57 protein-coding genes and 2 tRNA genes (1 of these 59 running past the window's edge) are annotated in these 57,671 nt (G+C 38.0%); 33 read left to right on the top strand and 26 right to left on the bottom strand.

The window, feature by feature from the left end; translation table 11 throughout:
* The 5 genes from AAEY68_RS12505 to ccoG form a co-directional block, all read left to right on the top strand.
* A protein-coding gene (locus AAEY68_RS12505; RefSeq protein WP_350586026.1) for a DUF349 domain-containing protein crosses the window boundary here: on the top strand, positions 1 to 1,524 show its 3' portion. 1,158 nt of this gene lie to the left of the window's left edge; the window shows 1,524 of its 2,682 coding nt (coding positions 1,159-2,682); its start codon lies beyond the left edge, outside the window; the stop codon is at positions 1,522 to 1,524.
* Positions 1,525 to 1,624: 100 nt separating this feature from the next.
* A complete protein-coding gene (locus AAEY68_RS12500; RefSeq protein WP_002960677.1) occupies positions 1,625 to 2,179 on the top strand; it encodes a YceB family lipoprotein in 555 nt (184 codons plus the stop codon).
* A 68-nt stretch (positions 2,180 to 2,247) separates the two neighbouring features.
* Positions 2,248 to 3,552: an ABC1 kinase family protein gene (locus AAEY68_RS12495; RefSeq protein ID WP_024608102.1), complete on the top strand. Its 1,305-nt coding sequence runs from the start codon at positions 2,248 to 2,250 to the stop codon at positions 3,550 to 3,552.
* A gap of 93 nt (positions 3,553 to 3,645) precedes the next feature.
* Complete coding sequence (locus tag AAEY68_RS12490; protein WP_350586024.1) at positions 3,646 to 5,064, top strand: sigma-54 interaction domain-containing protein; 1,419 nt, start codon at positions 3,646 to 3,648, stop codon at positions 5,062 to 5,064.
* Between the two features lie 145 nt (positions 5,065 to 5,209).
* On the top strand, positions 5,210 to 6,592 hold the full coding sequence (gene ccoG, locus AAEY68_RS12485; RefSeq protein ID WP_350586022.1) for a cytochrome c oxidase accessory protein CcoG: 1,383 nt from the start codon (positions 5,210 to 5,212) through the stop codon (positions 6,590 to 6,592).
* A gap of 42 nt (positions 6,593 to 6,634) precedes the next feature.
* Here ccoG and AAEY68_RS12480 read toward each other — a convergent pair whose 3' ends face one another.
* The 3 genes from AAEY68_RS12480 to AAEY68_RS12470 all read right to left on the bottom strand — a co-directional run bounded on the left by AAEY68_RS12480 (position 6,635) and on the right by AAEY68_RS12470 (position 8,885).
* Entirely contained in the window at positions 6,635 to 7,045 is a 411-nt protein-coding gene (locus AAEY68_RS12480; protein ID WP_182682951.1) for a hypothetical protein, read from the bottom strand.
* Positions 7,046 to 7,118: 73 nt separating this feature from the next.
* A complete protein-coding gene (locus AAEY68_RS12475; protein WP_350586020.1) occupies positions 7,119 to 8,033 on the bottom strand; it encodes a M14 family metallopeptidase in 915 nt (304 codons plus the stop codon).
* A gap of 114 nt (positions 8,034 to 8,147) precedes the next feature.
* On the bottom strand, positions 8,148 to 8,885 hold the full coding sequence (locus AAEY68_RS12470) for a hypothetical protein (protein ID WP_350586018.1): 738 nt from the start codon (positions 8,883 to 8,885) through the stop codon (positions 8,148 to 8,150).
* Positions 8,886 to 9,167: 282 nt separating this feature from the next.
* Here AAEY68_RS12470 and AAEY68_RS12465 point away from each other — a divergent pair, with 282 nt between their 5' ends.
* Positions 9,168 to 12,017, top strand: a complete 2,850-nt coding sequence (locus AAEY68_RS12465) for a UvrD-helicase domain-containing protein (RefSeq protein WP_350586016.1) — start codon at positions 9,168 to 9,170, stop codon at positions 12,015 to 12,017.
* Positions 12,018 to 12,143: 126 nt separating this feature from the next.
* Positions 12,144 to 14,414 (top strand): putative bifunctional diguanylate cyclase/phosphodiesterase, encoded by a 2,271-nt coding sequence (locus tag AAEY68_RS12460; RefSeq protein ID WP_350586015.1) that lies wholly within the window; start codon positions 12,144 to 12,146, stop codon positions 14,412 to 14,414.
* A gap of 77 nt (positions 14,415 to 14,491) precedes the next feature.
* Here AAEY68_RS12460 and AAEY68_RS12455 read toward each other — a convergent pair whose 3' ends face one another.
* The 3 genes from AAEY68_RS12455 to AAEY68_RS12445 form a co-directional block, all read right to left on the bottom strand.
* Positions 14,492 to 14,890, bottom strand: a complete 399-nt coding sequence (locus tag AAEY68_RS12455) for a hypothetical protein (RefSeq protein WP_007580364.1) — start codon at positions 14,888 to 14,890, stop codon at positions 14,492 to 14,494.
* Position 14,891: 1 nt separating this feature from the next.
* The gene (locus AAEY68_RS12450; protein WP_007580365.1) at positions 14,892 to 15,806 is read right to left on the bottom strand and encodes a zinc dependent phospholipase C family protein; all 915 of its coding nucleotides are present in this window, start codon (positions 15,804 to 15,806) and stop codon (positions 14,892 to 14,894) included.
* A gap of 96 nt (positions 15,807 to 15,902) precedes the next feature.
* On the bottom strand, positions 15,903 to 16,490 hold the full coding sequence (locus AAEY68_RS12445; RefSeq protein WP_010554028.1) for a hypothetical protein: 588 nt from the start codon (positions 16,488 to 16,490) through the stop codon (positions 15,903 to 15,905).
* A gap of 262 nt (positions 16,491 to 16,752) precedes the next feature.
* On the opposite strand from AAEY68_RS12445, the gene AAEY68_RS12440 reads away from it, so the two are divergent.
* Together AAEY68_RS12440 and AAEY68_RS12435 are read left to right on the top strand one after the other, a co-directional pair.
* Positions 16,753 to 18,390 (top strand): cyanophycinase, encoded by a 1,638-nt coding sequence (locus AAEY68_RS12440; protein WP_350586012.1) that lies wholly within the window; start codon positions 16,753 to 16,755, stop codon positions 18,388 to 18,390.
* Positions 18,391 to 18,493: 103 nt separating this feature from the next.
* Entirely contained in the window at positions 18,494 to 18,742 is a 249-nt protein-coding gene (locus tag AAEY68_RS12435; RefSeq protein WP_007580368.1) for a hypothetical protein, read from the top strand.
* 73 nt (positions 18,743 to 18,815) lie between these two features.
* Here the strand turns inward: AAEY68_RS12435 and AAEY68_RS12430 are convergent, their stop codons facing one another.
* The 3 genes from AAEY68_RS12430 to AAEY68_RS12420 form a co-directional block, all read right to left on the bottom strand.
* Positions 18,816 to 19,571, bottom strand: a complete 756-nt coding sequence (locus AAEY68_RS12430) for a DUF1266 domain-containing protein (RefSeq protein ID WP_169060064.1) — start codon at positions 19,569 to 19,571, stop codon at positions 18,816 to 18,818.
* Complete coding sequence (locus AAEY68_RS12425) at positions 19,555 to 21,666, bottom strand: CDC27 family protein (RefSeq protein WP_350586010.1); 2,112 nt, start codon at positions 21,664 to 21,666, stop codon at positions 19,555 to 19,557. The genes AAEY68_RS12430 and AAEY68_RS12425 overlap by 17 nt, the downstream gene beginning before the upstream one ends.
* 75 nt (positions 21,667 to 21,741) lie before the next feature.
* Complete coding sequence (locus AAEY68_RS12420) at positions 21,742 to 23,400, bottom strand: Hsp70 family protein (protein ID WP_165726153.1); 1,659 nt, start codon at positions 23,398 to 23,400, stop codon at positions 21,742 to 21,744.
* 608 nt (positions 23,401 to 24,008) lie between these two features.
* On the opposite strand from AAEY68_RS12420, the gene AAEY68_RS12415 reads away from it, so the two are divergent.
* The 4 genes from AAEY68_RS12415 (at position 24,009) to AAEY68_RS12400 (ending at position 27,601) form a co-directional block, all read left to right on the top strand.
* Positions 24,009 to 25,265, top strand: coding sequence for a tyrosine-type recombinase/integrase (locus AAEY68_RS12415; protein WP_350586009.1), 1,257 nt, complete (start codon positions 24,009 to 24,011; stop codon positions 25,263 to 25,265).
* A gap of 338 nt (positions 25,266 to 25,603) precedes the next feature.
* Complete coding sequence (locus AAEY68_RS12410; RefSeq protein WP_350586008.1) at positions 25,604 to 26,719, top strand: hypothetical protein; 1,116 nt, start codon at positions 25,604 to 25,606, stop codon at positions 26,717 to 26,719.
* A gap of 1 nt (position 26,720) precedes the next feature.
* Positions 26,721 to 27,080: an STAS-like domain-containing protein gene (locus tag AAEY68_RS12405; protein WP_182675720.1), complete on the top strand. Its 360-nt coding sequence runs from the start codon at positions 26,721 to 26,723 to the stop codon at positions 27,078 to 27,080.
* Between the two features lie 5 nt (positions 27,081 to 27,085).
* Entirely contained in the window at positions 27,086 to 27,601 is a 516-nt protein-coding gene (locus AAEY68_RS12400; RefSeq protein ID WP_197119442.1) for a hypothetical protein, read from the top strand.
* A gap of 128 nt (positions 27,602 to 27,729) precedes the next feature.
* Here AAEY68_RS12400 and AAEY68_RS12395 read toward each other — a convergent pair whose 3' ends face one another.
* Entirely contained in the window at positions 27,730 to 28,611 is an 882-nt protein-coding gene (locus tag AAEY68_RS12395) for a site-specific integrase (RefSeq protein WP_350586007.1), read from the bottom strand.
* Entirely contained in the window at positions 28,604 to 28,825 is a 222-nt protein-coding gene (locus tag AAEY68_RS12390) for a hypothetical protein (protein WP_008136222.1), read from the bottom strand. Before AAEY68_RS12390 ends, AAEY68_RS12395 begins: the two co-directional genes overlap by 8 nt.
* A gap of 557 nt (positions 28,826 to 29,382) precedes the next feature.
* Here AAEY68_RS12390 and AAEY68_RS12385 point away from each other — a divergent pair.
* Both AAEY68_RS12385 and AAEY68_RS12380 read left to right on the top strand, forming a co-directional pair.
* Entirely contained in the window at positions 29,383 to 29,673 is a 291-nt protein-coding gene (locus AAEY68_RS12385; protein WP_231615220.1) for a hypothetical protein, read from the top strand.
* A gap of 3 nt (positions 29,674 to 29,676) precedes the next feature.
* Entirely contained in the window at positions 29,677 to 29,997 is a 321-nt protein-coding gene (locus tag AAEY68_RS12380) for a Fic family protein (RefSeq protein WP_350586030.1), read from the top strand.
* Here AAEY68_RS12380 and AAEY68_RS12375 read toward each other — a convergent pair.
* Both AAEY68_RS12375 and AAEY68_RS12370 read right to left on the bottom strand, forming a co-directional pair.
* Positions 29,990 to 30,142: a hypothetical protein gene (locus AAEY68_RS12375; protein WP_165722308.1), complete on the bottom strand. Its 153-nt coding sequence runs from the start codon at positions 30,140 to 30,142 to the stop codon at positions 29,990 to 29,992. The genes AAEY68_RS12380 and AAEY68_RS12375 overlap by 8 nt on opposite strands.
* A 57-nt stretch (positions 30,143 to 30,199) precedes the next feature.
* On the bottom strand, positions 30,200 to 30,475 hold the full coding sequence (locus AAEY68_RS12370; RefSeq protein ID WP_165722306.1) for a helix-turn-helix domain-containing protein: 276 nt from the start codon (positions 30,473 to 30,475) through the stop codon (positions 30,200 to 30,202).
* 92 nt (positions 30,476 to 30,567) lie between these two features.
* Here AAEY68_RS12370 and AAEY68_RS12365 point away from each other — a divergent pair, with 92 nt between their 5' ends.
* The 4 genes from AAEY68_RS12365 (at position 30,568) to AAEY68_RS12350 (ending at position 33,179) form a co-directional block, all read left to right on the top strand.
* On the top strand, positions 30,568 to 30,759 hold the full coding sequence (locus tag AAEY68_RS12365; protein ID WP_008137063.1) for a hypothetical protein: 192 nt from the start codon (positions 30,568 to 30,570) through the stop codon (positions 30,757 to 30,759).
* A gap of 88 nt (positions 30,760 to 30,847) precedes the next feature.
* Positions 30,848 to 31,216, top strand: a complete 369-nt coding sequence (locus AAEY68_RS12360; protein ID WP_350586006.1) for a hypothetical protein — start codon at positions 30,848 to 30,850, stop codon at positions 31,214 to 31,216.
* Between the two features lie 293 nt (positions 31,217 to 31,509).
* Positions 31,510 to 31,746 (top strand): MerR family transcriptional regulator, encoded by a 237-nt coding sequence (locus AAEY68_RS12355; protein ID WP_138585717.1) that lies wholly within the window; start codon positions 31,510 to 31,512, stop codon positions 31,744 to 31,746.
* A gap of 62 nt (positions 31,747 to 31,808) precedes the next feature.
* Positions 31,809 to 33,179 (top strand): bifunctional DNA primase/polymerase, encoded by a 1,371-nt coding sequence (locus AAEY68_RS12350; protein ID WP_197119444.1) that lies wholly within the window; start codon positions 31,809 to 31,811, stop codon positions 33,177 to 33,179.
* A 176-nt stretch (positions 33,180 to 33,355) separates the two neighbouring features.
* On the opposite strand, the gene AAEY68_RS12345 is transcribed toward AAEY68_RS12350, so the two are convergent.
* From AAEY68_RS12345 to AAEY68_RS12300, 10 genes are all read right to left on the bottom strand, one after another.
* A protein-coding gene (locus tag AAEY68_RS12345; RefSeq protein WP_502935710.1) for an IS3 family transposase occupies positions 33,356 to 34,545 on the bottom strand; the annotation gives its coding sequence in 2 pieces (ribosomal slippage) (positions 33,356 to 34,287 and positions 34,287 to 34,545; 1,191 coding nt in all).
* 57 nt (positions 34,546 to 34,602) lie between these two features.
* Entirely contained in the window at positions 34,603 to 34,887 is a 285-nt protein-coding gene (locus AAEY68_RS12340; RefSeq protein WP_350586004.1) for a hypothetical protein, read from the bottom strand.
* Positions 34,888 to 35,665: 778 nt separating this feature from the next.
* The gene (locus AAEY68_RS12335; protein ID WP_024594345.1) at positions 35,666 to 36,397 is read right to left on the bottom strand and encodes a MauE/DoxX family redox-associated membrane protein; all 732 of its coding nucleotides are present in this window, start codon (positions 36,395 to 36,397) and stop codon (positions 35,666 to 35,668) included.
* Between the two features lie 24 nt (positions 36,398 to 36,421).
* Positions 36,422 to 36,934 (bottom strand): DUF305 domain-containing protein, encoded by a 513-nt coding sequence (locus AAEY68_RS12330; RefSeq protein WP_024594346.1) that lies wholly within the window; start codon positions 36,932 to 36,934, stop codon positions 36,422 to 36,424.
* 133 nt (positions 36,935 to 37,067) lie between these two features.
* Positions 37,068 to 37,586 carry a DUF411 domain-containing protein gene (locus AAEY68_RS12325; RefSeq protein ID WP_350586003.1) on the bottom strand — a complete coding sequence of 173 codons (519 nt, stop codon included), beginning with the start codon at positions 37,584 to 37,586 and terminating at the stop codon, positions 37,068 to 37,070.
* Between the two features lie 10 nt (positions 37,587 to 37,596).
* Positions 37,597 to 38,085 carry a YybH family protein gene (locus AAEY68_RS12320; protein WP_024594347.1) on the bottom strand — a complete coding sequence of 163 codons (489 nt, stop codon included), beginning with the start codon at positions 38,083 to 38,085 and terminating at the stop codon, positions 37,597 to 37,599.
* 23 nt (positions 38,086 to 38,108) lie between these two features.
* Positions 38,109 to 39,017 (bottom strand): CopD family protein, encoded by a 909-nt coding sequence (locus AAEY68_RS12315; protein WP_024594348.1) that lies wholly within the window; start codon positions 39,015 to 39,017, stop codon positions 38,109 to 38,111.
* Between the two features lie 11 nt (positions 39,018 to 39,028).
* Complete coding sequence (locus AAEY68_RS12310) at positions 39,029 to 39,436, bottom strand: copper resistance CopC family protein (protein WP_024594349.1); 408 nt, start codon at positions 39,434 to 39,436, stop codon at positions 39,029 to 39,031.
* Positions 39,437 to 39,458: 22 nt separating this feature from the next.
* On the bottom strand, positions 39,459 to 40,322 hold the full coding sequence (locus AAEY68_RS12305) for a copper resistance protein B (RefSeq protein WP_010554095.1): 864 nt from the start codon (positions 40,320 to 40,322) through the stop codon (positions 39,459 to 39,461).
* Positions 40,319 to 42,142: a copper resistance system multicopper oxidase gene (locus AAEY68_RS12300; protein ID WP_002963238.1), complete on the bottom strand. Its 1,824-nt coding sequence runs from the start codon at positions 42,140 to 42,142 to the stop codon at positions 40,319 to 40,321. The genes AAEY68_RS12305 and AAEY68_RS12300 overlap by 4 nt, the downstream gene beginning before the upstream one ends.
* Positions 42,143 to 42,308: 166 nt before the next feature.
* Here AAEY68_RS12300 and AAEY68_RS12295 point away from each other — a divergent pair, with 166 nt between their 5' ends.
* Positions 42,309 to 42,995, top strand: a complete 687-nt coding sequence (locus AAEY68_RS12295) for a heavy metal response regulator transcription factor (protein WP_002963239.1) — start codon at positions 42,309 to 42,311, stop codon at positions 42,993 to 42,995.
* Positions 42,985 to 44,382: a heavy metal sensor histidine kinase gene (locus tag AAEY68_RS12290; RefSeq protein WP_024594350.1), complete on the top strand. Its 1,398-nt coding sequence runs from the start codon at positions 42,985 to 42,987 to the stop codon at positions 44,380 to 44,382. The genes AAEY68_RS12295 and AAEY68_RS12290 overlap by 11 nt, the downstream gene beginning before the upstream one ends.
* A gap of 180 nt (positions 44,383 to 44,562) precedes the next feature.
* Here AAEY68_RS12290 and AAEY68_RS12285 read toward each other — a convergent pair whose 3' ends face one another.
* The 3 genes from AAEY68_RS12285 to AAEY68_RS12275 form a co-directional block, all read right to left on the bottom strand.
* Positions 44,563 to 45,051 carry a hypothetical protein gene (locus tag AAEY68_RS12285; protein WP_024594351.1) on the bottom strand — a complete coding sequence of 163 codons (489 nt, stop codon included), beginning with the start codon at positions 45,049 to 45,051 and terminating at the stop codon, positions 44,563 to 44,565.
* 277 nt (positions 45,052 to 45,328) lie between these two features.
* Positions 45,329 to 45,405: transfer RNA gene (locus AAEY68_RS12280), tRNA-Pro, on the bottom strand.
* Positions 45,406 to 45,515: 110 nt separating this feature from the next.
* Positions 45,516 to 46,139, bottom strand: a complete 624-nt coding sequence (locus tag AAEY68_RS12275) for an arylesterase (RefSeq protein ID WP_024594352.1) — start codon at positions 46,137 to 46,139, stop codon at positions 45,516 to 45,518.
* Here AAEY68_RS12275 and AAEY68_RS12270 point away from each other — a divergent pair, their 5' ends adjacent.
* The 12 genes from AAEY68_RS12270 (at position 46,140) to AAEY68_RS12215 (ending at position 57,671) form a co-directional block, all read left to right on the top strand.
* Positions 46,140 to 46,853 carry an ABC transporter ATP-binding protein gene (locus AAEY68_RS12270; protein ID WP_008137049.1) on the top strand — a complete coding sequence of 238 codons (714 nt, stop codon included), beginning with the start codon at positions 46,140 to 46,142 and terminating at the stop codon, positions 46,851 to 46,853.
* A complete protein-coding gene (locus tag AAEY68_RS12265; protein ID WP_350586002.1) occupies positions 46,843 to 49,344 on the top strand; it encodes an ABC transporter permease in 2,502 nt (833 codons plus the stop codon). Before AAEY68_RS12270 ends, AAEY68_RS12265 begins: the two co-directional genes overlap by 11 nt.
* A 130-nt stretch (positions 49,345 to 49,474) precedes the next feature.
* Positions 49,475 to 49,999 (top strand): crossover junction endodeoxyribonuclease RuvC, encoded by a 525-nt coding sequence (ruvC, locus tag AAEY68_RS12260; RefSeq protein WP_002960649.1) that lies wholly within the window; start codon positions 49,475 to 49,477, stop codon positions 49,997 to 49,999.
* Between the two features lie 2 nt (positions 50,000 to 50,001).
* Positions 50,002 to 50,619 carry a Holliday junction branch migration protein RuvA gene (gene ruvA, locus AAEY68_RS12255; RefSeq protein ID WP_002960647.1) on the top strand — a complete coding sequence of 206 codons (618 nt, stop codon included), beginning with the start codon at positions 50,002 to 50,004 and terminating at the stop codon, positions 50,617 to 50,619.
* 7 nt (positions 50,620 to 50,626) lie between these two features.
* The gene (ruvB, locus tag AAEY68_RS12250; RefSeq protein ID WP_024594354.1) at positions 50,627 to 51,634 is read left to right on the top strand and encodes a Holliday junction branch migration DNA helicase RuvB; all 1,008 of its coding nucleotides are present in this window, start codon (positions 50,627 to 50,629) and stop codon (positions 51,632 to 51,634) included.
* A gap of 980 nt (positions 51,635 to 52,614) precedes the next feature.
* Positions 52,615 to 53,319, top strand: coding sequence for a protein TolQ (gene tolQ, locus AAEY68_RS12245; RefSeq protein ID WP_350586001.1), 705 nt, complete (start codon positions 52,615 to 52,617; stop codon positions 53,317 to 53,319).
* A complete protein-coding gene (tolR, locus tag AAEY68_RS12240) occupies positions 53,306 to 53,734 on the top strand; it encodes a protein TolR (protein WP_350586000.1) in 429 nt (142 codons plus the stop codon). Before tolQ ends, tolR begins: the two co-directional genes overlap by 14 nt.
* Before the next feature lie 4 nt (positions 53,735 to 53,738).
* Positions 53,739 to 54,665 carry a cell envelope integrity protein TolA gene (gene tolA, locus AAEY68_RS12235; protein WP_007580388.1) on the top strand — a complete coding sequence of 309 codons (927 nt, stop codon included), beginning with the start codon at positions 53,739 to 53,741 and terminating at the stop codon, positions 54,663 to 54,665.
* Positions 54,666 to 54,674: 9 nt separating this feature from the next.
* Positions 54,675 to 56,033 carry a Tol-Pal system beta propeller repeat protein TolB gene (tolB, locus tag AAEY68_RS12230; protein WP_007580390.1) on the top strand — a complete coding sequence of 453 codons (1,359 nt, stop codon included), beginning with the start codon at positions 54,675 to 54,677 and terminating at the stop codon, positions 56,031 to 56,033.
* Between the two features lie 34 nt (positions 56,034 to 56,067).
* Complete coding sequence (pal, locus tag AAEY68_RS12225; protein WP_024594355.1) at positions 56,068 to 56,610, top strand: peptidoglycan-associated lipoprotein Pal; 543 nt, start codon at positions 56,068 to 56,070, stop codon at positions 56,608 to 56,610.
* Between the two features lie 13 nt (positions 56,611 to 56,623).
* A complete protein-coding gene (ybgF, locus tag AAEY68_RS12220) occupies positions 56,624 to 57,373 on the top strand; it encodes a tol-pal system protein YbgF (protein ID WP_024590479.1) in 750 nt (249 codons plus the stop codon).
* A gap of 226 nt (positions 57,374 to 57,599) precedes the next feature.
* Positions 57,600 to 57,671: transfer RNA gene (locus AAEY68_RS12215), tRNA-Lys, on the top strand.

Below are 57,671 nucleotides of genomic sequence, written 5' to 3'. Positions count from 1 at the left end.
GGTTTTAAAGCAGCGCGTAGTCATTTAAATATTTTAGATGGTGCACTGCAAAGTACGTTTAAAACACAGTTAAATACGCATAAAAAGCAATTTTTAGCACCAATGAGTGAGCTAGTTAAGCCACTTGAAAAAAACCAAAGCCAAGCAAAACGCAAAGCTCGTGATGTTAAACGCCTAATTGAAGAAGGTCGTTTTAATGTTGCCTTTGGCGTGTTTAAAGGGTTTGAAGAGTTATTTAATACACTCACTGAGCAATATCAACAGCCGCTTGTAAATATAAAAGCGGAACTTGAAGCGCAACTTGCAGATGCTAAAGATTGGCAAAAATACGCTGCAGCACCAAAGCGTGAAGCTTTATTAGAGGAAGTAAGTGCATTAGTAAGTGAAGAGTGTACTGACCCACAACAACGCGCAGAGCAAGTAAAAGTGCTACGTAAGCGTTGGAACGAGTTAGGTCGTTTAGATACAGATGAAGAAAAGCAACAAGGCGTGCAGTTTGATGAAAAAATCGAGCTGTTATTTGCACCTTGTCGTAGTTACTTTGCAGAGCAAGAAGTACAACGCGAGGCCTCAAAAGCACAACGCGAAAGTATTATTAGCGACATGCACGCGCTTCATTTACAGCCTACGGCTGAGGATGACTTTGATTGGAAACAATATGAAAGCCAATACAATCGTTTAAACAAAGCGTGGCGCAGTGTAGGTAAAGTTGACCCTAAAACATACCGTACACTAAACGATCGTTATAAAAGCGAGCAACAACAAGTACTGGCTTTATTAAACGCATTTCATAAAAGTAATGCCTTACTTAAAAATGAATTAGTAGAAAAAGCGCAGCAATTATCACAAAGCGATGATTTAGCCGCTGCGTGCCAAGAGTTGAAGCAAATGCAGCAGCAATGGCAAACAATTGGTTTTGCAGGTTTAAAAGCTGAAAATGCGTTATGGCAAAAATTTCGTCAATTTAACGATGAAACATTTACTAAACGTAGTAGTGAATTTGAGCAGCAAAAACTTGATCAAAATGAGTCAGATAAACAAGCAGTTGCAGAACTTGCTGAGCTTGAAGCAGCACTTAGCGATGTAAATCAAAGAGCACAGTTGCACGACCTAGAAACAAAAGTGAAAGGGTACACGCAATTTAGATCGTTAGCGCCAAAAGTTACTAAGCTACTAGCAGCTATTGACGATAAACTTGCACTGCTTACAAGCAAATCAGAGCAAGCTAATCTAGATGCGTTAATTACAGCACTTGAAAACAATGAAGCGTTACCAAGTCAGTATCAAGCACCACTTAAAACAGCATTAAATACAGAGCAACTTATTACGCGCATGGAAATATTAGCGAACGTAAGTTCAACCGATAAGTCACTTAGAATGGCAGAACAAGTAGCCATGTTAGATGACAAACATCGTGGCGAACATGCTGATTTAAACTATTATTTAAAACAGTTATTAGCGCTCAGTGCTGGTTCAGTTGAACCTGACACACTAACGCGACTTAAAGCGACACTTGCAGCTTAATGCACTAAAACTAGCGTAATATATGCTGGTTACTATTTTAATAAGCCGCTTTAATAGCGGCTTTTTTTTGTATCACTAATTTATAAACAAAAGGGTTCTCATGAGAATTTTAGTTATTATTGCAGCGTTATTTTTAACTGCCTGTAATACCACGCAAGGCATATCAGTATATTCATTTACTAACTCTGAGGTTGAGTCTGTACTGGGTAAGCAATTACCAAAGTTAAGTGAAAAAGTAAGCTTAATGGGTTTGCCAGTTCAGTTTGATGTAAACGACTTAAGTGTAAATATTGGGCCTGATAACCGCGATGTTGTTGTTCTTGGTGCCGATTCAAGCGCTGAAATTAATGCATTCGCACTTAAATACCCAGTGCGTTTAAAGCTACAAATTGAAGGTAGCCCATTTTACGACAGTGAGAAAAAAGCAGTGTTTTTACGTAATATTAAATTACTTGATTCGAGTGTTGATGCCGGTGGTTTCAAAGGTAATTTAGGTGCACTTGATAGCCAAGCAATGGATGTTATTAATGCTTTTTTAGCGGTTAACCCTGTTTATACTCTAAATATGGATGACCCTAAAATGATGCTACTTAGTAAGCTTCCACTTGATATGAAAGTGGTTGAAGGTGCAATTAAGCTAGTACCTCGTCTATAAGTAGATCTACCTACTTACAATATACGTATTAATTAGCCTGACTTTCAGGCTAATTAGGTTTTAATATTATGGCGGCTCCTCGTACTGTTCCCACTTCTCGGCTTTCTCGCTTTGCAAAATTAGGCTCACTTGCCACAGGTGTTGCTACCAATATGTTAGTTGATGGCGCTAAGAGCGCGCTAACCGGTAAAGGTTGGGACAATAAAAGCTTGCTACTACAACCTAAAAATATTGAAAAGCTAGCCACACAGCTATCTCATTTACGTGGCGCTGCAATGAAGCTCGGGCAATTACTTTCAATGGATGCCGGTGATTTACTTAGTCCTGAATTGGCTCAGTTACTTGCTTTACTGCGCTCGGACGCGAATCCAATGCCTCATAAGCAGCTTGTTGAGGTGTTAAAAGAGCAATGGGGGGATGAGTGGCTAGCGCGCTTTTCTCATATTGAGTTAAGGCCTTTTGCAGCGGCTTCTATAGGGCAAGTTCATTTAGCTTATAGAGAAAATGGCGATCAGCTTGCTGTTAAAATTCAATATCCTGGTATTGCAAAAAGTGTAGTAAGTGATGTCGATAACGTTATTTCTTTATTAACGATTTCTCGATTATTGCCAAAAGATCTCAATATTAAACCACTTATTAGTGAGGCTAAAGCGCAGTTATTAGCCGAGGCTGATTATAAGCGGGAGGCTCAGTACTTAATACGTTATAAAAATGCACTAGCAAGTAATCCCCACTTTAAAGTGCCTAACGTATATCCAGAGCACAGCACACAACAAGTACTTACTATGGAATATATAAAAGCAGAGCCCATTGAGAGCATTACAGAGCTACCTGATAGTCAAAAAAGCTTTGTTGCAGAGCAACTTATTGATTTGTTTTTTAAAGAAATGTTTGAATTTAAATTAATTCAAACCGATCCTAATTTTGCCAATTTTCATTATCAGCTTGATACACAAAAAATTGTTTTATTTGATTTTGGTGCAACGCGAGAAATATCAACCGAGCTTAGCCGCGCTTATTTAGCTTTATTTAAAGCGGGTAGTGAAAACAACAGAGAAGGTGTACTTAGAGCGGCTTCACACATTGGTTATTTTAAAAATGACTTAGTTGATGAGTATAAAAACAACGTCATTGATTTATTCTTAATGGCGTGCGAGCCACTGAGAGCAGAAGGGGAATTTGATTTTAAAAATAGCGAACTCGCGCTCAAAATTAAAAATGCAGGGCTTGCTCTTAGTGGGCAATCTCAGCAATGGCATACACCGCCCGTTGATGCGCTATTTATTCACCGAAAACTTGCAGGACTTTACTTAATAGCCGCAAGGCTAGGTGCAAAAATAGATGTAAAAACGCTATTTCAGCACTATTTATAGCGTCTTAATTTACACGTAAGTGCATTTTAAGTAATGAGTGCACTTAATGTATAAAATTGCCATAATGCTCGCGATATTTCGCGAGGTACATTTATGATAAAACAATTTTTAAACGATCCTAAATTATTGCTAAACGCAGTAGGTGAGGGCATATACGGTTTTGACCTATCGGGTAATGCGGTGTTTGTTAATCCTGCCGCTGAGCGCATGACAGGTTGGCGAGCAGACGAGTTATTAGGTAAAAAAATACACCAATATCATCACCATACTCATGCTGATGGCACACCTTATCCCGCTGATGAATGCCAAATATATTGCACCATGTTTGACGGCAAACGTCGTGAAGTTAAAAATGAAGTTTTTTGGCGTAAAGACGGCAGCTCATTTGCAGTGGAATACACCTCAACACCGGTTTATAAAAATGATGAGTTAATTGGTGCTGTAGCGGTATTTCGCGATATATCACTGCAACAACAAACACAAAATGCTTTGCAAGAGGCACTTAAGCAAGTAAATCATTTAAGTGAGCAGCTAAAAGATGAAAACAACTACTTAATTGCAGAACTTAACGAAGATTGGCAAGACTCAGGGCTAGTTGGACAAAGTCATATATTTCAAACCATGTTAGATCAAATAAAACTGGTGAGTGAAACCGACAGCACAGTGCTTATACTTGGCGAAAATGGCACGGGTAAAGAATTAGTAGCCCGTAATTTGTATCGACTAAGCAAGCGTAGCGAACAAGCCTTTATAAAAGTAAATTGCGCCGCATTTACCCCAAGTTTGCTAGAATCGGAACTTTTTGGCCATGAAAAAGGCGCGTTTACAGGTGCAAATGAACGCCGTAAAGGGCGTTTTGAACTTGCTGATAAAGGCACCTTGTTTTTAGATGAAATAGCAGAGCTTCCACTTGAGGCGCAAAGTAAACTACTAAGAGTCCTGCAAGAACAAGAGTTTGAACGTGTGGGTGGCAGCAATACGCTAAAAGTAAATATTAGAGTGATTGCAGCGACTAACCGCGACCTGTGGGAAATGGTACAAAAGGGCACGTTTAGAATTGATTTGTATTATCGGCTTAATGTATTTCCTATAAAAGTACCCGACCTTAAAGATCGAAAAGAGGATATTCCTTATTTATGCGCTAATTTAATTGCGCAGATAAATAAACGACTGGGTAAACACTTAAAAGGGCTAAGTAAAAAAGCAATTACGCAGCTGCAAGCCTACAATTGGCCTGGCAATATTAGAGAGCTGCAAAATGTACTTGAACGCGAAGCTATTTTATCTAATCAGGCTGTACTACAGCTAAGTCAGCCTTTGCAAGCGGGTGGTGAAGTAGTTATTAACCCTTCACTTACGCTTGATGAGGCCCAAAAGCAGCATATAACCTCTGTTCTCGCGTTATCGCACTGGCAAATATCGGGTGATAAAGGGGCAGCAGTTAAATTGGGCTTACCTGAGAGTACACTACGCTCAAAAATGCGAAAGTTAGGAATTGCTAAAAATTCGTGATATATCGCGAAGCGCGTTTAATGTCGCGAATTTTATTTTGTTGCGTTGAAATAAACTGTTTAATATCAATGATGTAAATAAAGTTTCAGCTTGGTCTGAAAGTTGCAAATACTTGCATAATACCCGTCATTATGAAGCAAGTACTATGAAGTTTGATATTAAAGAAGAAGACATGATCATTAAGCCCTATAACACCGAAGGGCCAATTTATATCCGCGAGCAAAAAGGATTTTTTCAGCGCATACGCCGTAATTTAGGTTGGCTGTTAATGCTAACTTTTATTGCAATACCGTGGATCCAATATAACGGACAACAAGCTGTGCTGCTTGATGTGGCAACGCAAACTTTTACTATTTTTGGTCTAACACTCCTTCCTCAAGATTTTATGATTTTAGCCCTGCTATTTATGGTGGGGGCTTTTGCATTATTTTTTGTAACTAACTGGCTTGGTCGGGTTTGGTGTGGTTATACGTGCCCGCAAACAATATGGATGCTCATGTTTTCGTGGGTAGAGCAACGCATAGAAGGCACTCGAAATCAGCGAATTAAATTAGATAAATCACAGTGGACGCTAAGCACTTGGCGCAAAAAAATAACTAAGCACAGTGCGTGGATTGTTATTTCAGTTTTAACCGCCACCTCGTTTATGGCATATTTTATTCCGGCAAAAAGTTTGTATATGGAAATGCTTACGTTTGAGTGGTCAGGTATAACGAGCTTTTGGGTGTTTTTATTTGCTTTTTGCACCTACGGTAATGCTGGGTTTTTACGCGAGAAAATGTGCACAATTGCTTGCCCTTATTCTCGTTTTCAGGCTGTTATGTTTGATAAAGATACGTTGCTTGTTACATATGATAACGAGCGAGGTGAAAGCCGAGGACCACGTAAACGCAAAGCTGATCCAAAAGAGCTTAACTTAGGTGACTGTGTAGACTGTAACTTGTGTGTAGAGGTATGCCCTGCAGGAATAGACATTCGAAATGGATTGCAATATGAATGTATAAACTGTGGCTTATGTATTGATGCCTGCGACGATACCATGGAAAAATTTGGTTACGAAAAAGGCTTAATTAAATACGCGAGTGAAAAACAAATGGAAGGTAAAAAAACCAATCCATTTAGGTTAAAACTAGTAGGATACGGCGCATTAACGGCTTTGTTAATCATTTCTATGTTTGCATGGATGCTGCAACGTACACCAATAGAAGCCTCAGTACTACGCGATAGGAATGCGCTTTATAGAGTGAACTACGAGGGCCTTGTAGAAAACCCTTATACACTTACAATTATTAATAAAACGCAGCAAGCACTGCATTACAGTATTGCCATAGAGGGCTTGCCAGAAGCAACACTCTCAAGTCCAAGTTCTACACTTATACAACCGGGTGCGATGAAAAGAGTCCCCGTTACTGTAACAGCCGATGGTTACAATATTGCGCACAAAGTGAGTAAGTTACAATTTGTAGTAACAGCGCAAGAAGATGCCAGCATTACTATAACCAAAGACAGCCAATTTTATAAAAATTAGTACAGTATATAAGCTCTATATAAACAAAGACTTGAGCTTTACCTAGCTCAAGTCGTTGTTTAATTCATTTAAAATAAAATGCTTTGCCGATTCTAGATTATCAAAAAGACAATCTTTGAAAGAAACGTCTCTTTTGGCGTTTTGCATTATTCGTTGCATTTGGCTTATAGCAATAGGTGATGTAAGCACAAACGCGCTAATTAAACAGTTGTTTTGCTGCATGCTGTGGCTTATGGCTACCATTTCTTGCTCGGCCTGTGGGGTTGCAGCTACAACGTTTGATGAGTCACTTATATAACCCCATTTCTCGCCTTTAAATGATTGAATGGTTTCAAAAAGCGCTGTTTTAAAATTACTTAAAAGCTCAAGTTCTAGGTTTCCGCTAAATTGTGCAATAACTATATTATTTTCAAGCGATAAATTAACGTGTCCGTTTTTATTTTTGTATTCCATTAATACCTCCTAAATTAGCTTTTTATCTAAATTTAGTTTAGCAGCCAAGAGGGTACAAGCGGCTGCAAACTTATTAAAGTGCTTTAATATAGTCAAGCGCGCTTTTAATAACCGCTACTTGCGCCAAAATACATTCTTCATCTGTGGCTGTTGGACTATCAGGGTATACCTCTGTTGTGGTTACATAGGGTGCATCTGTAAAGCCCATACATAAACCTAACTCTCGAGCTGCATAGTTAATCACACCAAATTGCTCTTGAGGTACGCCTATTAGCTGGTTGTTTTCATCGCTTGGTGCAATATGAGTTACCTTTGCAACGCTTTCTATAATGACTTTTTGAAACTCCGGCTCAGGCTTTTTGCTATCTGCAACTAAATAAAACCCGTCAGGTATGTTCCAGTTAGTATTTGTAGTGCCTTCACGCGCAGCGAGTGCGGGTCTAAATTCACTGTTATCGCTATCCGTTGTTTCGTGTAAATCAATATGAGCGACTAAGTCTACATCGAGTGATTTTACAAACGCCATAATAGCGGCTGACTCTTGAGCTGGGCTGCCCTCGTAAAATGAGCGGTTAGGATCAATGGCGTCTGGGTTCCAGCGGTTTATAGTTTCATATCCCCAAGGGCTAATGCAGGGTGCAATTATAATATTAAACTGTTCGCAATATTGCATAGCCGATGTTTTAGCAAACCTAAGTGCGCCATGTACGCCACTGGTTTCGTAGCCATGTACACCACCGGTGATTAAAACAGTTGGTTTATTAGCATTAAAATTAGGTGTTTTTAATATATATAATGGGTAAATGCCAGCGGCGTAATTAAGCTCGCCGTATTGCTCTATATTTAATGTGTTTTTAAGGTCATTAATTAGCGTTACGACTTCGTTTTGGTAACTGCGTTTAATGTTTTGGCGTGTTAACCACTGGGCTTTATCGTTGTTATTCCATTTTTTGCCAGGTGTGCCAATAGGGTATGTGCTGTTAGTCATAATAAACCTTTATATCAATTGTTATTAGCTCTCCTATAAATAAGGAGGGCAATTACAATTGGTAGAGTTACTTAATAAAGGCGTAGCTTAACGCTGAGTAAATTAGCGTGCAAATTAAAACGTTAAAGTCATATTTTTTATAGCGCGCGATTGCTGGGATTTAATATAGCTTTGGTTTGCGTATTCACCCGAAATACTACCAAATCGATCGCGTTTCACACTAATTGTTAAATCACACGTTTTACTTTGATCTACTTGCGAGCTGCTAAACATATCTAAACTTTGCAGATTTATTTCAAGGCGCGAAGTGTTAAGCGCAAAAAGCGTTGATTCTAAAAGTGTTTCATTATTATTGTTAGTACAGCTACTGCTAAGTTTTACTTGGCTAGTACTATTAGGATCAGTGCCATCTAGCTGAACTGTAAGGGGACTATTAATATCAAAATTTTGATTGTTACTCGGGGTTAAAATAATAAAATTTAAAGGCAACTCCACGCTCGAATTAGCATTTATACCATCGTCCCGTTTAAATTTTATATCAAACTGTTGGTTATCGTCAGTGGCATTTATATACGCTTGGTAATCAACGTCTAAAAAGTCGGTATCTTTTGTAAGTACAATAGCAGTGCTATTAACAACAGCTTGTAATGAGTCGCTATCGCTTAAAACAATGTTAGAGCCATTAGCATTGCCTGCATTTAGTTCTGCGTTAACACGCGTGCGGTTACCGTCAGAAACCAGTTCAAAACCTGCCCAAATACCTTGTGTTTTTACTAAATCCGACTCTGTTTCTGACGTGCAAGCGCATAATGCTAAAATTAAAGCCGTTGTGGTAATGCATTTTTTAAGCATGTTAGCTCCTTTAAACCACTTAATTAGGCTGTAAATAATTGTTTAATTGGGGATATACCTAACAATTATATGAAGTGTAAGTTTGTATATGTGCATTGTTACACAACAAGCTATCTATAAACGTTTAAATTTGTTAATGGTTGTAAATAAAATATTAATCATCAGGTTTAAAAACTAACTTACCAATTAAATTGTTTACTAAGTAAGCACCGATTTAGCGCTAAATGTATTACAAAAGAGTATGTTACAATCAAGGTAAAGCATATCTTCATATTGAGTATTATGGCGCAGTATATTGCTACCCCAAGTTGGCTAGGCCGTTTTTTTACCCGTATTAAACACGTAACTATTGAACAAGAGCGCCTTGTTGTGCATTTTAGACGTGCTCCCGCACGGACATTTTTAATTAAAGACTTTTATAATTACTCAATACTTAAAAACCGTTTATTTAGCGCCAAAATTAATTTGTGCGACAGTAGTAATACATCAATTAGCTTTTTAAACAAATCACAAGCGAACGCTTTAAATACTGCCCTTAACACGCGTTTTTCAGCCCTGCTTGAGCAAAAGGTAAATAACGCAAAGATTTCGCTCAAGCGTTATGCTTTAGATGAGTTTTTACGTGATAGTTCCATAAAAACACTTAATAATGATGTGTTTTTGCTTACCAAGCAGTACGCTAAAAGTACAAGTGTGTGGCAACAACACTTATCGCAAAGTAGTATTAAATTTTTAAATATACTGAGCACTACGCCCAATACTCACGATGCAATTGCACAGTTGCGCCATAAATATGAAAAAAAACAACTAACTCTTAAAAATGACTTTTTTAATCAAGTAGAGTCAAATCCATTAACAACAGAGCAGCGCTTAGCGGTAATACGCGATAACGATAAAAATTTAGTATTAGCAGCAGCAGGCACAGGTAAAACATCTGTGATGGTAGCAAAGTCTTTAGATTTAATAGCATGCAATATTGCCAAGCCTGAGCAAATTTTGGTGCTGGCCTATAATAAAACAGCAGCAAATGAGCTTAAAGAGCGCTTTATTAAACGCGCCACGCATGCAAAATTGCATACCAAAGCACCCACTATTTTAACGTTTCATGCGCTTGGGCTTAAATTACTACAAAGTGCTAAAAAGCCAATCGAGTTGTCAAAATTTGCAACTGACCCAGTTCAATTAAATAGTTGGTTAACTGGGTGGGTAAGTAAAAAAATACAAACCGAGCCACAGTTTTTAAAAGCATTTGTAGATTTACTCCATGAGCCGATTGATATATTTAGCTTTAAAGATAATGCACAGTACGAGCGGTACGTACGCGATAACGAATACCGTAGCCTTGCGGGTCATAAAGTAAAAAGTTATCAGGAAGTGCTTATTTCAAACTGGCTGCATTTGAATTGCGTACCGCATAGTTATGAGGTGAATTATCACTTTAGCCAAGGCGCAGAGCTAAGTGGGCAATACCAACCAGACTTTTATATACCTCAATATGATATTTACCTAGAGCACTTTGGCATTGATAGGCAAGGGAATACACGTGCCGATATAGATAAAAAACACTATAACGAGCAAATTGCATTTAAGCGCAAACTGCATAAACAAAATGGCACCACCTTACTCGAGACCTTTCATTACAACTGGGTAGAAGGAAAGCTAGAGCAAGCCCTCGTAGAGCAATTAAAGCAGCATAATGTTGAATTAACACCTTTAAGTAACGACGAAATATTTCATACTTTAAATAACTCAGGGCAGTTACAGCAAGGCATTGATAAGTACATAAAATGTTTACAAGCTATTCGAGTGGAGCAACTAAGTAACAAGCAAATAGCACAGCGCATTAAGCAAAGTGGTATTAAAAATTACCAGCAATATGCAAACTTGTTAGTGCAAATTCATGATGCTTATATAAATGAACTAAACGCGCAAAGTACCATTGATTTTGACGACATGATTATTCAAGCAACAAAGGCGATAGTAAGCGGAGATTTTAATATTGTGTGGAGCCACATTTTAGTTGATGAGTTTCAAGATATATCAAGCGCGCGTATGGCTTTCATAAATGCCATATTAAAACATGGTAACGGAATACGCTTTACTGCGGTTGGTGATGACTGGCAAGCAATTTATCGGTTCTCGGGTGGTAATTTAGCGCTTACTACACGCTTTAATGAATTAGTGGGCAGCCACTCACTTACTATGTTGAAAAAAACATTTAGATATAACAATAGTATTAGTGATGTAGCAGGGCGTTTTGTAATGCAAAACCCTGAGCAATATAAAAAGCAGATCAGCACACAAACGCAAGTAACCACACCACAAGTTATTTTATTAGACGATTTATACCAAGGTACTAAATCGATAGAAATGAAAGTACAACAGAGCATAAGCACTATTCAAAAAAACGATGCATCAGCGAGCATTGCCATACTTAGTCGATATAGATACATGTTAAATAGCGTGCAGCAGCATTTAAAAGATAAAAAGCATACAAACTCTCTTTATTTTTGGACATTGCATAGTGCCAAAGGGCTTGAAGCCGATTACTGTATTATTATTGGTTTTGAACAAGGTAAATTAGGGTTTCCTAGCGATAATCAAAATAATGTGCTGGTGGAGGCGTTATTACCAGAGCAAGATGAATTCACTCACTCAGAGGAAAGGCGTTTGCTTTATGTAGGTATTACGCGCGCTAAACATAAAGCGTATTTAATTGCAGACCCTTATGCATGCTCAGCGTTTGTAAAAGAATTAGTAAATGACAATTATCCCATTCAAATCGCTTCAACGTTGTTTAATAAGTCGCAACTAAAGCAAAGAGAGTGTAGTACGTGCAGCGACGGTTTAATAGTGCCAAAAACGGGTCAATATGGTGATTATTATAGTTGTACTAATACGCAAATTTGCGAAACTAAATTACGAGTGTGTAAAAGCTGTAGTGGCCCATCGATTGATAAAAACACGTACTCACAATGTGTGAATACAGAGTGTAAAACGCAGCACCCAATTTGTGAAAAGTGTGGTCGCGAAATGCGTAAACGCAAATCTAAGCACGGTGAATTTTTAGGGTGCAGTGGTTTCGCTCTTAAAGAAGATAACTGTAAAAACACTCGAAAAATGATTGTTTAACGGTTAACAGGTAGGTTTACATTTGTCTATTTTATAGAACTATGTAAATAGTAATTACATTCATTAGATTGATTTTAACAAGCTATCAATGTCTAATAGAAGAATGAGCTTTAACTGTTGTTTATTATGCATTTTTTCAATAGATTCTTTTTATTAAATGACCATTATTCAGCCCCTGGTCAGGTTGCTAATTGGCGAATAAGTGCACTGCGCATTATTCTATCATTAGTAATGGTGTTATGTTTTGCTGTGGCGTGCCACACGTACACAAGCGCTATTGAATTTAACTTAATTTATATTGTTGTATTAACAAGCAGTTTTCTTGCTACTGCATGTGGTTTACTTATAGCAAGTAAGCGTTTTTATCACTTTAGCGCTCATGCACTTTTAATAGCCATTGTAGCTGCTAGCGTGTCAATGAACTTATTTTTAACAGACCTAGAGCTTGCTAAAGTGGGCTCTATGTATATGTATTCTTGCCCGATAATCGCACTTATGCTACTTGGTTATAGAACAGCCCTTGCTTATGGCGTATTAAATATTGCGCCGTTTTATATGATCATCAATAACGTTGATGTCTCGGGTTTAACCGGCATAGCTCAACAACTTCCCGACGCTGACTTATACATTACAGGGCTTATATTTTTATTTTTTAACATTTGTATTCCCCTTGCTGTGGCGCGCACAATTGTGGCTGCTAAGCGTTTAAACAAAACAATGATAAGCGCTAATACACACCTTAAAGATAAAAATGAGCTTTATCGAAGCCTGTTCACCGAATCAAATAAAGCCAAAATTATTGTTGACGAAAACCTTGTCATTACTGATTTTAATCAACATGCTATTGATATGTTTGGTATAAAAAAAGAATTAAAAGAAGGAAGCGTTAATCTTTCTCATTTATTTCCGGCCTTAGTTTTTGACGACTCTAATGCTCAAAATAAAATTGTGAAGTACAAAAAAAGTTATTTTAAAGCCAGTTATCAGCAAATAACAATGAGTACAAACTACCGTGTATACGACTTTTACGATTGCACGCAAGAGCAGCTCATTAAACAAAATTTATCGATGATGGAACAAGAAAATAAACGTTTACGCTTTAGAGACTCGCAAACAAAACTACCTAATAGAGAATGGTTTGAGCTGCAATGCGACAGATTAACAAGCAAATACCAAAAAGGTTTTTATATCGTTGTTGCGCAAAGTGCAAATAGTGAATACTTAAATTTGAAGCTCACTAAAGCCGACTCTCAAGCATTACTTATTAACGCGTACAAGCGTTTAAAAGCGATGCCAGATGGGCCGCTGTTGTGTGCTCATATAGGAGTAGGAAAGCTTGCTTTTATAATTGGCGCAAACTCGCAAAACGAGCTAGAAGATAAGCTATTAATGCAAATAAAAAATACATTAGATAAAACATATAATGTATTTGGTACTAAGTGTCAGCAATCATTTTTATTTGGTTTTGCAAAGTATCCTGATCATGGAAAAAACAGCGCAACAGTACTTAGCAATGCATGCGAAGCACTTAAACTAGCAAATTGTAATATGGCCCTTAGTGGTTATAACGAAAAACAATCACAAGCTTTTATCGAAAAATACGAAATTTCAATGTTATTAGATGAAGCGCTTCAGCAGGGCGATTTGTCGGTGCACTATCAACCTAAAGTAGATGCAACGGGTCAATGTATAGGGCTTGAAGCCTTAGCGCGTTGGAACAGTCCAATACTGGGTAATGTGTCGCCAGTGATATTTATTCCTATTGCCGAAGAATACAGAATGGTTAGTCGGCTAACCGACCTGATTATTCAAAAGGTGTGCGCTCAAATTGCCGATTGGACCAAGGCGGGTTTACCGAGTGTGCCGGTGGCAATAAATATATCTCTAATTGATTTTAGCCAAACCGATTTTATGTCAAAACTGGTTAAATACCTTGCCGACTTTAACGTAAAGCCACCTCAAATAGAGTTAGAACTGACTGAAACCTCTCTTGAGGCAAACCAAGCGCATTCGCTAAAGCTTATGCAAACGCTGCAATCGTGGGGTTTTACTATTTCGGTCGATGATTTTGGGGTGGGTTATTCTAATATTGCACGCCTTGCCGATTACCCTATTAACAAGCTCAAGTTAGATCGCTCATTAATAAGCCAAGTAACGAGCTCTACGCGTCAAAAAAGTTTAGTTAAAGCGGTGCACGTTATGTGTGAAGAGCTTGATATTAAGTGTGTAGCCGAAGGAGTAGAAACCCAAGAGCAAGTAGCAATAATGACGCAAATGGGGTGTAAAGAATTTCAGGGCTTTTACTTTGCTAAACCAATGCCAGCCGAAAATTTTGCAGAACATGTTAGTCGCCATGGCTTAGTGTTTAACCCTAAAGAGATGACGGCTCAACTTTAAATGTATTTAGTGGGCACTATATAGAACATATACACCTAAGGTATGTATGTTCTATAAAACTAGCTGGGTTTTATTACCTAATTACAGAGCTGTTGGGCGTTTATGGTTATTTCACAATGATGAATAGCCTCAGCTCCCCAATGCTGTATATCTGATTGAGCAGTGCAGCCTGCATCTTCAATTAAAGCAGTATTGGCATCACATAAGAGTAGCACTGCGTTATCATCTTGTACGTTCACGATAAGCGTGTATTCCCCAAAGGGTGCAAGTTTTCTTAAATCGTTATTAACAGCAGCTTTTAATAACTCATCAGTTGTAGAGTAGGGTGTTTCACTAAATTTTAATGTGCCATCAACGGCTGTAGCAATATCTTTTAATTGCGAGGCTAAGTCGGCCATCACTTCTGGATTGTTATTTTTTGAAGTGTAGCAACCGCTAAGTAATACTATGAGGCTTATACAAAGTAAGTGTTTCATTTTATTTGCTCCATACCGTCATCGTGTTGTGTTCATCGTAGCCTGTATCTAGGTTCCAATTTTTAATTGCACTGCAATCAGTATCTAAAAATACGGCATTGGCAATAACGATTATGTAGTGCTGAATATTACTCACGGCAAAGTCAAAAATATCGTTGTAATGCATAGGCTCGTGCGGCGTTTTTAGTTGTTCAATAAAAGTGGTGTCTACTTCGTTTGGGCGAGGATAAAACAAACCTAAATCAGCAGCAACATGGCGTGCACAGGCAAATAATCGATAGCTTTCTTCAACATTATTTACTACAAGCTGAAAACCGTTATGCCATGAATTAAAGTTAGGAGCGTGTTGTGCAGCGTAGCTTGGGTGAACCGTTAATAAAGCATGTTGCCAAATTTTTGCAATATCGGTATCAAAATTATCGTCTTTGTTAGTACAAGATCCAATGTTTTGTTGCACGCGGTCAGCATAACCTAACTCACCTAAATTTAAACGCTGCCAAATAAATGCATCTTGGTTCATTTCGCAGGTACGGTGCGCCGTTTGATTTTGCTCATACGGGCCTACTTTTAATTCAACAACCGGATGCACCGTTATATCCGCAGCAACATGGGCCATATAACCGCATAACCAAGCAAAGCACTTTTCAAATGCTTCACTTTCAAGTGTTTTGCAGTATTCAATCATGGCTTTAAGTAAATCGCCTGTGTGTTCATAGTGCATTAGGTCGGCCCATGCATTCTGGCTAGGCTGCGCTACAGCTAAGTAAGGATAATCTGGGGCTACACAGCCTAGTTCAAGGTATGCTTGGCGTTGGCTTAAAATAAGTTTTGCCTTTTTAGGCATATCCATTTTAGCGAGTGATTTGGTTTGCGTTGCAATATTAACAGCTGTGATGTGCGCAAAAGCACCTGGCATTGTCATATCCTTATGATTTATTAATAGGGGGACAGATTAACATTGAGAGGGGGTTAAATAAAGCCAAGTGAAGTGCTTGTGAGTGTTTAAAAGAGACTAAATTAACTGTTCAATTAGTTGTCCATCTTCGTACAGCTTAGCATATTGGCGTTTATGTTCTTCAAACAGATAGGCGCGTAATTGCTCTTGTCCGCTATGAATCTGAGTGATTTTTGCTGCAATCCCTAAGCTACTTTGCCTAACGGGTTCTACATCTATCGATATGCTTTCTTTGTTGGGTAAGGTAAAGCTCATGTGCTGTAATTTTTTTAAGCTCTTTCCACTTTTTAATGGTTTTAAAAATATACCAGTACTGGAAATCGATTCAATGTTAAAACCTTGGCTTTTAATATTTAGCTCACTCCAGCGCCAACTACGTTGAGTGCCCTTTGTATCAATTACTTCTGGTGCGCTCAAAGTGGGGTTAATTACACCTAACTCATCAATTTTTAATTGCAAGGGAAACCAAAGTTGGTAATTAGCAACTTCAGCAAGCAAAGTTAGATTAGCGTGGGTAAAAAGGTGAGCAATACTCGCGGGTATAGAGCTTTTCATTGTAAGCATATGGTCGCGAGGGGAACGTTGTTTTGTATTTGGTTTGAATAACTCAGCTAAAAAATTTACCTCTTCATTAGAAAAGTCCATATTTCACCCTAGTTACATAAAACAATGCACCACCGTAATTTAAACAATGAATTTGATCAATAAATGCTCTGTTTAAATTTGTTTAGTTAATATTTACAAGGGCAAGTATGTGAGCTAAACAATTTATTTAAATGAAGTGCTTAACGCTATCGCTTTTCAGGGGCTTGAATTATTTAACATTTATAAAAATATATTTAGGCTCAAGTGGCTAGCTGTTAAACTACAACATATTAGTTTTATAATTTATATTAGAGTTTACATTATGATATGTGCATTTTTACGTGATCAACAGCCGAAGTTACTAGGTATGTTAGTGGCATTGTTTGGTGTTGGATATTCAATAAATGCAGTGGCTCAAGAGCAAAACCAAACTTTAATTTTAGTGGGGTCAGAGCTTACCACCTGTACTAGCGCAAAGCTTAACAATTGCCAAAAAGAGACTGCTATTGATGGTAAGTCACATAATTTATATGCTGTTAGCAACGCTCAAATAAAAAACATCACGCAGCACTGGCCTAATAATAACGTTGAGGCAAAAACGGCTGTATTAAAAACACTTAAAACCTTGCTAGGTAAATCGTCAAATAGCGTATCTAAAACAGATTTATTATGGCTATGGCGTGATATAAATAACCAGCAATTAGAAAGCCTGACTCAGCAAGAATACAACTTTGTATTTGATATGCTAGAAGTGCCGCTACTTGATAAAAACGCTGAGCGCTTAAAAGAGCAAGTAAATACCGATTTTAATAACGAGGTCGCGACTAATAGTATTTTACAATTTGTGTCGGGCAGTTTAAAAGTTAATAACGCAAAACCCACCATGCTTGCTATTACGGCATCGAGCCGCGACCCTTATGAGTCGGCAGATGTAGCGCAGAGTCTTTTAGCACAATCAAATATAAACACTCAATGGTTAGCACTAACGCCAGCACTTGCTAAAGCGATTACGAGTAACTCGTGCGATGAATTACCCGCTCTCAGAAATACATTAATGAATGTGTATAACCGGGAAGTAATTTATCCAGAGTACACAAAGGCCGAATACGCTTTATGCAAAAGTGGCACTAATGCACTTGTATCACTTATTAAAAATAGTACCGGTGTGATGTTTAATAGCGGTAATGCAGCATTAACTCACAAGGTATTATTTGATCAAAACAATAACCCATACCCGTGGACGCAAGCATTGCAAACTCGCCCAGTAATTGTAGGTGAAGGCGCTGGCGCAGCAATCCAAAGTAAAGTGACGGGCATGCTTACAAATACGACAAGCCTTGAGGCACTTCGTAAAGGTGAAAATAACACTAATGCTGGTGGACTTGGCAGCTTTAATTTTGGTGTACTAGATACTCAGTTTAGCGAACAAAACCGTACATTTAGGCTCGCAGCGGCGTTAAATAAAAACGAAGTAAAAAATACTAAAACAGAGATTCAACATGGTTTTGGTATTGATGAAAATACGGCTTTGGTTGTTATTAAATCGCCAGAAGGCAGTTTAATAACCGTAATAGGTAAAAGTGGTGTAGTGCATTTAGCTAACCAAGGTAGAGCACAACCTGAGAGTAAGAGCTATAGCTACTCGTATTGGCCTACAAGCAGTGTAATTGAAATTACCAATAACACGTTTACCTTAAGCGCACGCACAATAGATGAAACGTTACCCGCTATAAAAATACCTCCACTGCCAGTGCAGCGCTTTGGCTCAATTTTAACAAATTCAAAACTGCGATCACTTACTCAAGCGATGTGCCTAAGCCAAGAGCAAAGTGCGGTAGCTCAACAAGATGAGTTTATAATTAGCCTTACAGCAACGAGTGACACACAGTATCATCGCGTTAATGCAAAAGAGTTTGGTTGTGCACTAAGCAATTTAGAGTTAGCTATAAAGTCGATTTAGTTACTAACCTGAGCCAAGGGTTTAAGTTTTTGGCTCTTCTCTATAAAATAGCCACCATAATGATTTAAAAGCCTAGCCAAGGCCTTACTAAAAGAGTTTTAAAATGAATAATGAAAATGACGTAATTGATACTTTAGCCGAACTAGAAAGCTTTTTAATAGATGTCGAAAACGGTGGTTTTGGACTTAAAGGTGTTGCCGGTGTTGGCATGGCTACTAATAACAAAGATGGCAGCCGTTTTGTTGCTGTGTTTGACGATAATCAAAAGCTACTTTTAGCACGCATGATTACAGAAGACGTATTCCAAACAGGGCAAGACATGGTACGAAATGGTGTAGGGCGCAAGCACTAATATTAACTTTACTGAATAACGCCACTGTAAAATGCGTTATTCAGTAAGTATTTATAAAATCAAAGTATTGAAATTAAAAGTCCATTTCCCAATCTAGTTGGCACCATGGGTGCTCGTCATCAGCTAATATACTTTGTAATGTAGCAGCCGTATCATTTATTTTTTCAAATAAATCATGGCTAAAATTAAAGTCAGGGTTTGGCTCGCTGTACGTTTCTTGAGTTGTAATCTTTTGCCATATACACCGACCAACTACATAACTAGTTGCATATTCTTGCCAGCTAATAAATAAGGTTTGTGCCAGTTTTCCAATAGGCTTAAGGTAATGCCATGCTTCTTCTTCGGTTAAAAAATTAACGCTAACACCACAACGACATAAAAAAGCATAGCGGCCAATATCAAAAGCTCTAATACCACAACGAGCCAGTGAGAATTTATGTATTCCTGCCCAGTCCGACATAATACCTATAGGCGTATTTTGATAGGCAGTAGATTTATTCTCAATGTAGTATCTTGCTAATAAATCATTTCTGGTGAGTTCAGCCATACAACTCATGAAAACTTGGCTATTTGATGTGTTATAAAAGACATTTAAAGTTTCAATTAATTCTTCTTTTGTTGTAACTCCATAAGCATTATCTAAAATACTTAAATTACCGTTAGCAACTGACTCGTCAGTGTAGTTTTTATTGTGATGCTTTAAGGTATTCAATGAATAGCCATTTTGCATTGAAAGGTGGCCTGAGAGGCTAATAAGCCATAATTTTTGTTCTGAACTTAAGGTCGCATCATCCGTAATTACACAAGGTACTTCACTTTGATTGTGCATCTACAATCTCCTTTGTTGTTTGCAGTTTTAGGCATATATCATTGTAATTAGGATGCATTGGCTGTCCATGTTCAACGAGTTTTTCACAACACTCCACTGCAAATTCAAGTGAGTATATCCCAAGCCTCTGATGTCCGTATTTATCTGCGGCTAATATTAATATGGGTATTGCTGCATCATATTGATCTAAGGCAGCTAGCGATCGCCCTTTGTAATAGTAGGTTTGAGGTAAATTAGAAAACTCGCTAATCGTGATGTTTGCGAGCTTAATACAGGTATCAAAATCATCTATATCAAAAGCTATGTGAATAAACTTTAAGCTCCAACTTGGTTGGTGTGTGATTTTTGGCATAGCTTGCTTAATCGCATAAATAGCGGCTTGTTTTATTTGCTTCACAATCGCTTTATCTTCGAAGTTTGCCAATTTAGCCATTAACGCATGTAGCATTGCCCAAGCATATTGCTGTTTATAGTCTAAATCAGCATAGAGGGCGTAACCCTTGGGTTTATTGGGTTTTCCATCATGATCAGTCGCTGGAAGATCTAATGTTTTGAGTTCTAATTGTGAGTATATATTCTCTTGTACAGAGCCTAGCACGCGAGGGGTTTTATAAAACTTGTTAGGAGATGGTTGTATTTTTTTTGCGATAGTTTCCATTATCAAATTGAAATCAATTGAGTCTGGGCAATATATAAATAAATCAACCAGTAGTGGCCAAGGATCTATCTGTTTTTGTAAATGTAGATTCATAAAGGCGATAAAAACGTCAAACGCTTCATCTAAGCGTTCTAGCTTAGCAAGGCATAAAGCCTGTAAATAATTGCAATCAGCTTGAAAAATTAGAGGGTATGTTTGAGTCGTTATTAAGGCATCTTGGTAGCGACCATTTTCAAATTGTAACGTCGCTATTTTAAGAGCGTTACTTTCCTCATTTTTTTTAAGATCATTTATGTAGTATCGACGGGCGATAATCAAAGCAGAGCGAAGGTCTATATCCTCAGGGCTAGTATAAAAATAAGAGTTTAAATACGTATATGCTTTTTCATAATTTTTAAGGTGCAAATAACACAGACCAATTTCTTTAGTCATATTCATCGCATAAAAACTTTTCATAAGTTCTCGCTGCGCAAGATAAATAGTGAGTGCTATATCATAGTTTTTAAGCTTAAATTCTGCGTGTGCTTGTAAATCTCGCAGCTGATCTATACTTGCATCTGTAGGCTCTGGCAATGAGGCAAGTAACTTACTAATTTCTGTGTATGCACCCAATGTCCATAAATAGTTAGCAACATAAAGATAAAGTGACTCGTCATTATAAAATACCAAATTGATTCGCTGCATTAGCGTAATTAGCTGCTCAGCTGTAAGCTTAGAATATATACATTGCTCTTCTATTAAGTTACGTAACTGAAGATGCTGCTGCAGCTGTTCAAAGCTGATATTGTGATCAATGTTAGATAGGGCATCGATTCGCAGTGGTAGGCTCTGAATATAATGATGCAGTGCAATAGCAAGTTCACGGTAGTGATTATTTTTATTGGTTACTAACTCACTAGAGATTTTCATACTCTCATCTAAAAATTTAAATACCGTGGCAGATAAAAAGTAATTCTCTGAAAAGAAATCAATTAAAGTAAATGAGACTTGCTGACTTTGATCGACATCCCAAAATAATGGCGACGAAAATAATAACTTCCATTGTTCAACATCGCTGCGAGATAACACATTACAATATAATTCATTGAGTGCTACTTGCAGCTCTGAAATAGAGCGAACACAATTTAACTCGATAGGTTGAGGCTTAACTATTTCAACTTCTGTAGGTGCGGGAGAGGGCTTTTTTTCATCAAAAAATGACTCGTTAATAACGCCTTTTTTTTCGTGCTCATCTTCAAATACTTGATTGGGTGCTGTGTCTTCATTTTTAGCAGGTCGTTTAGCCTCTTTAATAGCTAACTCATATGCTTTTCGTAAATCTTTAAACTCTTCGGGAAACTCTGTTGGCGATGTTTTTTTTAGAATCTCTGTATAAGCGAGTTTAATAAGGCGTTTATCTGTTGTGGCTTCAATGCCTAATATTTTCCAATGGTTCATTACTTCACTCTTTATTTAATGCATGTAATTTTTTAACTGAAACTATTTTTTATTAGTTAACTTTAATAGCTAATTTTAATAACTAAGATAGCGCTTTATATTTTCGATCATACGCTCTATTTTGTGGTTATCGTGTGTTTCTAACACTTCCATAAATTGACCAATCGCCTCGCCAATCTCTCGCCTTTTATCGCCTAGATTTTCTTGGAATAAACGCTCTAACTTTGCTTTAAATGCAGTATTTACAAGTTTGTCTTTAGGCAAAACCTTAAGTGCGTTAAGTCGTGAAAAACGTTCACGTAACTCACTTTCACTCAAGCTTTCTTCATTTTCGCCTACATAAGTGCGGTATTTTTTGTCACTTGCAACATTAGTCACTTCAACCTCAAGTACACCATTAAGATCGTAGGTATATGTTAAATATAACTCTTGTATTATATTTAACGGCTCAAGATTTATTTCTAAATCGCCTAAAAACACATTATCTTTAGGGAGATAATGTTCACCCTGATAAATTTTAATGAGTACTTTTTCTTGTTCAGGGTGAGCTGAATAAACAGAACGAGTTTCGCTTACAGGAATCGTCGCGTTACGTTCTATAATAGGCAAAAACTCAGACTGACCATGTTTGTTGTTTACCTCCACGCCTAAAGTGAATGGGCAAACATCAGTCATTATCACGTCTTTCAATTCTTTAGCACGTGCGCTCATACCTGCCTGAATTGCAGCACCAGTAGCGATAGCATGGTCAGGGTTATATTGAGTTTGCGGTATACGTGAAAACACACGGCTAATTTGCTGTTGAAAAATAGGCATACGCGTAGCGCCGCCAACAAGAATTAGTCCATCAACGTCTTCAAGTGTTAAGTCAGCGTCAGACATCGCACGGTTAATAGGAAACTTAATTCGCTCAATTAACTCGCTACACAATGTACGATAATCTTCCAGAGTGAGGGTATATGAATACGTTTTTTCTTTATATTCAAAATTAAAGCTGGCTGTTGACTCGTTAGTTAATTGGCACTTTAAACGCTCGCACAACGACCAAATATTACGTAGTTCACTATCTGAGAAAAAACCTTTGTACAAATCGTTTTTCTTATAAAGATCTTCTTCAATAACGTTAGTAAAGTCGTTACCGCCTAAGTAGTTATCACCCGATGAGGCGTGTATTTCAAATATGTCGTTAAACACCTCAATAACCGACACATCAAATGTACCGCCACCAAGGTCCAGTACTAAGTAAGTTTGCTCACAGTCTTTATTATCGAGCCCATAAGCGAGTGCTGCGGCTGTGGGTTCATTAAGTAATCGCTCAACTTTAAGGCCTGCAAGTAAAGCCGCTTGTTGCGTTGCTTGGCGTTGTTTATTGTTAAAATAGGCAGGTACCGAAATAACGGCTTCAGTAATAGGCTCTTGTAAATAATGTTCGGCTTGCTCTTTTAAGCTTTTTAATAAAATGGCTGATAGTTCAGTTGCGCTATAATCTTGCTCGCCCAATGAAAAGGTTTTATCAGTGCCCATAAAACGTTTAAATTCACAAATTGTGTGTGCGGGGTGGGTTGCTAGTCTATCCCTCGCTGCTTGACCTACAAGAATATAATTGTCTTCCGACAAGCCAACAATTGAAGGAACGAGCACATTACCCTCCATATCTGGAATTAACTTAACCGCGTTATCTTGCCATATTCCCACTACGCTATGAGTTGTACCGAGATCTATCCCTATTTTCATTTTATTTCCCTTACTGAATGACTTAAATCATCGCTATGCTAAGTTACTTTATACAGAGCCTTAAATTCAACTTAGTTTTGCATCGATGCCATTGTACAGTTTAATTAAAAACCTATTATTAATATCTGATTGAAAATTATACGCTTAACTTTATTTTATTAAAATAGGTAGCGGTTCTTGATGAGAGCAAAGAGGTCTTTAAAAGAATACATATTGGAGAGGTGCAAGCAGATTAGTATTAAGGTTGATGACAAAAAAATATGGATCTGAATATAGAGTATTATCGAATTATTGGAAGTAAAGTTTACTGATGGTTGGGTTTAGATTAACGAAGATTGTTATTTTTAAGGGAATTAATTGGTCGGTATGGAGAGATTCGAACTCTCGACCCCTGCCACCCCATAAAAATCACCTGTGCTTTATCGTGTACAAAAGTGGCTAAAAGTGTTCTACAGTGAAGTATTCAAAGTAATTGTAAGTTATTGCTATTGAAAGGATTAAGCTTTTAAATTATACCTAGTGAACAAACGTGAAGTTTAGTGAGCTCAAATCAGCTCGTGCGATAACTGTGCGACAAAAGTTTTGACTTAACTCTAGGTGTGCGAAAAATGGCGTCAATCAAAGTAAAATTAACTGAATCTATACTCAAAAATATCCCTTTGGAAATTACCAAAATCAATGACACTGAGATCTCCGGTTTTTATTTAAATATTGGTAAGCCAAGTAAAGAAGGAAAGCGCTCACAGGTATATTATCTGTATTACCGCCTAGGAGGCCGAGGTTCGAAAGAAAGAAGGTTAGCCTTAGGCAACTCATCTGTAATAACAGTGAGTGAAGCTAGACAGCTTGCTAAGCAGTATATTGGTGATGTGTCGCGCGGTATTGATGTTTTTTTACAAAAAAAGAAAGCAGCGCTGATTGAAAAGCAAGAAAGCACCTCGCCTACAATCGCTGTGCTTGTAAATGAGTTTATTGAAAGAGACATTAAAGCCAACCGAAAAGGTGTAGACCCAGTAATTAGAATGTTCGAAAAAGACATTCTGCCATTTATTGGCAATTATAAACTTAAAGAAATAACCCGCCGTGAAATTTTTAAAAAAGTGCTTGATCCAATAACTGATAGAGACTCTAAAACGCAGGCTAATAAAACGCTATCCATCCTTAAGCAAATGTTTAATTTTGGTGTTGAGCGAGATTTAATACAAGGTAACCCAATAAGCACAGTTAAAAAGAAGAGCGTGGGTGGCCTCGAAAAATCTCGAACCAGAGCGCTAGAGTTTGACGAAGTGATTCAAGTTTTTGAACGCTTACCAAAGCTAGGTGTTAGCCAACAAGTTATTTACGCATTGAAATGTATTACTTTAACAGGTTGTCGGCCAATAGAAGTTACAGGCGCACAGTGGCAAGAATTTGATTTTGACAAAATGATATGGACAATCCCAGCCGAGCGCGTAAAACAAAACAAAGATGGCGAAAGAACCCATAAAGTACCGATTACTCAAAATATGGTTATTTTGCTTGATGAGTTACGGGCAGCATTTGGCTATCTCAATTCTAAATATGTATTTCCTAGTACAACAACTAACAAATCAGGCCCAGGTGAGCAGCCTATTGATAGGCATTCATTATCGCGCTCTATAAGTCGTAAACTAGAGCAATTAGGAGTACCAAAATTTGTACCTCACGATTTACGCAGAACAGTCGCGACTCGTTTAGGCGATACTGATATTGGAACAGACCCAATTGTGATTGAAAAAATACTAAATCATCAATTACAGGGAGTTCAGAGGGTTTATAATATGCAGGAGTACATGGTAGCTAGAAGAAAAGCTTTGGAGGAGTGGGGGAGGAAAATTATTGAGTAAATATAAAGTTAGATTATAGGCATGTCCCATTTTTATAAAATTTAATTATAACAGCTAGTTATAATTAAGAAGTTAATTTAAGAATTTGGTGGACTTAGATAAATTATTAGAGTCTAATCTTGAAAAGATAATGCTTACGGTTGAGCTAATCGTAAGCTATATGACCCTTAGAAACTGCTTCCACATAAAGCAGCAATAAGCCAACATTATGATTCATATAAGTCGTAGAGCTTTTTATATCACATACTGTGAAATAATAAGTTCGGGTAGTTTATTGTGTTGATATAGATTTTTTAATACCCATATCATTATATTAAAAGGAATTTAGGTTCGAATAGATGAAAAAGATATATCAAATAAACTCCAGAAAACAGAATGCTATGCATTTCAAAGAACAGGTGAGGTTATCCCCATCTCGCGATCATCAACGTTCTGAAAGAAAGAAAAATTTTAAGCTTGGGGGAAGTGAGATTATTAATGCTCCTGAGAGTTTGGATCTTATTCAAGGTTCAGAAATTTTATGTCATAGTTTCTTTGATAATTTACGTGAAAGTTTATTGTTAGATCCCGCATGTATTTATTTATCTTTTAAAAATACAAAGGTAATAAAGGCTACTGCGATTTTAGTTGTTTATTCGATAATAGATCAAGCTAGAGAAATCAATAATGCAAGGACTAAAATTAGTATTATTTGGTCAAAGAAAGCTCAGCGTGTTAATAAAACTATTATTGAAACAGGTGTGTTTTTGCGTTCAAAAGAACGAGAGAAAATGATAGATAGTGCTCCAAGTTTACCTATTATAATGGGCGATAATTCTAGAGCAAGTGAGCTGAGTGATCGAATCGTCGATTATATCTTAGATGATGATCATTATAAGGGGGCTTCAGCAGAGAAAGAGCAAGAAATAAGTTCGGCTATCCAAGAAACAGTCGAGAATGTTGGTAGGCATGCTTACCCTGACACAGAAAGTCATGAAGATAAAAAATGGTGGTTTACTTGTGATAGAATTGGGGAAAACTTATTTATTGTTATTTACGATGCAGGTATTGGTATTCCTAGTTCATTATCAGAGAATAATGCGGTAATGTTAGCTCGAGTTAACCAACTCTATCCGAGCGAATACTCTGGGTGTACAAAGGAATCGATTGAGAGTGATTCTAAAGCAGATAAACTAAAAGCGATTATAAATATCAAGTTTCTAAGGAAAGCTTTAAGTGATGAGCAATTGATAAGAGCAGCCATGCATGTAGATATTACTTCTACAGACCTAGATCAGCATGGACAGGGTAGTAAAAGCATTAAGGGGCTAATCACTAAAAATGAAAATAGCTTCTTACTTATGCTAAGTAATTATGGTTTCTATCGCTACAGCGAGAGTGAAGAAGATAATGAAAACAGTGTTTCTCATTCGGAATTTAAGATCCCTGGGACACTTATTCAATGGAGCCTTTAATATGTCAGAGAAATTAATAACGTTAATTAATGACTTTCACCCAAAACCCTATGGTCGTTACAACAAAGATTGTCCTACTTGTCCAGAAACTTCTGGCGAAGCATTCCGGACAAAAATCTTAGCTAAAGATCTTCGTGCTTTTGATAAAGTAATAGTCGATTTGTCTGGACGGAATAGGTATGGACGCTCTTTCCTTGATGAGGCTTTTGGTGGTTTAATCCGTAAGGATGGTTTTACTAAATTAGATTTAGATAATAAGTTAATTTATAAACATGATAATTTAGAGTCAATATTGATAATAATTGAAGACCGTATTAAAAAAGCAGAACAGTTTCGTATTTCAGGAAAAGAGTTGGACTGAGTTATATGTTTTTCGCAATAGGCTGGCTGTTAATATTACTCATTCACCTCAATACACTAAGGCGAGGTTCGTTAGCTAGTACCAAAAATACCTTAATTGATGAAATATACACTTTGCTAGGTTTATGTACCAAGCCTGATGATGTCTCTCTCTCGTTTGGCTTGTTTTCTAAGCCTTATAAAATTAATGAGCAAAAAGTTGAGCACAGAATAATACGGATTGAGAGTAAAATTAATGAGTTGAATTCGATTTGTAACAGCGTCATTGTAAGGTTATCAGATGAACCAATACGCCTACTTATTGCAATTGATATTGAGGAAGAGGAAAATAGAGAAACAAGGATAACAGCCATATGCTACGATGCAGTAGAGTTTATCGACTCTGAATACCACAGATGTGTAGAAGCTCGTTCATCATTTTTCTATTTAAATAGATATGAAATTGGAGGAATGGTTTTTTCATCAGCTTCTTTGTATTTTTTATTTAAGATCGTAACATTCTTATTTACAAATGATATTTAATACAAATATATAAAGATCACTATTCTAGAGTCGAGCGAATTAACTCAGCTTATAAGTTTTTAATTAAGACGTTATTAATTAAATGATGTCATAATGAAAATTCATTTTTAAACAACAGCTTCCAAAGATTATCTTAAATATACCTCAGTAACTTCAGCCCTAAAATGCCCCATTTCTTGCGAAACGGTTTCTAATGCTATTTGATATGGATATTGGTTGAGTATCAGCTCTAATAGCCTTTCTTGTGCGTAGCTATGCCTTAGGCCATGTGCGCCATTGGAAAAAGAGAGAGTACGATTTGATGCTTTATTAAATGAATCCGACCACTTTTTACCACCTCCAATATCGTAGCGCTGTAAGTAGTTTATTTTTCTATCAACAACAGTGGCAGGTTGTTTAAGTTTACGAAGTTCTAATTTAGCTGATAAATCGTGAGGTATTAGGACTTCGCGTGTTAAGCCTCCTTTGCCTGTCACTGTATATAGTACACCGTTTCTACCAGACCACTTTGAATCAAAAGCTGGCCGTTTATCTGCTTTGCGTTCTTCAACTTTGGCTATGGTCAATAATTCATGCGCACGAAGCCCCGAAGAGAGTGCTATTTGTGTTGATAATGAATATTTAGATGTTTGGTGCTTACATATTATTTGTGCTTGCTCTGTGGTGTAGGCGCGTGATTTAAGAATTTGCTGATTAATTGATTTAATAACGGGGAGGGTTTGCTTATCTTTAAGTTTGCCGTTTAGCCTCATCATTGCTTGTATAGCTTGGCGCTCCATATCCAGTGACTTTTGACCCACTATTTCCTTACGGTAATCTAAATAATTGAGAGCTTGCTTGATGGTCATTGCCTGAATACCGTTTATGCCAATATCTTTAGCCCATGAAGCAACTGTGCTAAGTGATTGCTCGTAATTTCTGGCTGTACCAAGAGACTTTATAAGCTTACTTTTTGTAAGCCCTTTTATGACATTGTGTGCTTGAGTTTTTGGTTTCGCAAATTTAGCCATGTTTTTTAATCCATCTTTGAATTGTTGACCAATGAGCATTGATACCTTTACGCTTTAGCCAGCGCTGAAGCTCGACAATGTTTGACCCTTGCTTGTAAATTTCTATTAGCTCGAATTTATGTTTATCAAGCTTAGATGTTTTTTTACGGCTTCCTGCGATTAACTTACTTTCAAATTTTAGTTTTTGGACTTCGATTAGGGCATCGAATTTCATGGTATGACTCCAGTCGTATTAAGGTTGTAAGATTGACTGGCAATAAAGCTCAGCGGCACTTAAGCCTATTCGCCCCTGTTTTTCGCATATGCGAAAGGCTCGGACTGATCTCGCCTGATTATTAACCTCATTTCTACGTGTTGTCAGCAGCTGGAGTGCGCCGTTTTTGGTTGGTTACTACCTTTGAAAAGATAGTATTTACCTCGTTACTACGTGTTGAAGGCAGCAGAATAGCGCCTGTTTTTTTCTGGCTCGTTAGAGCTTCAGTAGCAATAAGATTACCACTTTAGAAATATTTTTCAATCTGCAAATAAAACCTGCGTATAAGAGTATGAATGTGTTGTCCCCCGCTATGTGTAAGCCGATTTTCGGCTTCGACATAGCGGGGGACAGGGGCGAAGCCCCAATGTTTAAAGAGAGGCTATTGCTCATGATGCCTCTATTAAAATTGGTTTTAAATTATTAAACAATCACATAAATTGGCAAAGTTATTACACCAAGGTTACTTGCATTGGTTGTTAAGCACTTTTACACTAATCATTTTCAGGCGTAATTAAATGACTAAATACGAGACTGATTCTATTGAAGCGCAATATCAACTAGGGTCTGAAAAACTAGTTTTAGCGAACAAGTTAGCGATTGTTGATGCAGCAGAGATGGATGATGTTGAGGCTATTCTTTTAGTTAAACTATATGAAAAAATATTTACAACGCCAGAGCCAGAAGATGACGTTTTTTCTTTTCAAAATGTTACTAATTGGCATAGACAATGGCTAGGTAATGTATACGAGTGGGCAGGTAAAATAAGAAGCGTTGATATGGGCAAAGGTGGATTTCAGTTTATGTAACCTCTGCAAATTGAAAGGCATATTAGTGTATTTGAAGATGAGTATTTATCTCGATTTAATAACTTACCAGAAATGACCGATGAAGAGCTTGTATCATTTTTAGCTCAGAGCCATGTTGAGTTTATTCTAATTCATCCATTTCGTGAGGGTAACGGCAGGGTAAGCCGTCTGTTAATGGATTTTTTGTGTAGCAAAGCTGGAAAAGGAACGCTTGATTATAGCTTATGGGATGAGTATAAAGATTTTTACATTAAGTCAATTCAAGCGGGTGTAAACAGAGATTACCAACACATTGAAAAGCTCGTGAGAGGTATAATTAAATAGCGAGTGAAAGAGACTCATATTTAAGTTTATTTGCTTTTAACCTTTTTTCTATTGTTTTTACTGTTGCGCCAGTTTCAATGGCAGTTGAACTAGCAACAGATCTCAAAATCATACTTTTTGTGATTTTTTTCTTATCTTTACTCATTATTACCACCTCGAATAAATCGTCTACATTTAATTCTACACCTAGAGCCTTATGTTATCAATTAACGTTATAAGTTTTATGATTAAGAATTATAGCGGCTAAATTATCTTCTTCGCAGTAAAAAAAAGCTGTTGGTACTTCTAATACTTTAGCTAACGCGCGCACTGTTTGAAAGTCGGGTGAGTGTACGCCTTTTTCGTATTGATTCATTCTAGGCGACGCCGCGAACTGATCCATACCTGCCAGTATTCCTAGTTTTTTTTGCGAAAGTCCTTTTGCTAGTCTTGCCTCTTTTAGCCGTTTTGGAAACGGTGAACCATCATTCGTTTTCATTATATTCAATTCTTAACTTGAAAACTAAGAGTTTCTTAGCTTTAATGTGTTCACGATACTAAGGAATACTTAGATAGAAGCGAGTGAAGCAAATGTTGTGGAAAGCAGTTAAGTTTTTAGGAGCCGTTACGGTTGATATTTTGCTGGATGTTGATGATAAGTCTGAGCAAGATAAGTTCATTGATGAGTACAATGATGGAACTGGAAATGTAGATCATTGTGGTGATAGCTACACAGAGCAAGAAGCGCGAGACGCGCATAGCCGTGGTGAGTTCTACAAATAGTTTTGACAGTTGCTCTGTTAGGTGCAATTGTTAGGTGGGTTTTTACACAAAATACAGGCTACGCAGTTGAAAAGCTGCGTAGTTTTTTATGATTAATTTTAACGTTTATGCATTTTTACCAGCGATTGATTTTTTGTTTATCAGGCTGCAAGGCCAAGATAATAGTCGGGATAGGTTATTATCAATCAGGGATAACTTAAGTAAGCTTAATGAAGCACAAGTACTTAGTGAGCTACTTACCTTAGACTTCATGTTTTACGATTATAGTAACGAGCAATCAGAGATTTGGGATATACAACTAGAGTCTTTTTCATCGTTTTATAATCGTTCAGAAAAAGTGAAGAAGTTTGATAATTACTACCCTGAGGCACATGTTCAATCAGTGTTTAAGTGGATGCTTATGCTTTGTGATGATTGCAGTGATAGTTTGAAAATCCAGCGCTCGGTAATTCATTAGCTGAGCCTTAAAGCAATTTTATTCCTCAAGTTCACTTGATTTATCACTATATCTCATTTAAATTCATCTTAAGCATACTTATTGTGCTTACTTATAATGCAAAGAGATAAAAAGATTTACCACAGAACATAGTAAAGTTAATAAAAACAGGCGCCCAATGTTCGGGGCTGCTTTCAATACGTAGAAAAGAGGTTACTAGGGTACGCATATATTAATTATATGCACTAGCAAGTCCACGGCTCACAGGGCTACGTGGCATCTCTTTGCTCTAATTTACGTATTGGAGAGCGAATATGCAGTCATCAGAGATCTTATCAGTAAAAGAGCTGTCAGAGCTTTTACACCTATCTACAGGCACAATTAATAATCGTCTGAGCGCCCAGCGCAAGGCTATTGAGTCTGGAAAAGATGCCAACCTTTATCAAGTTCAACGTTTAGCACCACCTTCTATTAAATTGGGTCGAGTTCGCCTATTTAAACGCGAAACAGTTGAGCAATGGCTAGCTCGTTTTGAAGGAGTGAAGGTGTAAGGAAGGCGAAAGGGGCTGCTTGACCGGCGACACCCCAAACGCACTTTGCATCTTCATATTATATGCTTGCCTTTAAAACAAGGCCACAATTTGAGTGGCCAGAATATCCTATTGCCTATCCGAGTCAGTTTTATTCACTAATTGAATTAACGACACCTAAATATGTTCGAGGGTTACTAAGTAAATGCCATAAGTCTAAAAAATTTATTCATTTACTTGGGAACAGTAAATCAAAAAGCTTAACCGATTTTCGAATTTTTAGACGTGACACTAGTAAGTTTGTTCGAGGAGTATTATATAGTACAAGTGAATCAGTAGACTGCTATTACACTCCAAACGAATTTTTTAGTTGGCCTAGGGAGAGCAACCTAGCTCTACTATCAGCGAATTGGATTGAAATTGATCTTAATGATAAATGTGATCCATTTGATGTTAGAAGGACAGAGGCTAAAATTGTTCCTGAAGTATTCAATAGGTTAAAACTGAGCAAGCTACCACCACCAACAGGCTATGTCCTTTCTGGCTCAGGTGGAATACATCTTTATTGGATTTACAATCCTGTAGATGCAGTCGCAATTAACAAGTTGATATGGCAACAAATTACTAAAAGTCTAATTGAGAGTTTTGGAAAGTCAGATAGTTTTTGGCATGTAGATCTTATGGCTACAAAAAGAATTAGCGGTTTTTTGCGTGTCCCAGGGTCTGTTCACAGTAGAACAGGATTGCATGCCAGGTATTTTGGCTCTGGTACTAAATATACATTTGATGAACTGTTGATGTGTTTAGATCTATGTCATTTACGTAAGAATATAGAGAAATCGCAGCTAGAATTCCAAACTAGTTTAGCTTCAAGCCCCAGAAATAAGATAGCAAAGCAACCAAAGCAACCAGATCACCAACGCTACGGTCATAGCATTAAAGAATGGTGGCTAAAATGTATTAACAGTATTCAAAACCATTTTTATAAGAAGGGTGGGGTGCCGAAGGGTAAGCGAGATAAAACAGCGTTTATCCTGTTTGTTGCGTTTCAACACCTGAATAAAAACACCGCATTTGAAAAGCTAACAAAAATAAATGATGAGCTAATTGGTTTATCATTAGAAGAGCTTGTTAGTTTAACTAGAACAGCAAAAACAACACACTATAAGTACAGAAAAGAGACTCTAGCTGATTACCTGGAAGACTTGTTCGGCTTTTGCCCTGAATATTTAAATATTAAGTCAAAAGTGAAGTTATCAAGCGATGAAATTAAGGAGAGGCAGAAAAAAGCAGCTACAGACACTGCGATTAAAAAGCGAAGTAATTCGCAGCAGCTTGTTAAAAAAGCTGTTAAAAAAATAACCAAAGAAACGGGCAACAGACCAACTCAACAGGCTGTTGCACTTTTTACCAATCTTAGTTTAAGAACAGTTAAAAGATATTGGATAACATAATGTGACAGGGCACTTAGATTGAAATTAAACAGCAAAATATGCAACAGTGGCAATACAGCTTAGAACTTTCTGGACTAGTTTCCCCGACCGCTTTGTGCCAACTAGCAGACATTGAAGATTCTTAATGTGTGACCCATACGCTTCTAGACAATGCCCGCATCCAAGCTATGAAGTGGTCAAGTAATATTGGCCACAGTTTTGTAGCTTAACTCATATCTTCCTTCTGATTCATTTGGACTTAACCCTCCGTTGTACGTATGTGGTCTCGTCGGGTTGTAATAATCCATAATGTAATTAATTATCGCATGCTTAGCTTCATTGAAATTCTTATATCCTATCGTTGGTATCCATTCCGTTTTCAAGCTTCTAAAAAAACGCTCCATTGGCGCATTATCCCAACAATTACCACGACGGCTCATGCTTTGTGTTATTTGATAACGCCACAGTCGTTGCCTAAACTTTCTACTGGTGTAATGCGTTCCTTGGTCTGAATGAAATATGACCCCTTTAGGTTTTCCTCTGCTCTCATATGCCATCATTAATGCTTGCATCGTTAACTCGCTATCAGGTGAATTTGAGAGCGCCCAGCCAATAACTTTTCTCGAAAACAAATCAAGGACAACAGCAAGGTAAGACCAACGATTACCCGTCCAAATGTACGTCACATCTCCACACCAATAAGTATTAGGTTCAACAACAGCGAACTGACGTTTGAGTATATTTGGGATGGCTAGATGATCTTTATTCGCCTTTTTATAGTTATGCTTAGGTACCTGGCAACTAACGAGTTTCAGCTCATTCATTAGGCTTCCTGCACGATAACGACTTAATGAATATCCCTCATTGGTTATCATGTCTGCAATGCTTCTTGCACCCGCAGAGCCACCACTAAGTGCATGAAAGTGTTTAACATCAGCTCTTAATTTTATTTCTGATGAGCTTAAATTGTTATCCCTGTTTACCCAATATTTATAACTGCTACGGTGTACTTCAAATACATCGCATAACTTACTAATTGGGTACTTGTTTCTATTGCTCTGATTGAGTTTCTCAATTAATAAGAATTGTTCAGGGAGTCTGACATCAACAGAGCAGTAGCCTTTTTTAAAATATCCTTTTCTAATTCAATACGTTCTATTGTTTTTTTAAGTGCTCGTATTTCAATTTGCTCAGCGGTCATCGGTGCTGCTTTGGGTTGGACCCCTTTACGTTCTTCTTTGAGCTGTTTTACCCACTTGCTAATGGTTGAATAACCAACTCCCATTGCTTTAGCTGCATCTTCGTGGGTGTAACCATTATCAACAACTAACTGAGCAGTTTCTAATCGGAATTCAGCACTATAATTTGGACGTTTTTTCTTTGTCATTTGTATCACCTAACGTTTGATGAGATGCATAATAACATCTCTAAGTAGGTGGCCAAATTAACTATGCCACTTCATATAGAAAAAGCATTCGAGTAGTTTTTGCTTATACTCATTGCTTAAATCATCTGCTGTATAGTCCACATTAAATATTTCATTTAAATTACGCATTAGTTTATTTACTACAGGAAAATACATCTTCCCACTTTCTTCATCTAGGTAAATTGTATGGCTAAAGCTACTCCTTTGAGTATCATCCGATAGGAATGTTAAAAGAAAAATAATGGCAATAAATGAGGTCACTATAGAACCGGTTATGACAATAAAAAGTGAAAATAAACGCATAAATTGCTCCTTTCAAGCTGATTTCTAAAGAAGGAGAATCACATAATATTGAATACTCTCGATTATTATATATTTCCCTTTGCTGCTTCATTGTAGTCAATAAAAAAGAATAAGATGTTTTTTATAGCCAATTATTAAGTAGATGCCTCAATCGTCTTGACTAAATAAATATAGTCCACCCTCCGCCTCGAACAACTTAATGTAACTAGCGCCTCAATACCTGGCTGGCTATCACTCATCCCCGCACCGCTTTGTAGCGTGCTAAGCTTAAAGATCAATAAAAAACTGGAGTACACTAAACTCGCCAATTAAAATTGTTTTTCTTCTAATTGATATATTTACCTCATTATATCGGTTTGTGGAGGTAATGAGGGGGGTAACAATTTGACGGTACGCGAGCCGCGTAAATGTCTACTCGTACCACGTTTACTTGTATATGTGAGCAAACAGCAATTTGACTAATTAACTATTATATTTAGCCAATCACAATGACCGCTATTCGCTCTAAGCGGACTAGAAAAAATTTCACAAAATTTATTGCCAAAAGAATCCTGGAATCAAATTTAGATTAGATCTATTTAATAAAGTTAGAGGGCTAGTGCTTTTTTAAATCATGCAATTAATAAAAAACTTTAGTCTCATTGTAACTTCAAGATACCTTAGAGAAGCCAGAGCAAATTGATGGCGTTTTAAGTTCAGGCAGAACCAGACTCAACTACTGAGTCTGGTTCGTGCTATAAATAAGCTCGTCATCATATTTTTAAATTAAAGCTGTTATTTACCTAACAAACATCCAAATACCGGCAGCTATCATAAATAAGTTTTCTGTTAGGGAGATAAACCCTAGTGGTACGTTACTGTCACCGCCTACACAGGCACATTTTAACTCTCGTTTATCTATATAGACTGCTTTTATCACTGAAACAGCACCAACCCCACCTATGAATAATGAAATAGGGGCAATAATATAGGCTGGTAATCCGGCTATCATTCCAATGCCAACAAATGCTTCTAAAAATGGGTAAACATAAGCGTACCTGACTACTTTCATAGCGACTAAGTCATAGGTTATAAATGAATTAGTAAAGCTAAATAAGTCTTGAAGCTTTTGTATTGCTAACACTGCCATTGTTAGGGCTACAAACAGTTCAGCGGTTTGCATTGATAATAAGCTATTATCCGATGCAAAACTAAATGCCACACTAAGCAAAAAACTAACCGAAAAAATCGCAATCACGGGCGTGTAAGTTGTACCTTCTTGGGCTGCTTGTGGCTTATTAAAGTAATCACGTAAATCGTCGTAGCCACCTATACGTTTATTATCAATAAATGTTTGAGGTGTAGTTTCTACACTGTGTTGTTTTTTAAATTCATCTGTTTGCTCTCGAGAAGTTAAAAGCTGATCATCAACTGTATATCCCTCTCGCTCTAGTAGGTCTTTTGATTTTAAACCAAACGGACAAATATGCTCATCTGTTGCCATTCTAAAAAGTTGGGCTGATTTACTCATGCTTTACTCCTTATGTTATGCGGTTTATTTATTTGAATTGAAATCTGGAACAGCTCTTAATTGTGCTTGAGCATTGGTTTGTGCAATGCCGTTTTGCTCTATATCTTTTAGGAGCCATTGCATTTCTTTTATTTCTCGCTCTTGGGCTTCAATTATATTTGTAGCTAGCTTTTGAACGCGTTTATCTTTGATTTTTGCCCTGTCACTGGTGAGTATGGCAATTGAATGATGTGGGATCATCGCCGACATCCATGAGCTATCATCAACAGTCGCTTGTGAGCGAACTAAAAATAAACTTCCCACAAATACGGCAACACTAGCAATGAGTACTGTTATATTTTTCTTTTTATCTTTATACATATTGAGCATGAAAAGTAGCATTATCAATGCCATTGTGGCTCCCATATAAAGCGCCATATAAGTACGAGTTTCACTAAAATAAACATGACTAAGTTGGTAGGTGTTCAAATACATCAATACAAACATGGTTATTGTGGATGTTGCTATCATTAAAAAAAATTTTGAATAGTGTGACATTGTATTGCTCCTTAAAAGTTTTGTATTGTGTTTTTACATATGAGTAATTTTTACACTATCAAGCTCACAAATCAGTGTTTCCTGTTGTGTAAAATGGGTATTTAACAATTAACTTAAGAATTATGCCGTTAGGCTAAAATTGCTCGCTGGATTTACTTATGTATCTGTAGGTTTCTTCATTTGAGTTGTCAGTGAGTAGTTCAATATTATATTTGTGAAATATACCCTCCATTTCCATTCCGGGAGTGCCAATAGGCATGGCTGGTACACTTAAGCCTGTAATGTGCGGAGCGTGTTGCCCAGATAAAAACTGTTTTATATGTTTAGCGGGAACATGACCTTCAAATACAAATCCATCGGCTGACACGGCTGTATGGCATGAGCGCATATTAGGTTTTATTTGATACTGAGATTTAATCGACTCCATGTCATTAACGTTAATTGCTTTTGTTTGAATATTGTTTTCACTCAAATGAGCAATCCACTTATTACAACATCCACAATTTTTACTTTTATAAACGGTAAGCTCAATTTCAGGTTTTTCTGAGTTTTCATAGATTATTGATGTTTTATGCTGTTTTTCGATACTCATTGCCGAAAATGACATAGTTAATGATAAAAAAAACGCTGAGGTAATGTAGATTACTCGCATTGTTAACTCCTTAATTAGACCAGTGAATATGAGTGATTTTCCAACCTTTATCGGTGTTTTTTAATGTGATTGATTCCATTCCCGTAGACTTAATATCTTTCCCTTTATACTTTCCTTGAGTTTTACTTCTTGAAATTGAGTAAGCTATGTCTCCATTTGTGTGAACTTGATGCTCTAGCAGTTCACTATCAACTGCACTTAAGAATTTCATATCCGCTATCATATGATGGTTCGCGTATTCATCTGCAGAACGCTCAACAATTCCGCCTTCAAAAATGACGACATCGTCGGCCAGTAATTTACGGGCAACTTTGGCATCGCCTTGTTTTAGGGATGCATGAAATAAGCTAACTGCCTTTGCAGCTTCGCTATCAACATTAACAAAGACCCAGCCTTTTTTTGTGTGCTCTTCATGGGTGTGTGCGTTCACAGCAAAAGAACTAACAGCGCTAAAAATTAGTAGCAATAGAATTTTTAAATGAGAGGATTTAATTAACATACATTTTCCTTTTTTATTAATCGTTAAATAGGCGGACCAACAAGTGTGGTAAATACACTTGTTGTAATAAGTACAAATAGGGCAATTACTATTTCAACAGTGATCGAGCGTTTTAATATACTTATATGGTGTTGTTGAGTGATTTGCGGGACTAAAAAAAGCTTATGCCATGCACCTAGTAACAGCATCGCGCTGACGAGTAACAGCTTTAATAAAATTAGTTGCCCATAATTTGATGTAAACAATGCAGAAAATGACTCTAGGTACTGCAGGAGCAGAGTTAAGCCCGAAATAAGTAGTACAAATACAATAACAATAGCGAGTTGACCAAAGTAATGCATTAACCGCTTTACTTCACTGGTAGGTAGTAAAGTGCAGCTTTTGTAAAGCGGCCACAATGACCCTAACCAGCTCGCAATGGCAATAAGGTGAAAGGTTAAAATACTTTTCACTAACCCATTTTCATTTGCACTGTGCCCAGTAAAAGTGAAGCTATAAGCGATAAACCCAAGCATGATTAGTATAACGGCACCGTTTTTATAACCTGCTACGTTATCATCTGATTCCACACTCCACATACATGCGCTAATTAGAGCAATAATAAGCGCTGGTATTCTAAACGTTGCTTGGTCACCTATGACTGATTGCCAAACAATTTCAAGCATAAAGGGGTCAAACATTCCCATAAAGCCTGATTCAGCCATTGCTCCAGCTTCTATTGGTACTTGTAAAAGTGCAGCAATACTACCTGTAACTACACACGTAATTTGCCAACGTTTTAAGAACTGATAAAAGCTAATTAAGTGATGCCCTGCAACATTGCTGTTGCCACACATAAAGCGCATTAATAAAGTGCCCGCAAGCCCTGCAATTGCGATATAGCTTGCTAGTTTTAATAATAGTAAGAGTACTGACCATTCACTTAATTGCATTATGTTGCTACTTAATGATTATGTTTGCTGTGGGTATTAGATTGTTCTTGCATCATCTTATGCGATTTACTTTTGTGTACCATAAATCTAAACGTGTCGGTCATTTTATGTCCATCACCACCCAGTGCTGTCCATTTAACCGTGTAAGTGCCTTGGACTAAGCTCGGCAATGACCAACTAAAGTCTGTGCTTGGGGTAGAGCTTGGTTTGAAATCAAAGTTTATTGATTTATTTTTTTCATCTTTGATGATGACTTTTGCTAGCCTTACTTCACCACCAAAAGTTAACGAAAGTTGCTCTGGGCTTTTCATTAACATGGCTTCTTGCGCAGGTGTTGATTGCTTGAGTGATATATGCGCTGATGCGGAAAATGTAAGTACTAAACCTAAAATAGCTACTGCAGAATTAAAAAACTTCATAATTACCTCTTATTTAAAATGATTAAAACCAAAATTTAATACCCGCAACAAATGCGGTGTTGTTGCTACTTTGTCCACTTGATGTGGCATAGTCGGCGGTATTGCCAAATTTATTGCTCCATTCAACGCCAATATAGGGCGCAAACTGGCGTGTAAATTCATAACGAACCCTAAAGCCAATCGCGCTGCTTGATAGGCCACTTCCAAGTTCGTTTTGTTTATCGTTTTTGCCATAAAGTGTAATTTCGGCTCGCGGTTGTATAATTAGCTTTTGCGTGAGTAATAGTTCGTACTCTGCCTCTAACGTAAATGCGGTATTGCCTCGCTCACCTACGTATGCTGTCATATCAAGTTCAAACCAATAAGGGGCTAAACCTTGTAAGCCAAAAGCCAACCATTGCCGATTTTCACCTTCTTTATTGTAATCAAGACGAACACCTGCTTGAGTATCCCAATATGCTGATACGGCGTGACCCCATAAAATATCGGTTTGGTTTTCTTCAATACTTCCTTCGCTGAAATCACCCTCGGTTTTAATTACCAATCGATCAAAGGTAGTGCCGTACCATGCTTGTAAGTCAAATACACCTGCGTTTGCTTGCTCGTTATATTCAAGACGATCGCCTAGTAATGCGTAAAATGGATGCTCATCAGCGAGTGTTAATCGCTCATTGCCCTCAAGCGCATATGGGCCTTCTGTTAAAGTTGTTCCCGCAGAGTAAGCATGGGGGTCTCTTGCATCTTTAGGTGCACTTCCTCCTTGTGGTTGCATCTTAGCGCTATTCATTTGTGCCATTTCACTTTGCGCTAATAAAGGGAAACTAATTAATGAAGCCCCTGTTAACATTAATAAACCTAATGATTTAGATAGTTTTAATTGTTTCATGATACGACTACCTCTCTAAACATACCGGCATCCATATGGAATAATAAATGGCAATGCCAAGCCCAGCGGCCTACATCGTGAGGGGTGGTTAAAAAGCTGATTCTTTGTGCGGGTTGAACAGGTATCGTATGACGTCGCACTTGCACATCACCTTGCTCGTTTTCTAAATCACTCCACATACCATGCAAATGCATAGGGTGCGTCATCATGGTATCGTTTTGTAAAATAACTCTTAAACGTTGGTTATGCTTCATATGCACTGGCGTGCTTTTACCAAATTCTAAGCCATCAAATGACCAGCTATAACGCTCCATGTTTCCGGTTAAATGCAGCTCAATTTCAGCTTCTGGCTCTTGCTGGTTAGTGATCCCTTCAAGTGAGTGTAAATCTGCAAGTGTTAAAACACGACGACCATTTTTACGTAAACCAATACCAGGATCATCAAGATTTGTTCTCGGCATATCAACGCGCATATCAACTGAAGCTCCATACTCCGTTTTTGCATGACGCACTTTAGAGCTGGCAACCGCTAATGGGTTTTCAGACATACCATGTTTGCTATGATCCATCGCCATTGCACCGTGCCCCATAGCGCTATGATCCATTTCTTTAGAGTTCATATCTGACATGCCTGCCATACCAGCCATTGCAGAATGCTCACCGCCGTGGGTCATATTGCCCATCATATCGGTCATCGTTAACCATTCAACAGGGTCAAGTGCAGGTACTGGCGCATCAATATTAGGCGAGCTTGATAAAGTTCCTTTTGCGTAACCAGAGCGATCCATACTTTGAGCAAAAATCGTATAGGCATCATTTTTAGGCTCAACAATTACGTCGTAGGTTTCACCAGGGCCGAATCTAAATTCATCAACTGTCACTGGTTCAACGTTTTGCCCATCTGCTTGTACAACCGTTAGTTTTAACTCGGGGATACGCACGTCAAAAAAGCTATTACTAGAGCCATTAATAAACCTTAACCTAAGCTTTTCACCGACTTTAAATAATCCACGCCAGTTTGCCATTGGAGTACTACCGTTCATTAAAAAAGTCATTGCTGATGCAGATAAATCAGCTAAATCTGTAGGATTCATTCGCATCTGATTCCACATTTTTCGGCGCTGTAGAGCATTTGAAATACTGCTGCTTGAAACGTCATCGAAAAACTCTGGGACAGTGGGTTGATTGAAGTTAAATACATCACTCTGTACTTTTAATTTACGGAACAGCGCCATTGGGTCATCATCAGTCCAATCAGATAATTGAATAACATGCTCGTTATTTGCACTAATAATATCGTTTTCTCGCGGTTCAATAATTAATGCACCGTACATGCCTGTCATTTCTTGAAAGCCGCTATGTGAGTGATACCAATATGTACCGCTTTGTTGCAGTTTAAATTTATAAACAAAGGTTTCGCCCGGCATAATGCCTTTAAAGCTGATACCTGGTACGCCATCCATTTGATACGGTAAAATAATGCCATGCCAATGAATTGAACTCGGTACTGATAACTTATTTGTTACTCTAATAGTAACGTCATCGCCTTCTTTGAGGCGCAAGGTAGGAGCGGGTATAGATCCATTGATAGTTGTCGCCATACGTACTACGCCAGTAAAGTTAACCGGCGATTCATCTATAACCAGATCAATTACTTCGCCGCTAAGTTCGGGTACAGTGCCTGTTATTGTTCCTGCTACTAAAGATGATGCAGCATGTAATACACTCGGAAAAGCAGCAAGTACACCTCCTGCAATTAAGCCTTGAACAAATCGTCTTCGTGGTGTGCTAACCTGTTGTGATGACTTTTTAAACCCCATTTCCTTACTCCTTCATAGCAGAATATGTATTGAGTATAGAAAATAGACCTGTCTTCAACATGACGCGAACATTACAAAGTTGTAATCTTGGTGTCATGTTGCTGTAGTGACAGATACTGCATAATATTTGCAGAGGTAGTTGTTAGGACTTTAATGAAGGAATTGTATGCGCTTATTAGTTGTTGAAGATGAAGCAAAAACGGGAGATTATTTAAAACAGGGACTAAGTGAAGCTGGTTTTCAGGTTTCTTTGGCGCGCAATGGTCTTGACGGTCATCACCTAGCAATGACCGAATTATTTGATGTAATAATACTTGATGTCATGTTACCTGACGTATCCGGTTGGAAAATTTTACAGTCGCTACGTGAAGCAGATAACAAAACCCCAGTACTATTTTTATCTGCTCGCGATAGCATAGACGATAGAGTAAAGGGGCTCGAACTTGGTGCTGATGACTATTTAATAAAGCCTTTTGCTTTTGCTGAAGTTTTAGCAAGAGTACGCACTCTTATTCGCCGTGGTGCAGTACAAACAGTTGACGATATACTGATAGTTGCTGATTTAGAAATGGATATTCCAAAGCGAAAAATACAACGTGCAGGCAAGCGTATTTTATTGAGTAATAAAGAGTTTAGCTTACTTGAACTATTGTTACGGCGCGAAGGTGAAGTACTGCCACGTTCGTTAATTGCTTCTCAAGTATGGGATATGAATTTTGATAGCGACACCAATGTGATTGATGTTGCCATTCGTAGGCTAAGAGCAAAAGTTGATGATGACTTTACTGTTAAATTAATTCATACAGTTCGTGGTATGGGCTATAAATTAGAGGTTGAAACTGATGGCTATTAAGTCACGGCCTTTATCACTTACGATGCGTGTTGTGTTGTTTGTGGCTGTAACCGTTATTGCGTGCTTAACTTTAGTTGCCACCTTAATAAATAGTTCGATAAAACATCATTTTTTCCAGCAAGATAGTAGTGAACTGCATGTTATTAATCAATCTATTGAATTAGTTTTAACACAACACTATAAATCAAACCTGAAACTTAAAAATGAATTATCTAACGCTGTAGCGGGTCATCACGGTGTTTACTATCAGGTAAATACCGCAAAAGGAGATCTCATTTTTCAAAGCTCTGAACGAGATTTTAGTGATTTTGTAATGAGTGCTAAGGCTTCAACTGGCTTTAACCGTAACAACATTACCTCATGGCAAAATGATACCCACACCTACCGAGCTCTGGTGAGTAATTTAAGTACTGGGCAACAGCAATACAAAATTACTACAGCGATAGACATGAGCTTTCATTTACACTTTCTCAATCAATTTCAGCAAAGCCTTTGGGCCATTATGTTTGGCTCAGCGGTACTCATTTTATTGGTGGCTTGGTTTGCTATACATCAAGGATTAAACCCTTTACGAGGTTTAAGTCAGAAAATACACGATATCCAAACTAATAAAATGGATGTAAGGCTCGATGAAAATAAAGTGCCTATTGAGCTTGTTAATATGGTGCAGTCGTTTAACTCAATGCTCGACAGGCTCCAGGGTGAATTTATTCGCTTATCAAATTTTTCTAGTGATATTGCTCATGAACTACGAACTCCACTAACAAATATAATTACTCAAACACAGGTTGGATTATCTAAAAAAAGGCAGTTGGAAGAGTATCAAGAATTATTGTTTTCTAACTTAGAAGAACTTGAGCGATTAACTAAAATGGTTAGTGATATGCTTTGGCTCGCAAAAACTCAAAATGGGCTAATTAAACCCGTTCAAAACACTCTAAAAAGCCATGATGAAATTGAAGTGTTATTTGAGTATTTTGACGCTTTGGCTGAAGACTCATTGATTGCATTTAATAAAAAAGGTCAAAACCTTTGTTTTTATTGTGACAAATTACACTTTCGCCAATTATTATCAAACTTACTATCCAATGCAATTAGATACGCCCCAAAAGGCTCATCAATCACTGTAAACAGTGAAATGACCACCGCTGAAAAAATATGCATTTCAGTGATTAATACAGGGGAGAGAATACCTTCTGAGCATTTACCTTATTTATTTGACCGCTTTTATCGACCTGATAAGTCGCGGCAACGACACAGCGACGGAGCAGGTTTAGGGCTTGCAATAGTTAAAGCTCTAGCGCAAGCAAACGGTGGAGATATAGAGGTCAGTTCAAATAATCAAACTACCAGCTTTAAAGTTTATTTAAATTTAGTTAAAAGCTAATTATTAAAATCGATTAACTCAATGTTTGCTTGTAGCTCTTTGGCGAAGTTCAGCTAAGTGCTGTGAGTTCAACCACTCAAAGCTGCCTATCTTCTTTTAATTTCCAATTCACAGGTGTCCGGCATTTTTCAAGTTAGTTGTTGCCTTAAGTTTCAAACTTTTTGTTCGCTTAAGCATAAATCAAAACTCTTTAATTCTTGGTGCGGTCTTTTGCTGCCAATATGTTAGCCAGTAGGCGACTAGTAAACTAGCAATTGAAAATAAAAGCATAAATATAGCTTTAAGGGTGCTATCTCTTGTCGAATCATAAATTAATATAGGTATTGCAATGAAAGGGAGTGAACCTGCTATAGCTCGATAAAAACCTACTAGATTAAAACCAACTTGATATGAAAGTGCATGTAATCTGTATTTAAACGTTCTAGTAGAATCGGATAAAGACAAGCTGTATTTAGAAATAGCCCAAACAACACTATGCAAAATAGTCAGTAGAAGAAAGTAGTATATTAGATAGTCAGGGGGAGTAATCCCTTCGAAAAAGCTAACTAGGCCTTCTACACCTGAAAATTGTAGTACTAAAAGACAGGGTATTGAGCCAAACACAATTGCACAAATAATTTCATCAAATAATAAGTGTGAAGTGGTTTTTCTTTTTTGATTGATGTGCATAACATTCTCTAATGTACTTTTAGATTAAAATTACAATTTGAAAAACATGGAGACAAGTTAAATGTGTTTATTTTTTAAAATAATGATAAAGCTGGTTTATAAGGGGGCCATTAGCTGTCTTCCTATATATCCCCCCCTTTTATACCTTAAAAGTATAAAATAATTTAAGGTATGTGTTGTGCGATAAATGTGCGATATATATTTAAAAGCACTAATTTAATTGTGCGATAAAGAAGAGAGTTTAATTTATAACAATTTGAAATAAAGAGGAATTAATTGGTCGGTATGGAGAGATTCGAACTCTCGACCCCTGCCACCCCATGACAGTGCGCTACCAAGCTGCGCCACATACCGATTTGTATGCAATAGTACGTGTATTTTTTTAAAAATCAATAAGCGATTGTTTGTTTGGGTGTTTATTACGCAAGAGACCTAAAAAGGCACTCTTGCGGTGTATTAATTGGCTAGTCTTTATTTAACCACTTTTTGATCGAGTCATACATCTCATCTCGTATTAATGGTTGGGCTTTTTTGTTAGGGTGTAAACTATCGTTTTGCATTAGATCAGATTGGCTGGCAATATCTAGCATAAAAAAGTTCATTAAATGCGCATTTGTTTCTTCGCTAACGCGCGAAAAAGTGTCTGTAAACATTTTGCTATAACGCGGACCGTAATTAGGGGGAATGTAAATCTCCATTAAGGCGGTCATCGCATTAGTTGCTTGGCTTTTTTGAATAAGAGACGTTAAGTTAGCTTGCATTTTTTTAACTGGAAAACCACGTAAACCGTCGTTAGCGCCAAGCTCTATTAGTACATGAGTGGGTTCGTATTGCTCAAGCAATGCATCTAAACGGCGTAGGGCTCCACCAGATGTTTCGCCACTAATACTGGCGTTGATAAGTTCAATGTCGGCTTGTTCGTCATCGTATTTATCTTGTAACAATTTTACCCAGCCTTCTTCTTGTTGAAGTCCGTAGGCTGCGCTTAAACTGTCACCGAGTATTAAAATCGTGTTGTCGGCTGCTGCGCTCAGCGGTTTGATAACTAAAAATAAAATGAATACTAAACGAAGGATTGAATGAGTCATATGTCAGCGCTTTCTCAATTAAATATAATTCAGGTTAATGGTTTGTCTAAAGTAGTCTCTACCTTTGAAGGTGAGCTGCCCATCCTCAGCGACATCAGCTTTAATGTCAAGCATGGCGAGTCTGTTGCTATTGTTGGCACGTCGGGCTCTGGTAAATCAACGTTACTCAGTTTATTAGCAGGGCTGGATACCGCAAGCAGCGGCGAAATATTTTTAGATGGCGAGCCATTACACAATTTAGATGAAGAAGAGCGTGCTGCACTGCGCGCGGCTAAAATTGGATTTGTGTTTCAATCGTTCATGTTAGTACAAAGCTTAACTGCATTAGAAAACGTTATGCTGCCAGCAGAGCTTGCTGGTGAAAGTGATGCAAAAGAGCAAGCAATTGCATTACTTGAAAAAGTAGGCTTGAGCCATCGAATTGATCATTACCCGTCGCAACTCTCTGGCGGTGAACAACAGCGTGTTGCTATTGCGCGAGCATTTATTGGTACACCTAAAATACTATTTGCTGATGAGCCTTCGGCTAATTTAGACAGCAAAAACGGTAAAATGATTGAATCCTTATTATTTGATTTAAACACGCAACACGGCACTACGCTTATTTTGGTTACTCACGATGAAGGGCTTGCACAAAAATGTGAGCACATTATTCAAATAGAAGCGGGCTTACTGGTAAAAAGCCAAGTAGAGGACGTTGCTAATGTGGGTTAAGTTAGCGCTTAAGTTATTTTCGCGAGAATTTCGCCGTGGTGAGCTAACAGTTATAAGCGCAGCTATCGCCCTTGCTGTTTTAACCGTGCTTACACTGTCTATGGTTACTGAGCGAATAGGGCAAAGTATTGCGCAAAAAAGCAGTGCTTTTATTGCAGCAGACCGTGTACTTGCAAGCGATCATGTTCTCGACACTGCTTTTATTACTAGAGCACAGAGCCAAAATTTAAAAACGGCGCAAATGGTGTACTTCGACACTATGTTGTTTGCCGATGATGAAATGCAGTTTAGCTCAGTAAAAGCGGCATCTAATGCGTACCCGTTAAAAGGGCAGTTAAAAGTTAAAGATACCTTAACAGGTGAAACTAAGGTTGCTAATAGCGGACCAACGCCTGGTAATGTGTGGCTAAGTGAATCAGTATTTTACAGTTTAAATATTGATATAGGCGCGCAAGTAGAGCTTGGCGCTGCATTATTTAATGTTTCAAAAGTGATTGTAGAAGAGCCCGATGCGCCATTTAATGTATTTTCGAGCAGCCGCCGCGTGCTTATTAATATTGACGATGTGGCAAAAACCGAAGTTGTGCAGCCAGGTAGTCGTGTTTATTATCGCCAACTTTATGCAGGTAGTGAGGCCGATATAAATAGCTTTTACGAGTGGCTTAAACCACAAATGAAAGAAAACCAACAATGGTACGGCGTTAAAGACCGTCAATCACCTATTTCAAATAGTTTAAACCGTGCAGAGAGCTTTTTATTACTTGCCGGCCTATTAGGTATTATTTTAGCCGCAGTGGCTATAGCCGTTTCAGCAAAACGTTATTGTGAACGACAATACGACCCAGTAGCGATGATGAAAACGCTAGGCGGTAGCCGTTCAATGATCCGCAAAATATACATGCTCCATTTATTGCTTGTATGTGCAATGGCGGTAAGTATTGGGCTGTTAATTGGTTATGGCTTGCAAGAAATAGCAACAAGTTACTTATCAAAAAGTATGGGCACAGAGCTACCTTTAGGTGGCTTTAAACCTTGGCTGGTGGCTATAAGCACTGGCGTAATTTGTGCTGTTATGTTTTCTATTAAACCGTTATTTGATTTATTTGATATTCCACCGCTTAGAGTGCTGCGCCGTAACTTAGGTGACAAGTTGGCAGTAAGTCGTGTGCATTTAGGCATGAGTGCGCTAACTGTGTTTTTATTAATGTGGTTATTTAGTAACAACATAAAAATAACGCTTATTTTGTTTGCCTCAACGCTTGCGCTAATTGGTGTGTTGTTTTTGATATCTAAATTAATATTTGGTGGCGGTCGAAAATTAGGGCTTAAGCCAGGTAACAGTTGGTCGCTTGCAATTGCATCTATTCAAAAGCGTGCAAATGTGAACGCGGTACAGTTAATTAGTTTTTCATTAGCGATTAAATTACTGCTGTTTTTAGTGGTACTTAAAAACGACATGATATCTGATTGGCAGTCGCAACTTCCTGCCGATGCGCCTAATGCGTTTTTAGTTAATATTACGCAAAATGAGCTTGAGCCAATTAATGAGTATTTAGCACAAAAAGATATTCAGGTATCAGAGTTTTATCCCACTATTCGTGGACGCGTAAATGCGGTAAACGGCGAGTTGGTAGCACGTTCTGTATCGCTGCAAGACAACGAGAAAAAAGACGAAGAAGCACGTGCAGGTATTGGCCGCGAGCTAAACCTTACATGGCTTAAAGATGTGCCTGACCAAAATGAAGTAACACAAGGCACGTGGTTTGGTGAAAATGCGATGGCTGAAGCCTCAGTAGAGGAGTCGATGCTTGAGCGTTTAGATGTTGAGATAGGCGATACGCTCACATTTTTAATTGGTTCGCAGTCGTTCGATGCTAAAATCACCAGTGTGCGCAAAGTTAATTGGGCCACGCTTAAACCTAACTTTTTTATTATTTTAAGCCCAGATGTACTTGCAGATTTTCCGGCGACGTATATTTCGTCGGTACGTATAAACCCAGATCAAAAGCGTGACTTTAGCCAGTTATTGCGTACTTACCCTACTATTACAGCGATTGATATTGATAACTTTGTTAAGCAAATACAAACAACTATTTCGCAAGTATCACTCGCCATTGGCTTTGTACTTGCAATTGTTGTGCTGTGTGGCGCGCTTGTACTTATATCGCAAGTGCAAGCTAGTTTAGGTGAGCGTATGCAAGAAATTGTAATACTGCGAACGCTTGGCGCTAAAAGTCGATTAATTAAAAACGCGACCTTGTACGAGTTTTTATTACTCGGCGGTTTAGCTGGCTTAGTTGCTGCATTTTTTAGTGATATAGCACTTTTAATTGTGCAGCAACAAATGTTTGATTTAGCAGGTAAGTTACACCCGCATATATGGATTATTGGTCCTGTAGCTGGCGGTGTATTTGTGGCTGGTTTAGGCTATTTAATGATTGCCCGAACACTTAAACAAAATACCCAAGGATTAGTGCGTGCCCTAGGGTAAGCTTAAACTAACATGCTCCTTCAAATGCCCACCTAACACGTGGGCATTTTTGTTTTTCTTTGTACTGGTAATTTATACAGTGCTCTGGCATTATTAGCGTAATTTAAAAATAATAACAATGGAGTGCTGTTTGGCCATTATTTTAGGGATCGATCCTGGTTCACGTTTGACCGGATATGGCGTTGTTGCCCACCAAGGTTCTAAATTTACATACTTAGGCAGTGGTTGTATTAAGTTAGCCGATCATCCTTTTCCGGTTAGGCTTAAAATGATCTATCAAGGCATTACACAGCTTATTGAACAGTTTTCGCCAGAAACTTTTGCCATTGAAAAAGTATTTATGGCGCATAACCCCGATTCAGCTTTAAAACTAGGCCAAGCTAGAGGCGCGGCGATTGTTGGCGCTGCAATGGCCGACTTACCCGTATTTGAATACTCAGCTAGGCAAATTAAGCAAGCAGTAGTAGGCAACGGTGGCGCTGATAAAACTCAAGTGCAACACATGGTAAAAAATATTTTAAAACTACCAGGTACGCCACAGGCCGATGCAGCTGATGCACTCGCTATTGCGATTTGCCACGCTCACTCAGAACAAAATTTAATTAAACTAGCGGGTAGCGCAAGCAAAACCGTTAGAGGACGTTTAAGGAAATAACTATGATAGGCCGCTTAAATGGTATTTTAGTCGAAAAACAGCCACCAGAAATATTACTCGAAGTAAGTGGTGTCGGTTACGAAGTACAAATGCCAATGACCTGTTTTTACGATTTACCAAAAATTGGTGAAAACGCGATTGTTTACACCCACTTTGTAGTGCGTGAAGATGCTCAGCTATTATTTGGTTTTAATAATAAAGTTGAACGTGCCTTGTTTAGAGAGCTATTAAAAGCAAATGGCGTTGGGCCAAAACTTGGCTTAGCTATTTTATCGGGCATGTCGGCAAAGCAATTTGTAAGCTGTGTAAATAACGAAGACTCAACGTCGCTAGTTAAATTACCCGGTGTAGGTAAAAAAACAGCCGAGCGTTTAGTACTCGAAATGAAAGACAGATTAAAAGATTGGGGTAATGATTTATTTACGCCATTTAGCGACAGCGCAGTAATAGAGCCAATGAGCGATGCGACAATAGCTAATAACGCAGCCGATGATGCCGTATCGGCACTGCTTGCATTAGGTTATAAATTGCCACAAGCTCAAAAAGCAGTAAAATCGATAAGCAAACCCGATATGTCTACTGAGGTTCTTATTAGAGAATCTTTAAAATCAATGTTGTGAGTAACCCATGATTGAAGCGGATCGCTTAATTGATGCGACTGAAAAAACAAATGAAGACTCTATAGATCGTGCAATAAGACCAAAACTTTTAGCCGACTACAGAGGCCAGCCTCATGTTAAGCAGCAAATGGAAATTTTTATTGAAGCTGCTCGAACCCGTGGTGAAGCGCTCGATCATTTATTAATATTTGGCCCACCAGGGCTTGGTAAAACCACGCTTGCAAATATCGTAGCCAACGAATTACACGTAAGTATTAAAACAACATCCGGCCCTGTACTTGAAAAAGCAGGTGATTTAGCTGCGTTACTTACTAATTTAGAAGAAGGCGATGTACTGTTTATTGATGAAATACATAGGCTAAGCCCGCAAGTTGAAGAAATACTGTATCCAGCAATGGAAGACTACCAGCTTGATATAATGATTGGTGAAGGCCCAGCTGCGCGTTCTATTAAATTAGACTTACCTGCATTTACGCTTATTGGTGCCACTACGCGAGCAGGCTCACTTACATCGCCACTACGTGACCGTTTTGGTATTGTGCAGCGATTAGAGTTTTACTCTGTAGAAGATTTGTCGCACATAGTAGGGCGCTCTGCACATTATCTTGGTTTAGAAATGTGTGACGACGGCGCAACCGAAATTGCACAACGTTCACGTGGTACACCACGTATTGCAAACCGTTTATTACGGCGTGTACGCGATTACACACAGGTAAAATCTGACGGCACAGTAAACGCCGAAGTAGCTAAGCAAGCGCTTGATATGATTGATGTAGATAAAAGTGGTTTTGATTATATGGATCGCAAATATTTACTCGCCATAATTGAAAAATTCATGGGCGGTCCAGTAGGGCTCGACAATGTAGCTGCAGCTATTGGTGAAGAGCGTGAAACAATAGAAGATGTAATAGAGCCGTTTTTAATTCAGCAAGGGTTTATTCAGCGTACTCCGCGTGGGCGAATAGTGTCTGACAGTGCATATCATCACTTTGATTTACTTCCTAAAAAAGACTAGCCTCATCATATACATTGCTTGCTGTGGTTTATTGCGCAGCAGGTAATTGACTTAGTATCCCTTTCTTTCAAATATTTATACGGCTGGTATTTTACCCAAAACCTCAGCACACTGTTGCAAATGTTATTTCAAAATACTTATACGCTTTATAGTTAACTGTTAATTCACAGGGCGTTAAGACTCGCGAAGCTATCCTGCGTACCATTCAAACTAGTAACCGAATTACTTATTGTAAAATAGGTAGAGCAATTATTAGTTTATAAATAAAGTATGTAGCGCACTAAATTGTAGGCAAAAAAAAGCCCGCAAAAAATGCGGGCAAACAACAAGTTGAAGGAAGTAATCCAGGGAACTACGTTTTACTGAATTTGGTTTTATCCAGAAAGAGTAAAACAATGTAATACGATAAAATATCCTATTACTAAGAACTTGGCTTAATGAAACTATCTCATTCGGTGCGCTAGTTCGGTATGGGAGAATAATACGTAAGATCATCTTTTTGTTCAAACTAGAAAATTTGTATTTTCAGATTAGAAAAACTAATTCGGTGAATTTTATTGTTGTTTGAATCTTGCGCGTTAATTAATCGTTAAATTTATAAGTCAATGAAATTTCTAGCTTAAGTAATTTCTTTTGATGTGGCTCGGTATTAGTTTTACTGTTACGTGAAGGTAAGGCTTATAGGTTTTGAGTGTTTATGCTCTTAATTTGAATAAACGGCGCATTTTATGACGTTTTACTTATATATTTACGCATATTTATAGTTAGCGAGTTTATTTAAAAGATTAAATAAAATACTGAGGCAAAGGGAAATGCCAACTAAAGCTGTTTTTTAACGTTTTTTGTTGCCTATTCATAGCAATACCGTTGTCAGCTTGAAATGGACTAGATACACTAGATGCAACTTTTGACCGTATAAACGGTCATATTTACACAAATTAACCAATTTGCCGTATTTTGAAATTACTTAGGAGTTTAACGTGGGATCAGGGCTTAATTTTTTAGACCTAATTTTAGAAGCAAGCTTGCTTGTTCAGTTAGTGATGTTAGGGCTAGTTGCCATGTCTGTAATGTCGTGGACAATTATATTTCAGCGTAAAAAAGCAATATCAGATGCACTATCAAATGCTAAGAAATTTGAGCAAAAATTTTGGTCTGGTATTGATCTAAGTAAATTGTATAACGAAATATCGTCACGCAGCGGTCAGTCTCAAGGTATTGAAGCCTTATTTACTTCAGGCTTTAAAGAGTTTGCTCGTCATAAAAAGAATACATTTCAAAGTGCGAGTATTGTTATGGAAGGGACGTATCGTTCTATGCGTGTTGCGCTTTCTCGTGAAATTGAAAAAATTGAATCTAGCTTATCGTTTTTAGCAACGGTAGGTTCTATTAGTCCGTACATCGGTTTGTTTGGTACAGTGTGGGGTATTATGAATGCCTTTATTGCACTAGGTGAAGTTAAGCAAGCTACATTACAAATGGTAGCACCCGGTATAGCAGAGGCACTTATTGCGACTGCTATGGGTTTATTCGCGGCAATTCCGGCCGTTATTGCTTATAACCGCTTTTCAAACAGTGTTGAAAAGCTTGAGTCTCACTATATTAACTTTATGGAAGAGTTTGCTAATATTTTACACCGTCAAGCAGCTACACAAATAGAGGCACAAGCGAATGTATCAGCGTAAAAAGCGCCGTCCGGTCGCAGAAATTAATGTAGTACCTTACATTGATGTAATGTTGGTATTACTTATTATATTTATGGCAACAGCACCGCTTATTACACACGGTGTAAAAGTTGATTTACCTAAAATGGAAGAGTCTGATTTAGTTGATACTAAAGATACTCCGCCCATTATTGCTTCAATTGATGCAGAGGGTAAATATTATGTAAGCGTAGGTACTGATCCTAAAGAGCCTATGGAAGCACTTGATGTTGCTGCGGTTATAAAATTACAGTTAATGAAAAACCCTGACGTGCCAGTTATGATTAAAGGCTCGGGTAAGGTGTCGTATCAAGAAGTATTATTACTAATGGATTTTTTGAAAAATGCAGGCGTACCATCAGTAGGATTAATGACTGAATCCTTTGAGGGGAAGTAGCTGTATGAATAGTTCAGTAGTAAAATCGATAGTACTTCATTTAGGAATTGGTGGTTTTTTGTATGCGTCTGCAAACATTCATCCGCCAGCACCTAAAGTAATGGAAGTAACGCTTAATTCGGCTATACCTACGCCAGATAAAGCAGTATCAGCCGTTACAGTTGACCAAAAACAAGTTGAGCAAAAAATTGCTGAACTTCAAAAGAAAGAAAAAGATAAAAAAAGTGCTGAAGACAAACGTATCCGCGATTTAGAACGCAGAGCGGCCAATGCACGTAAGCAACGCGAATCTGAATCTAGGCATATTAAAAAGCTAGAGCAAGAACGTAAAGCTAAAGAAAAAGAAACAGCCGAGGCGCAAGCACAAGCTAAAAAAGCACGTGCCATTGAGCAAAAAGAGCGCGCTAAAGCTAAGCAAGCTGAAAAGCAAAAGCAAGAAGCTGAAAGTGCAGCAAAAGCTGCTGCTGATAAGCGTAAAACCGAAGAAGACGCACTTAAAAAAGCAGAAGCTGAACGTAAAAAACGTGAAGAAGAAGCAAAAGAGCGTGCAGCCGAGGCCGAACGTAAACGCCAGCAAGCAATGCAAGAGCAAATGTTACAAGAGCAACTTGCCAAAGAGCAGGCTGCCCGTAGTAAAATACGTCAACAACAAGTGGTAAGCGAAGTTGATAAGTACCGTGCATTAATTATGGCGCGTATTCAGCAAAACTTATTGATTGATGAAAAAATGAAAAACCAACAGTGCCGAGTAAATATTCGTTTAGGTTTTAATGGTTTAGTAACGCAAGTTAAATCATTAGGTGGCGATAAGTTGGTATGTGAAGCTGCATTAAGAGCAGTGCGCATGGCCGACACATTACCGGTATCTAAAGATAAAGACGTATTCGAACAACTTAAGAATATTAATTTAACAATCAAGCCAGAATTTTAAAGGAATGATATGTTCAACAAAATAAAAATAGCCTGTTTAGTTTTACTGTTTGGGTTTGTGGGTGTTGCTAATGCAGCACTTGAAATTGTAATAACTGAGGGTGTAGACGGCGCAAGGCCCATTGCTATAGTACCTTTTAAGTACCAAGGTGTCGGCCCAATCCCTGAAAAATTAAGCAGTGTTATTGCTGCCGATTTAATGCGCAGTGGTAAATTTAAGCCTGTAGATGTAGCGCAAATGCCACAACAGCCAACCAAAGATAGCGAAATTGATTACGCATCTTGGGTTAATAAAGGTGTGGAAGCGATATTAGTGGGCGAAGTTGAGCAGCAAACTGATGGGCGTTACTTAGTGCGTTATGAGTTAGTTGACGTGATCCGCGGCCAAATTACCGGTGGCAACACACAAATGATGAGTAATGGTAAGCTAGTTAAAAGCCAAGATCATATTTTGGAAGCGCGTGAAAGTGTTATTGGTGAAAGTGGTTTTCGCCGTTACTCTCATCGAATCAGTGACGTTATCTATGAAAGATTGACTGGTGAAAAAGGCGCATTTTTAACTAAAATTGCCTATGTAATAGTACGTGATAATGACCCTAAGCCTTATCAACTCGTTGTTGCAGACTATGATGGATTTAATGAGCAAGTATTACTTCGCTCAAAAGAGCCTTTAATGTCGCCAGCGTGGTCACCAGATGGCACTAAGTTAGCGTATGTAACGTTTGAAAACCGTCAAAGCCAAATTTACATTCAAGATATATACACAGGTAAGCGCGAAATAATAGCAAGCTACCGTGGTATCAATGGTGCACCGCAGTTTTCGCCAGATGGTAAAAAGCTATTATTAGTGCTTTCTAAGGACAAGACAGGTGCAACAGAAATTTACTTGCTTGACCTAGCTACACGCAAAGAAACACGCTTAACAAATCACCGTAGCATAGATACTGAGCCATCTTGGCACCCTAATGGTCAAGATATTGTGTTTACATCTGAAAGGGGTGGTAATGCTCAGATTTATAAGTTAAATTTAAAAACTGGTAGGTCACAGCGACTCACCTTTGATGGTGATATGAATCTCGCTGGTTCAATAACACCAGATGGAAAAGAATTAGTGATGGTTAACCGTACCAACGGGCAGTACCATCTTGCTAAGAAAGAGCTGGCTACAGGCGCGTTCCAAGTATTAACGAGAACACGCCTAGATGAATCACCGAGCATAGCGCCAAATGGTTCGATGATTATATATAGCACGCTTCATAATAATAAACAGGTACTTGCGCTAGTATCGATGGACGGCCGCTTTAAGGCACGGTTACCTGTGCTAGACGGACAAGTAAAGGCACCAGCTTGGTCGCCATACTTACAGTAATATTACTGGTTTACTCAAAATAGGAATCTACTCAATGAAACTTAACAAAATACTTAAAGGCCTGCTAATTGCTGTGCCAGTAATGACATTAGCAGCTTGTAGCTCATCTTCAGATATTGATGAAGGTGCTGCAAACCAATCAAATCAAGGCGTTGTTGAGCAATCAACTAACACTGATACGGTTGAAGTTGCTACAATTTCTCCTGAGCAACAAGCAGAAGAGCAACTTCGTCAAAAGTACGAAGCACTTCGTCAAGAGCAAGTAATCTACTTTGATTTTGATACTGCGGCAGTTGAAAGCAAGTACGCAGACTTACTTCGTGCACATGCTGAGTTTTTAGTTCAAAACTCATCAGTTAAAGTACTAATTGAAGGCCATGCAGATGAGCGCGGTACTCCAGAGTACAATATTGCACTAGGTGAGCACCGTGGCCAAGCAGTTGAAAAATACTTATTAAGCCTAGGTGTTTCAGCTAGCCAAATGTCAGTGGTAAGCTACGGTGAAGAGAAGCCAATGGTTAAGTCTCGCACTGAATCAGCTTTCGCTAAAAACCGCCGTGCGGTACTAGTTTACTAAGATAAGAGATATTATGAAGCCGAAAATTATTTTGGCAGCCATGATATTGAGCGGGAGCACCCAGTTAATGGCTGCTCCCGCTCCTGTTTCAGAAGCTGCGAGTTCACAATCAAGTATTGAGAAGCGATTAGCGTCGCTTGAGAATATGATGCAACAACGTAACTTTTTGCAAGTTGAGTTACAGCAACAGCTTAACTTGTTACAAGACGAAGTAAGCCAAATTCGAGGTGTAACCGAAGAGCAAAGCTACAAGCTTGAAAAAGTACTGCAGCGTCAGCGTGAGTTGTATCAAGAAATTGAAAACCGCGTGAGCCAGGCTTATACACAGCCAGCAGCAGCTCCCGCAACTGATTACACGCAACAAAGCAATGCACAGACCTATAGCAGTGACTTATCTGAAAACGAAGCCTATGAGCGCGCTGTTGCGTTAATAATGAAAGATAAACGCTATGACCAAGCGATTCCTGAATTTCAAACGTTTTTAACTACCTACCCAAACTCTGTCTATGCGTCTAATGCGCATTATTGGTTAGGGCAGTTGCTTACTATTAAAAATGATGGTGTAAAAGCAGTAGAGCACTTTAAAGTCGTTGTGAACGAATTTCCAAATTCTAATAAACGCCCAGATGCGATGCTAAAGTTAGGCACACTTTTACAAGATCAAGGTTCAGCGGCGCAAGCGCAAAAAATATTGAGCGATCTTATCAATCAATACCCAAGTACAACCGCTGCAAAACTAGCAACTGATCGTTTAGGAAACTAAAGTTCACTAGCGATTAAATTTCTAGTTAGGGCGAGCAAACTACATGGAAACTCTCGAAGAATCTTGGATTTGCATGTAGTTTGAGCACAAACGGTTTAATTTTGTGCATCTAGACATAAAAACTTAAAAAAAGAGACAATTTCGGTTGCACTCATTTTATAAATAAGTATTATAAGCGCCCGCAGCAAACGAATGGTTACCCCACTCGAAATGCGACAAAAAGAGCGGGTTATTAGCTCAGTTGGTAGAGCAGTTGACTTTTAATCAATTGGTCGATGGTTCAAATCCATCATAACCC

This window comes from Pseudoalteromonas sp. RB2-MNA-CIBAN-0110 (assembly GCF_040309305.1).
GTDB lineage: Bacteria > Pseudomonadota > Gammaproteobacteria > Enterobacterales > Alteromonadaceae > Pseudoalteromonas > Pseudoalteromonas arctica.
The sequence above is the reverse complement of the archived record's forward strand: the minus strand, read 5'-3'. Positions and strand labels throughout refer to the sequence as shown.

Bases quoted from the DNA above. Each gene is read 5' to 3' on its own strand.
- AAEY68_RS12500 (WP_002960677.1), top strand. From the start codon at position 1,625: ATGAGAATTTTAGTTATTATTGCAGCGTTATTTTTAACTGCCTGTAAT.
- AAEY68_RS12495 (WP_024608102.1), top strand. From the start codon at position 2,248: ATGGCGGCTCCTCGTACTGTTCCCACTTCTCGGCTTTCTCGCTTTGCA.
- AAEY68_RS12490 (WP_350586024.1), top strand. From the start codon at position 3,646: ATGATAAAACAATTTTTAAACGATCCTAAATTATTGCTAAACGCAGTA.
- ccoG (WP_350586022.1), top strand. From the start codon at position 5,210: ATGAAGTTTGATATTAAAGAAGAAGACATGATCATTAAGCCCTATAAC.
- AAEY68_RS12480 (WP_182682951.1), bottom strand. From the start codon at position 7,045: ATGGAATACAAAAATAAAAACGGACACGTTAATTTATCGCTTGAAAAT.
- AAEY68_RS12475 (WP_350586020.1), bottom strand. From the start codon at position 8,033: ATGACTAACAGCACATACCCTATTGGCACACCTGGCAAAAAATGGAAT.
- AAEY68_RS12470 (WP_350586018.1), bottom strand. From the start codon at position 8,885: ATGCTTAAAAAATGCATTACCACAACGGCTTTAATTTTAGCATTATGC.
- AAEY68_RS12465 (WP_350586016.1), top strand. From the start codon at position 9,168: ATGGCGCAGTATATTGCTACCCCAAGTTGGCTAGGCCGTTTTTTTACC.
- AAEY68_RS12460 (WP_350586015.1), top strand. From the start codon at position 12,144: ATGCATTTTTTCAATAGATTCTTTTTATTAAATGACCATTATTCAGCC.
- AAEY68_RS12455 (WP_007580364.1), bottom strand. From the start codon at position 14,890: ATGAAACACTTACTTTGTATAAGCCTCATAGTATTACTTAGCGGTTGC.
- AAEY68_RS12450 (WP_007580365.1), bottom strand. From the start codon at position 15,806: ATGCCAGGTGCTTTTGCGCACATCACAGCTGTTAATATTGCAACGCAA.
- AAEY68_RS12445 (WP_010554028.1), bottom strand. From the start codon at position 16,490: ATGGACTTTTCTAATGAAGAGGTAAATTTTTTAGCTGAGTTATTCAAA.
- AAEY68_RS12440 (WP_350586012.1), top strand. From the start codon at position 16,753: ATGATATGTGCATTTTTACGTGATCAACAGCCGAAGTTACTAGGTATG.
- AAEY68_RS12435 (WP_007580368.1), top strand. From the start codon at position 18,494: ATGAATAATGAAAATGACGTAATTGATACTTTAGCCGAACTAGAAAGC.
- AAEY68_RS12430 (WP_169060064.1), bottom strand. From the start codon at position 19,571: ATGCACAATCAAAGTGAAGTACCTTGTGTAATTACGGATGATGCGACC.
- AAEY68_RS12425 (WP_350586010.1), bottom strand. From the start codon at position 21,666: ATGAACCATTGGAAAATATTAGGCATTGAAGCCACAACAGATAAACGC.
- AAEY68_RS12420 (WP_165726153.1), bottom strand. From the start codon at position 23,400: ATGAAAATAGGGATAGATCTCGGTACAACTCATAGCGTAGTGGGAATA.
- AAEY68_RS12415 (WP_350586009.1), top strand. From the start codon at position 24,009: ATGGCGTCAATCAAAGTAAAATTAACTGAATCTATACTCAAAAATATC.
- AAEY68_RS12410 (WP_350586008.1), top strand. From the start codon at position 25,604: ATGAAAAAGATATATCAAATAAACTCCAGAAAACAGAATGCTATGCAT.
- AAEY68_RS12405 (WP_182675720.1), top strand. From the start codon at position 26,721: ATGTCAGAGAAATTAATAACGTTAATTAATGACTTTCACCCAAAACCC.
- AAEY68_RS12400 (WP_197119442.1), top strand. From the start codon at position 27,086: ATGTTTTTCGCAATAGGCTGGCTGTTAATATTACTCATTCACCTCAAT.
- AAEY68_RS12395 (WP_350586007.1), bottom strand. From the start codon at position 28,611: ATGGCTAAATTTGCGAAACCAAAAACTCAAGCACACAATGTCATAAAA.
- AAEY68_RS12390 (WP_008136222.1), bottom strand. From the start codon at position 28,825: ATGAAATTCGATGCCCTAATCGAAGTCCAAAAACTAAAATTTGAAAGT.
- AAEY68_RS12385 (WP_231615220.1), top strand. From the start codon at position 29,383: ATGACTAAATACGAGACTGATTCTATTGAAGCGCAATATCAACTAGGG.
- AAEY68_RS12375 (WP_165722308.1), bottom strand. From the start codon at position 30,142: ATGAGTAAAGATAAGAAAAAAATCACAAAAAGTATGATTTTGAGATCT.
- AAEY68_RS12370 (WP_165722306.1), bottom strand. From the start codon at position 30,475: ATGAAAACGAATGATGGTTCACCGTTTCCAAAACGGCTAAAAGAGGCA.
- AAEY68_RS12365 (WP_008137063.1), top strand. From the start codon at position 30,568: ATGTTGTGGAAAGCAGTTAAGTTTTTAGGAGCCGTTACGGTTGATATT.
- AAEY68_RS12360 (WP_350586006.1), top strand. From the start codon at position 30,848: ATGATTAATTTTAACGTTTATGCATTTTTACCAGCGATTGATTTTTTG.
- AAEY68_RS12355 (WP_138585717.1), top strand. From the start codon at position 31,510: ATGCAGTCATCAGAGATCTTATCAGTAAAAGAGCTGTCAGAGCTTTTA.
- AAEY68_RS12350 (WP_197119444.1), top strand. From the start codon at position 31,809: ATGCTTGCCTTTAAAACAAGGCCACAATTTGAGTGGCCAGAATATCCT.
- AAEY68_RS12340 (WP_350586004.1), bottom strand. From the start codon at position 34,887: ATGCGTTTATTTTCACTTTTTATTGTCATAACCGGTTCTATAGTGACC.
- AAEY68_RS12335 (WP_024594345.1), bottom strand. From the start codon at position 36,397: ATGAGTAAATCAGCCCAACTTTTTAGAATGGCAACAGATGAGCATATT.
- AAEY68_RS12330 (WP_024594346.1), bottom strand. From the start codon at position 36,934: ATGTCACACTATTCAAAATTTTTTTTAATGATAGCAACATCCACAATA.
- AAEY68_RS12325 (WP_350586003.1), bottom strand. From the start codon at position 37,586: ATGCGAGTAATCTACATTACCTCAGCGTTTTTTTTATCATTAACTATG.
- AAEY68_RS12320 (WP_024594347.1), bottom strand. From the start codon at position 38,085: ATGTTAATTAAATCCTCTCATTTAAAAATTCTATTGCTACTAATTTTT.
- AAEY68_RS12315 (WP_024594348.1), bottom strand. From the start codon at position 39,017: ATGCAATTAAGTGAATGGTCAGTACTCTTACTATTATTAAAACTAGCA.
- AAEY68_RS12310 (WP_024594349.1), bottom strand. From the start codon at position 39,436: ATGAAGTTTTTTAATTCTGCAGTAGCTATTTTAGGTTTAGTACTTACA.
- AAEY68_RS12305 (WP_010554095.1), bottom strand. From the start codon at position 40,322: ATGAAACAATTAAAACTATCTAAATCATTAGGTTTATTAATGTTAACA.
- AAEY68_RS12300 (WP_002963238.1), bottom strand. From the start codon at position 42,142: ATGGGGTTTAAAAAGTCATCACAACAGGTTAGCACACCACGAAGACGA.
- AAEY68_RS12295 (WP_002963239.1), top strand. From the start codon at position 42,309: ATGCGCTTATTAGTTGTTGAAGATGAAGCAAAAACGGGAGATTATTTA.
- AAEY68_RS12290 (WP_024594350.1), top strand. From the start codon at position 42,985: ATGGCTATTAAGTCACGGCCTTTATCACTTACGATGCGTGTTGTGTTG.
- AAEY68_RS12285 (WP_024594351.1), bottom strand. From the start codon at position 45,051: ATGCACATCAATCAAAAAAGAAAAACCACTTCACACTTATTATTTGAT.
- AAEY68_RS12275 (WP_024594352.1), bottom strand. From the start codon at position 46,139: ATGACTCATTCAATCCTTCGTTTAGTATTCATTTTATTTTTAGTTATC.
- AAEY68_RS12270 (WP_008137049.1), top strand. From the start codon at position 46,140: ATGTCAGCGCTTTCTCAATTAAATATAATTCAGGTTAATGGTTTGTCT.
- AAEY68_RS12265 (WP_350586002.1), top strand. From the start codon at position 46,843: ATGTGGGTTAAGTTAGCGCTTAAGTTATTTTCGCGAGAATTTCGCCGT.
- ruvA (WP_002960647.1), top strand. From the start codon at position 50,002: ATGATAGGCCGCTTAAATGGTATTTTAGTCGAAAAACAGCCACCAGAA.
- ruvB (WP_024594354.1), top strand. From the start codon at position 50,627: ATGATTGAAGCGGATCGCTTAATTGATGCGACTGAAAAAACAAATGAA.
- tolR (WP_350586000.1), top strand. From the start codon at position 53,306: ATGTATCAGCGTAAAAAGCGCCGTCCGGTCGCAGAAATTAATGTAGTA.
- tolA (WP_007580388.1), top strand. From the start codon at position 53,739: ATGAATAGTTCAGTAGTAAAATCGATAGTACTTCATTTAGGAATTGGT.
- tolB (WP_007580390.1), top strand. From the start codon at position 54,675: ATGTTCAACAAAATAAAAATAGCCTGTTTAGTTTTACTGTTTGGGTTT.
- pal (WP_024594355.1), top strand. From the start codon at position 56,068: ATGAAACTTAACAAAATACTTAAAGGCCTGCTAATTGCTGTGCCAGTA.
- ybgF (WP_024590479.1), top strand. From the start codon at position 56,624: ATGAAGCCGAAAATTATTTTGGCAGCCATGATATTGAGCGGGAGCACC.